We start from the raw sequence: 57,671 nt of genomic DNA on the forward strand, positions 1-57,671 counted from the left end.
CCGCGTTGTAAGCCTGTCCGTACGTGCTAAGGACGAAGCTGACGAGAAAGACGCCATCGCAACTGTTAACAACAAACAGGAAGAAGGCAACTTCTCTAACGCAATGGCTGAAGCTTTCAAAGCGGCTAAAGGCGAGTAATGACGGGGGGCGGTCTCTGGCCGCCCCGATACGGTAGTTTAGCTGCAAAGCTTGGAGGTACTATGACCAAGTCTGAACTTATTGAAAGACTTGCTGGCCAGCAATCTCATATTCCGGCGAAGGCCGTTGAGGATGCAGTGAAAGAGATGCTTGAGCACATGGCCGCTACGCTGGCCGAGGGCGAACGCATTGAGATCCGCGGATTCGGCAGTTTTTCTCTTCACTACCGTGCCCCGCGTGTAGGTCGTAACCCGAAAACCGGTGACAAAGTCGAGCTGGACGGCAAGTACGTCCCTCACTTCAAACCTGGCAAAGAGTTGCGTGACCGCGCCAATATCTATGGTTAGTCGCTGACTGCTCATAGCGTTGTTGCTTGTAAAGAATATAAAACGGTGCCTTTAAGGCGCCGTTTTTTTTCGCCTGTGGTTCTCAGCGCTCCGCTCGTGAATTGCGTACCGCGCCGCATGTGCAGTGTGGTTGCTGCATAAACTTCTCTTATCCTGCCAGGTTCACCGCATCTTCGCTAAAGCCCGCTGGCGGCGGCATATCGCCTGAATAATCCTGTTTGCCTGCCGCGACGCGCTTTTGCTGATGGCGGGTAGGATGGGAGAAGAGCGATCAAACTTTCGCTGGATCTGGCGATTTTCGCCGTTATCGGCGGCATTCTGCCGCTGCTGGTTTTACCGCGGTTGCCTGAGCCATGGCTGCTGTGGCCGATATTGCTTGCCGCCGGTTTACTGCTGCGCATGCGCTGGTCGTTCTGTCGCTATTTGGCCTGTCTGGGGTTGGGATTCACATGGGCGGTTTTTAACGCCGGAACCCTGATCGGGCAAATGGAACGCTTAAGCCACGGGCCGGAGGTGACGGCGGTGGCGCAGGTAAGCAGCATCGCGCTGGAGTCCGCCGACAGCAAGCAGACATTGATGCGTATCGAGCGGATCGATGGCCATTGGCTGGTGCCTGCGCTGGCGTTTACCACCGCATGGGTTCCGCAACAGCGGCGGTTGTGCGCCGGGCAGCGTTGGCAATTGAAACTGCGTTTACGCCCGGTGCATGGCAAGCTCAATGAAGGGGGTTTCGACAGCCAGCGTTGGGCTATCGCACAGCGCCAGCCGCTGACCGGCCAGGTCAGGCAGGCTTATTTATTGGAAGGCGGTTGCAGCCTGCGCCAGCACATCATCAGCCATGCGGAAACCAATATCGGTGAGCTGCGTTACAAGGCCGTGTTGTTGGCGCTGGCGTTTGGGGAACGAACCGCGTTGGAACAGGCTTTACGCACGCTGATGCTGAAAACCGGCATTGCACATTTAATGGCCATTTCAGGGCTGCATGTAGCGATGGTCGCCATCTTGCTCTGGGCCGTGCTGCGCGGGCTGCAGTTTTTTCTTCCTGCCCACCTGATTGGCTATCGTTTTCCGCTGATCGCGGGCTGGGTGGCGACGCTGATCTATGTCTGGTTGGTGGGCGCCCAGCCGCCGGCGGTGCGCTCCCTCCTGGCAATGACATTGTGGATGTCGCTGCGCCTGCGTGGGGTGCTTTGCTCTTCCTGGCAAGTGTGGCTGTGGTGTGTCGGGCTGATTTTGCTGTGCGATCCGCTGGCGGTATTGTCAGACAGCTTCTGGCTGTCGGTGTTGGCGGTAGGTTGCCTGATTTTTTGGTTTGAATGGGCGCCGCTCGGTGAACGATTTCGCTCAGCCTGGTACTGGGCGCCGGTGCGCTGGTTACATATTCAACTTGGCATGACGCTGCTGCTGGTGCCGATGCAGGCCGCGTTGTTTCTGGGCCTGACGCTGACCTCATTGCCGGCTAATTTGTGGGCGGTGCCCATCGTTTCATTGATGACGGTGCCGTTGATCTTGCTGGCGGTGATCTTTGGCTTCGCTCCTTCATTAAGCTACGGGTTATGGTGGCTGGCGGACGTCACGTTGCACTGGGTGTTTGTGCCGCTGAATCATCTGCAGCATGGCTGGGTGGATTTGGGGGCCGCTTCGCTGGTGGCCAGCGCAGCGGGATGGCTTATCGTTATCTGTTGGCGATTTCATTGGTGGTGGCGCTATGCGCCGGGGCTGGCGGCGGTGGCGATATGCTGCGTGTTGTGGCGTGGCAAAGCGCCGGACTATCGTTGGCGTGTCGATATGCTTGATGTCGGGCACGGGTTGGCGGTGGTTATCGAGCAAAACGGCAAGGGGATACTGTACGATACCGGCGATCGTTGGCCCGCGGGCAGCGCTGCCGAGCGACATATCTTACCGATGCTGAACTGGCGGGATATTGAGCTGGAGCAGATCATTATCAGCCATATTCACCTCGATCATATCGGCGGGTTGCCGGCGGTGCGGCGGGCGTTTCCGCAGGCTACGGTGCGCAGCCCGATACGCGGGGAAGGGCACTTGCCCTGCGTCGCCGGTGAGCGTTGGCGCTGGCAATCGCTGCAATTCGAGGTGCTGTGGCCGCCGAAAACGCTCAAAAGGCCGGTCAATGACGACTCCTGCGTGATCCGTATCGACGATGGAAAATACAGCCTGCTGCTCACCGGCGATGCGGAAAAGAAGGCGGAGGCGCAGTTGTTACGGTTGCGGCGCGATCGTTTGGCCGCCACGGTGTTGCAGGTGGGACACCACGGCAGCAGGACGTCCTCGACGCCGCCGTTTCTGCGCGCGGTCAATCCCGAAGCGGCGCTGGCGTCCGCATCTCGTTACAACAAATGGCGATTACCGGCGCGGAAAGTGGTCGCCAGATACCGGGCAAATGGCATCCAATGGCGTGATACGACGCGCTCCGGTCAGTTATCGGTACTTTTTTTCGACAACGATTGGCAAATTAAAGGCTTTCGCGAACAATTAATGCCCCGTTGGTATCATCAGCGGTTTGGCGTAGAGGGTGATAATGAGTAAAATAGGCCGCTATTTCTTCCGATGCTGGTATTTGCATGATGAATGATAAAGATCTCTCGACCTGGCAGACGTTCCGTCGACTCTGGCCGATGATCACTCCTTTTAAGACCGGGCTGATTGTGGCCGCCATTGCGTTGATTATGAACGCAGCGGGGGACACGCTGATGCTGTCTCTGCTTAAACCGCTATTGGACGATGGGTTTGGAAAAACCGACAGCAGCGTGCTGGTATGGATGCCGTTGGCGGTCATTGCGCTGATGTTGATGCGCGGCGTGACCAGCTTTGTTTCAAGCTACTGCATTTCCTGGGTTTCCGGCATGGTGGTGATGCAGATGCGTCGCCGCCTGTTTGGCCACATGATGAGAATGCCGGTGGCCTTCTTCGATCAGCAGTCCACTGGGACTCTGCTGTCGCGCATCACCTATGATTCCGAGCAGGTGGCTTCCTCCTCCTCCAGCGCGCTGGTGACCGTGGTGCGAGAAGGGGCCTCGATCATTGGCCTGTTCATCATGATGTTCTACTACAGCTGGCAGCTGTCGGTGATCCTGATCGTGCTGGCGCCGATCGTTTCCATCGCCATTCGCCTGGTGTCCAAGCGTTTCCGCAACATCAGCAAGAACATGCAGAACACCATGGGGCAGGTCACCACCAGCGCCGAACAGATGCTGAAAGGCCATAAAGAAGTGCTGATCTTCGGTGGCCAGCAGGTGGAAACCGAGCGCTTTAACTCGGTGAGCAACCGCATGCGCCAACAGGGCATGAAACTGGTGTCCGCGTCTTCGATCTCCGATCCGATCATTCAGTTGATCGCTTCGCTGGCGCTGGCGTTCGTGCTGTTTGCCGCCAGCTTCCCAAGCGTGATGGAAACCCTGACCGCCGGTACCATTACCGTGGTGTTCTCGTCGATGATCGCGCTGATGCGTCCTCTGAAATCGCTGACCAACGTCAATGCCCAGTTCCAGCGTGGGATGGCGGCCTGCCAGACGCTGTTCTCCATTTTGGATATGGAACAGGAAAAAGACACCGGCACCCGTGAAGTGAAGCGTGCGAAAGGCGATATCGAATTCCGCAATGTCACCTTCTACTACCCGGCCAAAGAAACGCCAGCGCTGCGTGACATCAACCTGAAAATCGCTGAAGGCAAGACCGTGGCGCTGGTAGGGCGTTCGGGGTCAGGTAAATCCACCATCGCCAACCTGCTGACGCGTTTCTACGATATCCAGGAAGGCGAAATCCTGATGGATGGCCACGATCTGCGGGAATACACGCTGGCTTCGCTGCGCAATCAGGTGGCGCTGGTCTCGCAAAACGTGCACCTGTTCAACGACACCATCGCCAACAACATCGCCTATGCGCGCGAAAGCGAATACAGCCGCGAGCAGATTGAGAAAGCGGCCGAAATGGCGTACGCGATGGACTTCATCAACAAGATGGAAAACGGCCTGGACACGGTGATCGGTGAAAATGGCGTGATGCTGTCCGGCGGCCAACGTCAGCGTATCGCCATCGCGCGTGCGCTGCTGCGCGACTGCCCGATCCTGATCCTGGATGAGGCCACTTCTGCGCTGGATACGGAATCCGAACGCGCCATTCAGGCTGCGCTGGACGAACTGCAGAAAGACCGCACTTCGCTGGTGATCGCGCACCGTTTGTCGACCATTGAGAAGGCGGACGAGATCCTGGTGGTGGAAGATGGGCGCATCGTCGAACGCGGCGAGCACGCTGAGTTGCTTGAACAGCACGGCGCCTATTCGCAGCTGCACCGCATGCAGTTTGGCCAATAATGATCGAGCGCATTTGGTCCGGCGGATCGCTGCTTTATCTGGCGCTGCTGCCGCTCTCCTGGCTGTATGGCCTGTTCAGTTGGCTGATTCGCCTCAGCTATCGCTGCGGCCTGCGCAAAAGCTGGCGCGCGCCGGTGCCGGTGGTAGTGGTGGGCAACCTCACCGCCGGCGGCAACGGCAAAACCCCGATGGTGATCTGGCTGGTGGAACACCTGCAGCAGCGGGGCTACCGCGTTGGCGTGGTGTCGCGCGGCTACGGCGGCAAGTCGGCAGTCTATCCCCTGGTGCTCAGTCGGAATACTTCAACCCGTGAGGCGGGGGATGAGCCGGTGCTGATTTATCAGCGCACCGGGGCGCCTGTGGCGATCGCGCCCAAGCGGGCTGAGGCGGTGCAGGCATTGCTGCAGCAACAACCGTTGGATGTGATCATCACCGATGACGGCTTGCAGCACTATGCTTTGCAGCGCGATTTCGAGCTGGTGGTTATCGACGGCGTGCGCCGTTTCGGCAACGGTTGGTGGTTGCCGGCCGGGCCAATGCGCGAGCGCGCCGCGCGGCTTGCCAGCGTCGATGCGCGCGTCGCCAACGGCGGCGTGGCGCAGGCTGGGGAAATCGCCATGCGCTTGCAGGCGCGTGACGCGGTTAATCTGCTGAGCGGAGAACGCCGCACGGCGGCCGAGCTGCCGCGCGTGGTGGCGATGGCAGGCATCGGCCATCCGCCGCGTTTCTTCGCGACGCTGGAAAAGTTGAACGTCGACGTTGTGCAGGAAGTGGCGTTCGCCGATCATCAGGAATATCAGCAGGCGCAGTTGGCGGCACTGGTCTGTGCAGACCAAACGCTGCTGATGACGGAGAAAGACGCGGTGAAGTGTCGCGCCTTTGCCCAGCCCAATTGGTGGTATTTACCGGTTGATGCGGTGCTGCCGTCCGCTCAGGCTGAGCAACTGCTGCAGGATATCGAATCCCTGCTGACTAAATAACCTCAGGATGCCAGAGTGGCAAGCCCCAGGGCTTGTGCGCAGGCCTCCAGCGAACGCTGCTGGGTCTGCTGATACAGCGCCAGTTCATCGATCACCTCACTGCCCAACGCTTGTTCAAATGCCGCCCGGCTGGAAACCGCGTTGTACTGCGCGTGGCGGCTGTCCCCCAGATTCGACTGGAAAATCCCCGCAGCGCTGACCGGTAGAAAATCTTCATACACCAGCGGTTGGAAGCGAACGTGTTCTTTCGCGATCAGCTGCTCCAGCGTGCTGTGTTTATCCAGCGATTCTTTGGCCGCCAGGCCGCATTCGGTCGGGAAGTAGCGGAACCAGGCCAGCTGCTGCTCGCGCAGCGTGGCGTAATCATCCGGAAACGCCCGGAAGTTTTCTTCCAGCAGTTGATAGTAGCGTTCCGCATTTTTCTCGCTCGGCGGCGCCTGCAGCGCATCGTTGGTCGCTTGCAGCAGGCGATCGTAGAGTTCACGGCCTTTAGGTGTCAGCGCCACGCCGCGCTGTTCGATTTCGCCGAAGCGTGCGGTATGGTGACCGGCGACGGCGTGGCCATCTCGCTCAACGAAATCGACGCTTTCCTCCAATGCTTTGAAGCTGGTTTGGCGCAGCAGGATTGCACGGCGGCGGCGCGGCGGGCCCTCGATAACCGCCTTGGGCGTAATGCCGCGGCCGGGCATCGCCTGCTGAACGCGATCGATATCCAGCGTGCGCGGCGTCAGGTGGTTGATATGCGGCCCTTTAAACGCCACCACGTCGGCGATCAGGCGATGTTGATCGTGCAACTGTCGGTATTCTTCGGCGCTGACCGTCGCCTGATTGTGCCAGCGGAAGGTTTCCAGCGCTTGCTCGACAAACTCTTGCGCCTGCGCTTCGTTCAATCCGCCTTGCGTTTCTTGCAGCGCGATCAGTTCCAGCGCGCGTTCGGTAAAGATGCGGCGGCGCGCCAGCAAGCGCTCGGCCAGCTCACGCAGCGCGAGATCTTCAATCAGTTCCAGGCGCAGCAGTGAGGTGAATACGCGGAATGGGCTGACCTGCAGCGCGTCTTCGTGTACGGCGCGAAAGGCGGTGGAGTGCACCGGAACGCCCGCCACCGACAGATCATAGTAGCCGACCGGCGCCATGCCCATCACCCGGAACAGGCGGCGCAGGGTGGCCAACTCGTCCGCGGTGCCGACGCGGATTGCGCCGTGGCGCTCCATCGCCAGGCGCTCGATCTCGCCGGTAATTTGCAGTTGATGGGCCAGTGCGGCATCTTCGCGCAGAACCTGTCGGTTGGTTTCCGCCACCAGTTCCAGCAGATCGCCGTACAGCGGTACCTCTTTTTGGTACATGTCCGACATGGCGTGAGAGAATCTGGCGCGGATTTCATTAGGTGAAACGAACTGCTGGGCGGTCATGCGCATAGCTCCTTGATTCAGCATAATCTGAAAAATCGTGTTTTTAGCGGCAAAAGTGCTGGCGAAAAAGCCGTCTGCCTTGTTTTCCCCTCAAGTTTAGCCATCTGATTTGGGATTTGTTATAGACGCGCCAAGCATATTAGAGTTTTATGCGTTAGCTCTCATTTGCAGCGTACGGACGGGCAAAGGATGCCCTGGCGAGGGGGCGGATGCGGCGGATGGGCTGCGGCGAACGATAAATTAATTCATGTATATTCAGCAGGATAAAAATAAATTCGGCGTAATGGCGAATTTAATGCAATAAACCTCTTGTGCATTCACCATTTTTATGAGTAAATGCAAGTCGGCCTGTAATCCAGACCTATTTATGTTCGAGTTTAGAGTTAAGCAGTTCCTCCAAAAACGTTATCATCCGATTCCGCTTCAAAGACGAACCTTCTAAGTACCTCCCATAAGTAATGTTTCTGAAATGGCCTCAATTGCCTCTTATGGCAGGTTTTGTAAATATATTTAAAGGTAAATGTAATGTCTAAGAAGACTGGTCAGGTTAAGTGGTTCAACGAAAGCAAAGGTTTTGGTTTCATTGAGCAGAACGACGGCGGCAAAGATGTATTCGTACACTTCTCCGCAATCATGACCGACGGTTTCAAGACCCTGGCTGAAGGCCAGCGTGTCGAGTACACCATCCAGGACAGCCCGCGCGGGCCGGCTGCCGCCAACGTTGTTGCTCTGTAAGAATACAGGGAACGCGTATAAGAGATCTTAATACAACCATGGTGACGCCTCAGCGCAGAGTCATGCGGAAGATATTAAGTTCAACAAGCCCGCCTTAGTGCGGGTTTTTTATTTTTTTGCTCACGAGAGGTTTGTTACGAAAAACTTTAGGATGGGCTGGTAGCGTCCAGACAATATAAAAAATGACGTTGTCAAGGATGCTCAAGTAAAAGGATATCAGTTATGTTTAAAAATACCGTGTTAAAAATGGGCCGTGTGAAATGGTTTAATCAGGCCGAAGGCTATGGTTTTATTTCACCGGTAGATGGCAGCGACGAAATCTATGTCAATCGCAACGCTATCGCCAACACCAAAAATAAGTCGTTGAACGAAGGTCAGAACGTTGAGTTCTCGATCTATCGCAGCTCGCATGGGCTGTCCGCGGCAGACGTTATCGCGTTCTGATCGCACCCTCCTTCCTCGCCAGTGCCGGTGTCGCCACCCGCATGCACTGGCGAAGATAAATCCCTCGATATCCACTATTATCAGGCCATTGCCTACTCGTCACGGATATCAGGATGACCACCCCGATGATTTCCCTTACCGCCGCTCGCGCGCTGCACCTTGCCGCCCAGGGGTTGCTTTCTCCGCTTAAACGCCAGGCTCGGCCCGATGACGTCGTGAGCGCGATCCGGCGCATGGGGCTGTTACAAATCGATACCATTAGCGTTGTCGCCCGCAGCCCGTATCTGGTGTTGTTCAGCCGCCTGGGGGCCTATCAGCCGGAATGGCTGGAGCAGGCGCTCGCCGGCCGCCAGCTGTTCGAATATTGGGCGCACGAGGCCTGCTTCCTGCCGATCGAGGATTTTGGTCTGTTGCGACATCGCATGTTGGCGCCCCATGACATGGGTTGGAAATACTCCGCCGACTGGGTGCGGCAGCATCAAGCGGCGATGGAAAGTCTGTTGCGGCACATCGAACGACAGGGGCCGGTGCGTTCCGCGGATTTCAGCGCCGAGAAGAAGGGCAACAGCGGGTGGTGGGACTGGAAGCCGGAGAAACGGCACCTGGAGATCCTGTTTACCGCCGGCAAACTGATGGTGGCCGAACGCCGCAACTTCCACCGGGTTTACGATCTGACCGAAAGGCTGCTTCCGGCCTGGGACGATGCGCGCCATACGCTGCCTGTAGAGCAGGCGCGCCGACAGATGCTGCGCCGTACCTGCCGCTATCTGGGCATTTTTCGCGCCGAATGGTTGGCGGATTATTATCGCTTGAAGCGCGTGGCGCCAAAAGCCTTGCTGGCCGAGTTGCAGGAGCAGGGAGAGATTACGCCGGTGCGGGTAGCGGAGCTGGAAGGGCAGTTCTATGTGCATGAATCACTGGCGGAACTGCTGCCGCTGGCGGAGCAGGGCAAGCTCAAATCGACGGTCACCAGCCTGCTGTCGCCTTTTGATCCGGTGGTTTGGGATCGCCGCCGTGCGCTGGAGCTGTTCGGCTTTGACTATCGTCTGGAGTGTTACACGCCGAAAGAAAAACGCCGCTACGGTTACTTCACGTTGCCGGTGCTGCATCACGGTGAGCTGGTGGGGCGAATTGACGCCAAGGCACACCGCCGCCAGGGCGTATTCGAGATCATCAGTTTCCATGCCGAGCCTCAGGTACGCTTCGGCAAACAGCGGGCGCAGGATATCCGGCAATCCATCGCACGCACGGCCAAATGGCACGGTGCTCAACGCGTAGCGCTGGGCGACATTCCGGCGGCGCTGGCCGCTGAATGGGGAGCTGGCTGGGAAGTGGGATAACGAGCGACGCCGTCGGTGGGGTAAAACGAAGTACCGCGTCGCTCGTTACAAAGGGGCTCAGTGGCTGTAGTTAGCGAACAGAGCGATGATCTTATGCAGACGTTTAATCACGTATCACTGCCTTTTTGTGATTTGTATCACAAAATTCTACGCCGGGATGCGCCGCAGTTCAAGCCGTTGCGCCGGCGTCGTGAGGAAATATCGGCGGGTGGACGCCGCCGGTGATTAACCTGAGGCCGGACGTTATGCTATCCTCATCCCCTTTCCCAGATGACCTATCCCCTTGCGGAGGATGCATGGACCACCGTTTACTCGAAATCGTTGCCTGCCCGGTATGCAACGGCAAACTCTATTTCAATAAAGAAAACCAGGAACTGGTGTGCAAAGCGGACGGGCTGGCTTACCCGCTGCGCGACGGCATTCCGGTGCTGTTGGAAAATGAAGCGCGTGCGCTGTCGCTGGACGAGAAGCACGCATGAGTTTTATCGCTATTATCCCTGCTCGCTACGCCTCGACCCGTTTGCCGGGCAAACCGCTGGCCGATATTCACGGCAAACCGATGGTGGTGCACGTGATGGAGCGCGCCCGTGAGTCCGGCGCCAGCCGCGTCATCGTGGCGACCGATCACCCTGAAGTCGCCAAAGCGGTGGAAGCCGCCGGCGGTGAAGTGTGCATGACCAGTCCGGATCATCATTCCGGCACCGAGCGTTTGGCGGAAGTGATCGCGCATTACGGCTTTGCCGACGACCAGATCATTGTCAACGTGCAGGGCGATGAGCCGCTGATCCCGCCGGTGATCGTGCGGCAGGTGGCGGAGAACCTGGCGGGCAGCCAGGCCGGCATGGCGACGCTGGCGGTGCCGATCGACAGCGCCGAAGAAGCTTTCAATCCTAATGCGGTGAAGGTCGTGATGGATGCGCAGGGTTATGCGCTCTACTTTTCGCGCGCCACCATTCCGTGGGATCGCGAGCGTTTCGCCGCGTCGAAAGAGAGCATCGGCGACAGCCTGTTGCGTCACATCGGTATCTACGCTTACCGCGCCGGCTTCGTGCGCCGCTATGTCAGCTGGGCGCCAAGTCAGCTGGAACAGATCGAGCTGTTGGAACAGCTGCGCGTACTGTGGTACGGTGAAAAAATCCACGTGGCGGTCGCGAAAGCGATCCCGAGCGTGGGGGTCGATACGCCGGAAGATCTCCAGCGCGTGCGCGACAGCATTCAACCCTGAGCCTGAGTTCGTCGGCGCGCTGCGCAACGCGCCGACGATGCAATACCCCCTATCTGATCCCCGTTTTGTTGATCTGCGTTGAAGTATTTTTCCGCTCACCGTTCGATGATGTTACGCATCCCCCTTATTAGCCTGAGGTGAATGCTTTATGGAGCAGTTACGCGCCGAACTGAGCATTGTGCTGGGTGAGTCCATCAGCCGGCTGGAACGGGTGAGCGAGCAGCCTTATGCACACATGTATTCCTTGTACGATCGGCAGGGCAACGCCATGCCGCTGATGGCGAAAAGCTTTATCTGTCAGGGCATCGCCCAGCAAGAGGCGTACAAGCTGTCGATGCTGGCGCGCGACGGGGATATTCGTCTGCCCACGGTGTACGGCGTGGTATGCACCCACCAGGCGCCGTATAAGGAAATTTTGCTGATCGAGCGCCTGCGCGGCGTTTCGGTCGAAGCGCCGACACGTTCGCCGGATCGCTGGAACATGCTGATGGAGCAGATCGTCGATGGGATGTTGGCTTGGCACCGCATCGACAGCCACGGCAGCGTAGGCAGCGTCGACAGTACGCAGGAGAACGACTGGTTTTGCTGGTATCAGCAGCGGGTCGAAGTGCTGTGGGCGACGGTGGTCAATCTCAATACGCCGCAGTTGACCATGGCGGATCGGCGTTTGCTGTATCGCACGCGCGAAGCGCTGACCCATTTCTTCGTCGGTTTCGACGATCCCTGCGTGCTGGTGCACGGCAACCTGTCGCTGCGCAGCATGCTGAAAGATCCCAAAACCGATCAGCTGCTGGCGATGCTGAATCCCGGCGTGGTGCTGTGGGCACCGCGCGAATACGATCTTTTCCGCCTTTGCGAGGCGGGCATGCCCAGCCAACTGCTGTTCAGCTATCTGCAGCGGGCGCCGGTCGCCGATTCATTCCTGGCGCGACGCTGGCTGTACGTGGTGTGGGAAGCGGTAGGGCGTTTGATCCATACCGGCCAGCTGGAGCGGCGGCCGTTCGACTCTGCGTCGCAACAGCTGCTGCCCTGGCTGGCCGGTTGAACGGAACTTACTCGGCGCCGGCGTGATCCGCGCCTTTCAGCCATTGCCACAGGCTGCCCAGCGTTTCATACCAGGCGCGCTCGGTATGGCCGAGGAACATCGACGACGGCGTGGCGCGATCCCAGATATTCAGCGGCGAGTCGATCGCCAACTGGTTGGCCGGCGCCGGGATCGGGTGCAGGCCTTTCGCCTCGAAGAAGCGCATGGCGCGCGGCAGATGGTTGGCGGAGGTCACCAGAATGAACGGTTGCTCGCCGACCAACTTGGCGACCTGAGCGGCTTCTTCCTCGGTATCGCGCGGTTCCCTCAGGATCACCATATCGCTGCGCGGCACGCCCAGGCTTTCGGCCACCAGCGCCGCCGTGGCGGCGTTGCTTTGCATGCTTCCGGCGGATGCGCCGGTAAACACCATTCTGGCGCCGGGATGCGCAAGGTAAAGCCGCACGCCTTCCGTCACGCGCGGCAGGCTGTTGCCGAGCAAATTCGAGCTGGGCGCCCAATCGGGATTGTAGGTATAGCCCCCGCCCAACACCACGATGTAACTGACCGGATCGTTGCCGCGATAAGTCTGGTATTGGGCTTCGATCGGCCGCAGCAGCCGATCGGCCACCGGCTGCAGGCTGAAAAGCAGTAAAAACAGCCAGCTCAGCGTAAAAATCGTCTTACCGCTTTTTTGCCAGCGGGTGAACCACAGCAGCAGCAGCGCCAGCCCCATCAGCAGCATCAACAGCGGCAGCGGCATCAGCATGGCGCCAAAGAACTTTTTCAGGTTGAACAGCATCGAAAATCAGATCCTTTTGGGTGAAAAAGCGGCATCCAGGCATAAACAGGCCGCAAGAAGATACATTCTAAGCCAGTCTGTGCCAAAATAGCAGGTTTGAATGGGCGTGCGCTTTGCCGCCGACAAGAATGAGATCAGCGGAGCCGTTGTCCATGCAGGATCGCAATTTTGACGATATTGCTGAAAAATTTGCGCGTAATATTTACGGCACCACCAAAGGAAAAATCCGCCAGGCGGTGGTTTGGCAGGATCTGACCGGGTTGCTGGCGCAGTTGCCGCAGCGGCCGCTGCGTATCCTCGACGCCGGGGGCGGTGAAGGCCATATGGCCTGCCAACTGGCAGAATTAGGACATCAGGTGTTGTTGTGCGATCTTTCTGGTGAGATGATCCAGCGCGCTGCGCAGCTGGCGGAGCAGAAAGGTGTGAGCCAGAACATGCAATTCGTACAAAGTTCTGCGCAGGATATTGCTCAACATTTGGAACAGCCGGTTGATCTGATATTGTTTCATGCAGTGCTTGAATGGATCGCCGAACCCGAAGCGGCGCTGGAGGCGTTGTATGACTGCCTGACGCCGGGGGGCGCGCTGTCGCTGATGTTCTTCAACGCCAACGGCCTCTTGATGCGCAACGTGGTGTTGGGTAACTTCCAACTGGTGGATCCCGAGGTCAGGCGGCGCCGCAAGCGTTCGCTGTCGCCGCAATATCCGCACGATCCGCTACTGGTCTACGGCTGGCTGGAACAGCTGGGCATGCGCATCAGCGGCAAAACCGGCGTGCGGGTGTTCCACGACTATCTGCAGAGCAGACAGCTGCAAACACAAAAATTTGAAGAGTTACTGGCGCTTGAACAGCACTATTGCCGGCAGGAGCCGTACGTGAGTTTGGGGCGCTATATTCACGTCATGGCGCATAAACCAAACCTGAAGGACGAACTATGAGTGAATTTTCCCAGACAGTACCCGAACTGGTCGCCTGGGCACGGAAAAATGATTTCTCTATTTCGCTCCCTACGGAGCGTCTCGCATTTCTGCTCGCCATCGCCACCCTGAATGGCGAACGGCTGGACGGCGAGATGAGCGAAGGTGAGCTGGTTGATGCATTTCGCCATGTCAGCAAAGGTTTTGAACAGACGCATGAAACGGTGGCGATGCGCGCCAACAATGCGATCAACGACATGGTGCGCCAGCGCCTGTTGAACCGCTTTACCAGCGAACTGGCAGACGGTAATGCGATTTACCGCCTGACGCCGTTGGGTATCGGCATTACCGATTACTATATTCGCCAACGCGAATTCTCCACGCTGCGCCTGTCGATGCAGCTGTCGATCGTGGCGCAGGAACTGAAGCGCGCCGCCGACGCCGCCGACGAAGGCGGCGACGATTTCCATTGGCACCGCAACGTGTTCGCGCCGTTGAAATATTCGGTGGCGGAAATCTTCGACAGCATCGACATGACGCAACGCGTGATGGATGAACAGCAGCAGAGTGTGAAAAACGACATCGCGGCGCTGCTGAGCAAAGACTGGCGGGCGGCGATCTCCAGCTGTGAAATGCTGTTGTCGGAAACCTCAGGCACCCTGCGCGAGCTGCAGGATACGCTGGATGCGGCGGGCGATAAGCTGCAGGCCAACCTGCTGCGCATCCAGGACGCAACCCTCGGCAACGTGGAGCTGGGCTTCGTCGACAAGCTGGTGTTCGATCTGCAGAGCAAGCTGGATCGCATCATCAGCTGGGGCCAGCAGGCGATCGACCTGTGGATCGGCTACGATCGTCACGTGCACAAATTTATCCGTACCGCTATCGATATGGATAAAAACCGCGTGTTCGCCCAACGCCTGCGCCAGTCGGTGCAAACCTATTTCGACCACCCGTGGGCGCTGACCCATGCCAATGCCGATCGTCTGCTGGACATGCGCGACGAAGAACTGGCGCTGCGCAGCGAGGAAGTGACCGGGGAACTGCCGCCGGATCTGGAGTTCGAAGAGTTCAGCGAAATTCGCGAACAGCTGGCGGCGATGATCGAAGAAGCGCTGAAGGTGTACCAGGAACAGCAGATGCCGCTCAACCTTGCAGCGGTGATGCGCGATTACCTGGCGCAATATCCGCGTGCGCGTCATTTCGACGTGGCACGTTTAGTGGTCGACCAGGCAGTGCGCCTCGGTGTGGCTGAAGCAGATTTCTCAGGGTTGCCGGCGGAATGGCAGGCAATCAATGATTACGGAGCCAAGGTCCAGGCCCATGTCATCGACAAATATTGAACAAGTAATGCCAGTCAAACTGGCCAAGGCGCTGTCCAACTCGCTGTTCCCGGCGCTGGACAGCCAACTGCGCGCGGGTCGTCACATCGGTATCGATGAGCTGGACAACCACGCCTTTTTAATGGATTTCCAGGATGAGCTGGAAGAGTTTTACAACCGTTACAGCGTCGAGCTGATTCGGGCGCCGGAAGGCTTCTTCTATTTGCGCCCGCGCTCCACCACGCTGATCCCGCGTTCGGTGCTGTCCGAGCTGGATATGATGGTCGGCAAGATCTTGTGCTACCTGTATCTCAGCCCCGAGCGCCTGGCGCATGAAGGTATCTTCAGCCATCAGGAGCTGTACGACGAGCTGCTGAGCCTGGCCGATGAGAACAAACTGTTGAAGTTCGTCAACCAGCGTTCCACCGGTTCGGATCTCGATCGGCAGAAGCTGCACGAAAAGGTGCGCACCTCGCTGAACCGCCTGCGCCGTCTCGGCATGGTCTATTTCATGGGCAATGACAGCAGCAAGTTCCGCATTACCGAGGCGGTGTTCCGCTTTGGCGCCGACGTGCGCAGCGGCGACGATCCGCGTGAAGCGCAGCTGCGCATGATTCGCGACGGCGAGGCGATGCCGGTTGAAACCAGCCTGTTGCTGAACGATGAGAATGATGCTGAGGATCAGCAGGTTGATAACGCTCCTGACGGTGCAGAGGATGAACAGGAATGATTGAACGCGGTAAATTTCGCTCGCTGACGCTGGTTAACTGGAACGGCTTCTTCGCCCGCACCTTTGATCTCGATGAGTTGGTGACCACGCTGTCCGGCGGTAACGGGGCGGGGAAATCCACCACCATGGCGGCTTTCGTCACCGCATTGATTCCCGATCTGACGTTGCTGCACTTCCGTAACACCACCGAAGCGGGCGCCACCAGCGGTTCGCGTGACAAAGGCCTGCACGGCAAGCTGCGCGCCGGCGTGTGTTACTCCACCCTCGATGTCGTCAACTCGCGCCACCAGCGCGTGGTGGTTGGCGTGCGTCTGCAGCAGGTGGCGGGGCGCGATCGCAAGGTCGATATCAAGCCTTTCACCATCCAGGGCCTGCCGACTGCAGTACAGCCGACCGAGCTGCTGACCCAGACGGTGGGTGAACGCCAGGCGCGCGTGCTGTCGCTGCAAGAATTGAAAGAGCGCGTGGAAGAGATGGAGGGCGTGCAGTTCAAGCAGTTCAACTCCATCACCGATTACCACTCGCTGATGTTCGATCTGGGCGTGATCCCGAAACGCCTGCGTTCGTCCGCCGATCGCAGCAAGTTCTACCGACTGATCGAAGCGTCGCTGTATGGCGGTATCTCCAGCGCCATCACCCGCTCGCTGCGCGATTACTTGCTGCCGGAAAACAGCGGCGTGCGCAAGGCGTTCCAGGACATGGAAGCGGCGTTGCGTGAGAACCGCATGACGCTGGAGGCGATCCGCGTCACCCAGTCGGATCGCGACCTGTTCAAACATTTGATCTCCGAGGCCACCTCTTATGTGGCGGCGGACTATATGCGCCACGCCAACGAACGCCGCATCCATCTGGACGGCGCACTGGCGCTGCGCAGCGATCTGTTGGGCAGCCGCAAGCAGCTGGCCGCCGAACAGTATCGCCATGTGGAAATGGCGCGCGAGCTGAGCGAGCAGAGCGGTGCCGAATCCGATTTGGAAACCGATTACCAGGCCGCCAGCGACCACCTGAATCTGGTGCAGACGGCGATGCGTCAGCAGGAGAAGATCGAACGCTATGAAGCCGATCTGGAAGAGCTGACCTACCGTCTGGAAGAGCAGAACGAAGTGGTGGCCGAGGCGAGCGAACAGCAGGCCGAAAACGAAGCGCGCGCCGAAGCGGCCGAGCTGGAAGTGGATGAGCTGAAGAGCCAGCTGGCCGACTACCAGCAGGCGCTCGACGTGCAGCAGACCCGCGCCATTCAGTATCAGCAGGCTCTGCAGGCGTTGGAGCGCGCGCGCGCGCTGTGCCAACTGCCGGATCTGAGCGCCGACAACGCCGAGCAGTGGCTGGACACTTTCCAGGCCCGCGAGCAGGAAGCGACCGAAGCGCTGCTGATGCTGGAACAGAAGTTGAGCGTGGCCGACGCCGCGCACGGTCAGTTCGAACAGGCCTATCAGCTGGTGGGTAAAATCGCCGGCCAGGTCAGCCGCAGTGAAGCCTGGCAGTGCGCGCGCGAATTGCTGCGCGACTGGCCTTCGCAGCAACACCTCGCCGAGCGCGTTCAGCCGCTGCGTCTGCGCCTGAGCGAACTGGAACAGCGCCTGCGCTCGCAGCTGGACGCCGAGCGCCTGCTGCAAGAGTTTTGCAAGCGCCATGGCCAAGAATACCAGCCTGACGATCTCGACATGCTGCAGCAGGAGCTGGAAGAGCGCCTGGAAGCGCTGTCGCAGAACGTCAGCGAAGCCGGCGAACGCCGCATGGAGATGCGCCAGGAGCTGGAGCAGATCCAGCAGCGCATCCGTGAGCTGACGGCGCGCGCCCCGGTGTGGCTGGCGGCGCAGGACGCCCTGGGCCAGCTCAGCGATCAGAGCGGAGAGCCGCTGGAAAACAGCCAGCAGGTGACCGAATACATGCAGCAGCTGCTGGAGCGCGAGCGCGAAACCACCGTCGAGCGCGACGAAGTGGCGGCCCGCAAGCGTGAAGTGGAAGCGCAGATCGAACGTCTCAGCCAGCCGGGCGGCGCGGAAGATCAGCGCCTGGTCACGTTGGCCGAGCGTTTCGGCGGCGTGCTGCTGTCGGAAATTTACGATGACGTTACCATCGACGACGCGCCTTACTTCTCGGCGCTGTACGGCCCTTCGCGCCACGCCATCGTGGTGCCGGATCTGTCGTTGGTGCGCGAGATGCTGGAAGGGCTGGAAGATTGCCCGGAAGATCTCTACCTGATCGAAGGGGATCCGCAGTCGTTCGATGACAGCGTGTTCGCCGTCGAAGAGCAGGACAAAGCGGTGGTGGTGAAAATCGCCGATCGCCAGTGGCGTTATTCCCGCTATCCGGAAGTGCCGCTGTTCGGCCGTGCGGCGCGCGAAAACCGCCTGGAAGTGCTGCATGCCGAGCGTGAAACGCTGGCGGAACGCTACGCCACGCTGTCGTTCGACGTGCAGAAAACCCAGCGTTCGCACCAGGCTTTCAGCCGCTTTATCGGTACCCATCTGGCGGTGGCGTTCGACGCCGACCCGGAAGCGGAGATCCGCGGCCTGAACGGCCGTCGCGGTGAGATCGAGCGCGCGCTGAACAACCACGAAGCGCAGAACCAGCAGCAGCGTCAGCAGTACGATCAGGCCAAAGAGGGCATTTCCGCGCTCAACCGCCTGATGCCGCTGGTATCGTTGCTGAACGACGAAACGCTGCAGGATCGCGTCGACGAAATCCGCGAAGAGCTGGAAGAAGCACAGGACGCCGCGCGTCATATTCAACAGCATGGCGTATCGCTGACCAAGCTGGAGCCGCTACTGTCGGTGCTGCAAAGCGATCCGCAGCAGCATGAACAGCTGCAACAGGACTACGCGCAGGCGCAAAGCGTGCAGCGTCAGGCTAAACAGCAGGCGTTCGCGTTGACTGAAGTGGTGCAGCGTCGTGCGCACTTCAGCTATACCGACTCCGCCGGTATGCAGAATGCCAACAACGATCTCAACGACAAGCTGCGTCAGCGTCTGGAGCAGGCGGAAGCCGAACGCGCCCGCGCCCGCGAGCAGCTGCGTCAGTATCAAACCCAGTTCACTCAGTACAGCCAGGTGCTGGCCTCGCTGAAAAGCTCGTATGAAGCCAAGCGCGACATGCTGAAAGAGCTGAGCCAGGAACTGGTGGACATCGGCGTGCAGGCCGACGCCAACGCCGAAGCGCGCGCGCGCCAGCGTCGCGACGAACTGCATGCGGCGCTGAGCAACAACCGCGCTCGTCGCAATCAGCTGGAGAAACAGCTAACCTTCTGCGAAGCCGAAATGGATGGCCTGCAGAAAAAACTGCGCAAGCTGGAACGCGACTATCATCAGCTGCGCGAGCAGGTGGTGACCGCCAAGGCGGGATGGTGCGCGGTGATGCGCCTGGTGAAAGACAACGGCGTGGAGCGCCGCCTGCATCGCCGCGAGTTGGCGTATATGGATGGCGACGAACTGCGTTCGATGTCGGATAAGGCGCTCGGTGCGCTGCGTCTGGCGGTAGCGGACAACGAACACCTGCGCGACGTGCTGCGCCTGTCGGAAGATCCGAAGCGCCCGGAGCGTAAAATTCAGTTCTATATCGCGGTCTACCAGCACCTGCGCGAGCGTATCCGTCAGGATATCATCCGTACCGACGATCCGGTCGAGGCCATCGAGCAGATGGAGATCGAGCTGGGCCGTCTGACCGAAGAGCTGACCGCGCGCGAGCAGAAGCTGGCGATCAGTTCGAAAAGCGTGGCCAACATCATCCGCAAAACCATTCAGCGCGAACAGAACCGCATTCGCATGCTGAACCAGGGGCTGCAGGCCGTTGCCTTCGGCCAGGTGAAGAGCGTGCGCCTGAACGTCAACGTGCGAGAAGCACACGCCACCCTGTTGGACGTGCTCTCCGAACAGCAGGAACAGCATCAGGATCTGTTCAACAGCAACCGCCTGACCTTCTCCGAAGCGTTGGCCAAGCTGTACCAGCGCCTGAATCCGCAGATCGACATGGGGCAGCGCACGCCGCAGACCATCGGCGAGGAGTTGCTCGATTACCGCAACTACCTGGAGATGGAGGTGGAGGTATATCGCGGTTCCGACGGCTGGCTGCGTGCGGAAAGTGGCGCGCTGTCTACCGGTGAAGCCATCGGTACCGGGATGTCAATCCTGGTGATGGTGGTGCAGAGCTGGGAAGAAGAATCCCGTCGTCTGCGCGGTAAAGACATCTCGCCGTGCCGCCTGCTGTTCCTCGATGAAGCGGCGCGTCTGGATGCCAAATCGATCGCCACGCTGTTCGAACTGTGCGACCGTCTGGAGATGCAGCTTATCATCGCGGCGCCGGAAAACATCAGTCCGGAGAAGGGCACCACCTATAAACTGGTGCGTAAGGTGTTCCAGAACCACGAGCATGTACACGTGGTGGGGCTGCGCGGTTTCGCCAGCGAGCCGCCGGCGTTGGGCACTGCGCCGGTCGAAACGCCGTAACGCAAAAAAACGCCCTAAAAATCTGAAAATAGCCGCCGCAGGGTGGCTATTTTTTTGTGCGCGTGGATGATAGTCCTGCTTTTTTATCCGTTGAAAAGCGGTTAGTTTAATCACATAAACAGTTATTCGACGCCCGCAGGGCGAAACGGCCTTTCTGTTTGTATACTGAAACTATATGCAGTTTTTGACGTTTTTTTTGTGAGCATACAGGGGGCAAGGGATGGTGCTTAAAAAGGGAAACTCTCTACGACGTTTGGCGCTGAGTGGCGCTATCGCCTGTAGTCTTGTGTCGTCGTTTTCCGCATCGGCCACCGTGACGGCGTTACCGGTGGCATCAGCAGGCATGTCCGTTGCGCAGAGCCGTTCTGAACTGTTGGCCGCGCTGCCGCGCGGCATGGAACTGCATTACCTTTCCACGCTGGCACCGCTGTATGCGGCGAATCATATGCAGCCGATGTGGCAGGATCGCGAGGCCGTTCAGCAGTTTCAACAGCAACTGGCAGAGCTGGCGATGTCCGGCGTGCAGCCGCAGTTCACCCAATGGGTGAAAATGTTGACCAATCCGGCGCTCAATGACGTAGGCCGCGATGTGGTGCTGTCCGATGCGATGCTGGGCTACCTGCAGTTCGTGTCCGCTATCGGCGCCAACGGCAACAACTGGCTGTACAGCAATATTCCCTACAAGCTTGGTTTGCCGCCTAATGCGGTGATCAACCAATGGCAGCTGGCGGTGCGCCAGGCGCGCACCCTGAGCTACGTGAACTCGCTCGCGCCGCAGCATCCGCAATACGCCAAAATGCATCAGGCGCTGCGCGACATGCTGGCGGATAATCGTCCCTGGCCGCAGGTGGGCAGCGGCCCGAGCCTGCGCCCTGGGCAAATGAGCAATGATATTCCGGCGCTGCGGGAAATCCTGACCCGCACCGGCATGCTGGCCGCCTCGGCGCCTGAAGCGGAGCCGGAGCCGGCGGTGGTTTCGGCGAAGAGCAATGAGCCGGACGACGGCGGGCTGACGGTAGACGAAGAAAAAAGCCGCGTGACGGTCAGCCCATCGGCGGCGCCGGTGACGGAACTGACGGCGGAGCAGACACCGCCGCAGGTCGGCAGCGTGGTGAGCGACAACCTCTACACCAACGAGCTGGTGGAGGGCGTCAAGCGCTTCCAAAAATGGCAGGGGCTGACGGCGGACGGCGTGATTGGCGTGCGCACCCGCGAGTGGCTCAACGTGTCGCCAAAGACTCGCGCCGCGCTGCTGGCGCTGAATATCCAGCGCCTGCGAATTTTACCGGGGCATGTCAGCACCGGCATTATGGTGAATATTCCCAACTATTCGCTGACCTACTACCAGAACGGCAACGAGGTGCTCTCTTCCCGCGTTATCGTCGGGCGCCCAAGCCGCAAGACGCCGCTGATGAGCAGCGCCTTGAACAACGTGGTGGTCAACCCGCCGTGGAACGTGCCGACCACTCTGGTGCGCGAGGATATTGTGCCGAAGGCGATGCGCGACGGTAATTATTTCCAGAAACACGGCTATACCGTGCTGTCGGGCTGGAGCAACGACGCGGAAGTGATCAATCCGGCGATGATCGACTGGAGCATGGTCTCTGCACGCAATTTCCCCTATCGCGTGCGCCAGGCACCGGGCGCCACCAACTCACTGGGGCGCTTCAAGTTCAACATGCCGAGTTCAGACGCTATCTACCTGCACGATACCCCGAACCACAGCCTGTTCCAGAAAGACATTCGCGCGCTCAGCTCCGGCTGCGTGCGGGTGAACAAAGCGTCCGATTTGGCGAATATGCTGCTGCAGGATGCCGGCTGGAACAACAGCCGCGTTTCTTCCACGCTGAAAGAGGGGAATACCACTTATGTGAATATTCGCCAGCGTATTCCCGTAAAACTGTATTATCTGACCGCCTGGGTTTCGGATGACGGCCAACCGCAATTCCGCACAGATATTTACAATTATGATAATACGGTGCGATCGGGCGCACAAATTTTGGCTCAGGCCAAAAAATTAATGCAGTAAATGCAGTAATTATAAATAAATAACGGTCAGAATGTTTGGCTATACCGCAGGCCCCCACAGGCGGGGGCCTGTAAACCTAGGCGTATCGCGGGTTGACTCAGCATACGCAGGCGGTTATGGTTCGGACAGTGCGCTGCTTTGTGCATTTATTTTGACATTCTTGCCGGGTTTAACAGAGTCATGGACAAAATTGATCATCACCGCCGTAAATGGCTGGCGCTAGGTGGCGCTGCTATGGGCATAGCGCTGCTCCCAGGGCAGGCGTTTGCCAGTCTTTCCACCGCTCGACCGCGTATTTTAGTGCTGAATAACCTGAATACCGGTGAATCTATTAAAGCCGAGTTCTTTGACGGCAAAGGTTACAATAAAGAAGAGTTGGTTCGGCTAAATCATCTGTTCCGCGATTATCGCGCCAACAAGGTCAAATCGATCGATCCCAGCTTGTTTGATCACCTCTACCGCCTGCAGGGGCTGCTGGGTACCAGCAAGCCGGTGCAGCTGATCTCCGGTTACCGTTCCGTAGATACCAACAATGAACTGCGCGCTCACAGCCGCGGCGTGGCCAAGCACAGCTACCACACCAAGGGCCAGGCGATGGATTTCCATATCGAAGGTATCCAATTGAGTAATATCCGTAAAGCGGCGTTAAAAATGCGCGCCGGTGGTGTAGGATATTACCCACGTAGCAACTTCGTGCACATCGATACCGGCCCGGTTCGGAACTGGTAACCGCTGTGCCCTCAGTGAATAACGCCGCTCCTTGCGGAGGCGGCGTTATTGTCGTTGGAGCCTTATGAAATACCATCTTATTCCCGTTACCGCCTTCAGCCAGAACTGCAGTCTGATCTGGTGTGAAAACACGCAACAGGCGGCGTTGGTCGATCCCGGCGGCGAAGCGGAAAAAATTAAAGCGGAAGTGGCGCAGCAGGGCGTGACAATTACGCAGATTTTGCTGACGCACGGCCATTTGGATCACGTCGGCGCGGCGGCGGAGCTGGCGGATCATTATCAGGTGCCGATTTACGGCCCGGATAAAGAGGACGCTTTTTGGCTGGACGGTTTGCCGGCGCAGAGCCGGATGTTCGGGCTGGAAGAGTGTGCGCCGCTGACGCCGACTCGCTGGCTGTCGGAAGGCGATGAGATGCGGGTGGGCGAGATGACGCTCAAGGTGCTGCATTGCCCAGGGCATACGCCGGGCCACATCGTCTTTATTAATGAACAGGCGCGTTTGGCGCTGGTGGGGGACGTGCTGTTTAACGGCGGCGTGGGGCGCAGCGACTTCCCGCGCGGTGACCATCAGGCGCTGATCGCCTCTATTCGCACCAAGCTGCTGCCGCTGGGTGACGACATGCGCTTTATTCCCGGCCACGGCCCGATGTCGACCTTCGGCCACGAACGCCAGACCAACCCGTTCCTGCGTGAAGAGCCGGCGGTGTGGTAACGATTATTTCCCGGCAGAAATAATCAAGGGGCGCTTAGAGCGCCCCTTTTTTATGTCCTGATGGCCTGCGCCGACGCGCTTAGAGCACGGCGACGATGGCTTCGCACAGCGACGCCATGTTGTCCGGCGTCATGCCGGCAACGTTAACCCGGCCCGAGTTCACGGCGTAGACGCCAAACTCTTCGCGCAGACGCAGCACCTGTTCTTTGGTCAGGCCGCTGAACGAGAACATGCCGTTCTGCTGGATGATGAAGCTGAAGTCCTGCTGTGCGCCTTTCTCCTGCAGAGTGTTCACGAACAGCTGACGCATGCGGTGAATGCGCTGACGCATATCGGTCAGCTCCTGCTCCCACATCGCACGCAGCGCGTCATTGCCCAGAATGGTGGCGACAACGGCCGCGCCGTGTGACGGCGGGTTGGAGTAGTTGGCGCGGATAGCCGCTTTCACCTGGCTAAAGGCGCGATCGGCGGTCTCGGCATCGGCGGCAACAATGGTGCAAGCGCCGACGCGCTCATTGTACAGACCGAAGTTTTTCGAGTAGGAGCTGGCGACGATCAACTCTTTATGTTTGGCGGCGAAAATACGCAGACCTTGCGCGTCTTCTTCCAGCCCGTTGGCGAAGCCCTGATAAGCGAAGTCGAACAGCGGCAGCCAGCCGTTGACGACGGAAAGCTCAGCCAACTGAGCCCACTGCTCCGCCGTCGGATCGATACCGGTCGGGTTATGGCAGCAGCCGTGGAACAGCACCACATCACCGGCCTGCGCCTGTTTCAGGCTGTTCAGCAGGCCGTCAAAGTCCAGCGCGTGGTTGGCGGCGTCGTAATAGGCGTATTCCAGCACTTCCAGGCCCACGGCGCTAAAGACGTTTTTGTGGTTCGGCCAGCTTGGGTTGCTGATCCAGATGCGTTTGGCGCTGGTCTGGTTAGCGATAAAGTCTGCCGCCACGCGCAGGCCGCCGGTGCCGCCTGGCGTCTGTGCGGTGCGCGCGCGACGATCGGCGACGATCGGGCTCTCTTTACCGAACAGCAGCTCTTGCGTGCAGCTGGCGAACGCCGGGATGCCCTCAATGCCGAGATAGTTTTTAGTGGTCTCATTTTCCAGCAGATACTGTTCAGCTTTTTTTACGCTGGTCAGCACCGGGGTTTTACCGGTTTCGTCTTTATAAACGCCAATCCCTAAATTGATTTTATTCGGGCGGGCGTCGGCGCGGAAAATGTCGGTCAGGCCCAGGATCGGGTCGGCGGGTGCGGCGGTGATTTTTTCAAACATGTCAGGTGCTTCCAAATCTCGGAGTTAAGCAGACAGAAGCATCAGGGTAACGCCAGTTACCGGCTTTGCCAACCGTTTGCGACAAAAACACCGCGATCTTGCGAAGGGGGAGTATTAGGCAGAAAAAATGATGGGGAAGGAGAAATTGGCAGGATAAAAAGTTACCGGCTGACACAAACAAAAACAGGGCCGAAGCCCTGTTTTTTAACTTAGCTGACGGTAAACCGCCGTTAAGCGAGACAACTTAGAACTGGTACACCAGACCAACAGCTACGATATCGTCAGTAGCGGTGCCGGTTGCTTTGGTGAACGCGTTGTCATCCAGCAGGTTGATTTTGTAATCAACGTAGGTGGACATGTTTTTGTTGAAGTAGTAAGTGGTACCAACAGAAACATATTTAACCAGATCCTGGTCAGAACCTGCGCCTGGGACGTTCAGGTTTTTACCTTTAGACTGCAGGTAAGACACTTCTGGACGCAGACCGAAGTCGAACTGGTACTGAGCAGTCACTTCGAAGTTCTGAGTTTTGCTGGCGAAACCGCCGCATTTTTCAGAAGCAGCACAGGTGTTAGTGAAGTCACCGCCGCCGAATGGAGTCATGTTACGAGTTTCTGCGTACATGGCCGCCAGGTAAACGTTGTTGGCGTCGTATTTCGCGCCCACGGTCCATGCGTCAGCCTTGTCGCCACGCTCGTTGGAACGCAGTTTCTGATCGTCGGTACGGTTGGAAGAAGCGTATGCAGCGCCGAAGCTTACGCCTTCGCCGATGTCATAAGTAGAGGAGATACCCCAGCCGTCGCCGTTCTGTTTCTTAACGTCACGACCGTCGTTCTGGTTCTTGCCCTGGTATTGCAGAGCGAAGTTCAGACCGTCAACCAGACCGAAGAAGTTGTTGTTACGATAGGTCGCAACGCCGTTGGTACGGCCGGTCATGAAGTTGTCGGTGTAGGTGTAGGTATCGCCACCGAACTCTGGCAGCATATCGGTCCAGCCTTCCACGTCGTACAGTACGCCGTAGTTACGGCCGTAGTCGAAGGAGCCGTAGTCAGCGAATTTCAGACCGGCGAAGCCCAGACGGGTTTTGGTGCCTTCGGTGCCCTGAGACTCGGAGTGGTTGGACTGAACGTTGTATTCCCACTGGCCGTAACCGGTCAGTTGGTCAGTAATTTGGGTTTCACCTTTGAAGCCAAAACGAACATAGGTCTGATCGCCGTCATTACCTTTGTCTTTGGAGAAGTAGTGCAGACCGTCAACTTTGCCGTACAGATCCAGCTTGTTGCCGTCTTTGTTGTAGATTTCAGCTGCGTTTGCTGCACCAGCAGCCAACAGAGCCGGGATAACCACTGCAAGAATGTTGCGCTTCATCATTATTACCCTCATTGGTGTTATTCGGACACCTTTGCCACTGCCGCCAATAATTCTTTGGGAACTATTGTTGATAGATTGGTGTCGTCCTGTGTCTGAACGCAGTGTTCCATTCACAGGCGGGTTAATCTAGGACGAAAATGATACCAATGTCCCAATCAGGTTGCAAAAAGAAAGTATGTGTAACTAAATGTAATTTTTAGGGAACTTTGTGACGTGCGTCAATATTAAAAAATGCGAAAGGCCAGCGATGCTGGCCTTTGTTTTGTAACGAAATCGTTTAAAAAACGTTTGATCGTATAAATTAGAAGCTTGCGTTACGTGGTGTGCGTGGGAATGGGATCACATCGCGCACGTTTTGCACGCCGGTGACATAGGCGATTAAACGTTCAAAGCCCAGGCCGAAACCAGAGTGCGGCACGGTGCCGTAGCGGCGCAGATCGCGGTACCACCAGTAGTCTTCTTTATTCAGACCCATCTCTTCCAGACGCTGATCGAGCACGTCGAGGCGTTCTTCACGCTGCGAGCCACCGATGATTTCACCGATGCCCGGTGCCAACACGTCCATGGCCGCGACGGTTTTGCCGTCTTCGTTCATACGCATATAGAAGGCTTTGATGTCTTTCGGGTAGTTTTTCACCACCACCGGCGCCTGGAAGTGTTTCTCTGCCAGGTAACGCTCATGTTCGGAAGAGAGATCGATGCCCCAGGAAACCGGGTTTTCGAAGGTTTGGCCCGAGGCCATCAGGATTTCGATGGCGTCGGTGTAGTCCACTTGGGCGAAATCGGAAGAAACGAAGCGCTCCAGACGGGCGATAGCGTCTTTATCTACGCGCTCGGCGAAGAATTTCAGGTCATCGGCGCGCTCATCCAGCACCGCCTGGAACACATACTTCAGCATGCTTTCGGCCAGGCCGGCAACGTCGTCCAGCGTAGCGAAGGCCACTTCCGGCTCGATCATCCAGAATTCCGCCAGGTGACGGCTGGTGTTGGAGTTTTCAGCGCGGAAGGTTGGGCCGAAGGTGTAAACCTTGGACAGCGCGCAGGCGTAGGTTTCGCCGTTCAGCTGGCCGGAAACGGTGAGGAAGGCTTCCTTACCGAAGAAGTCTTCGCTGAAGTCGACGGCGCCCTTGTCGGTGCGCGGCAGGTTTTCCAGATCCAGCGTGGATACGCGGAACATCTCGCCGGCGCCTTCGGTGTCGGAGGCGGTGATCAGCGGGGTGGACACCCAGAAATAGCCATTTTCATGGAAGAAGCGATGGATCGCCTGCGCCAGGGTATGACGCACGCGCGCCACGGCGCCGATCAGGTTGGTGCGCGGGCGCAGGTGGGCCACTTCGCGCAGGTATTCAATGCTGTGACGTTTGGCCGCCATCGGGTAGGTGTCCGGATCGTCGACCCAGCCGACCACTTTGATCGCGGTGGCTTGCAGTTCGAAGCTCTGGCCTTCGCCCGGTGAGGCGACAACCTTGCCGGTGACCTCAACCGAACAACCGGTCGTCAGATGCAGCACTTCATCCTGATAATTCGGCAGAGAATTATTAACGACGGCCTGTAACGGATCAAAGCAGGAACCGTCATAGACGGCCAGGAAGGAGATACCAGCTTTTGAATCTCTCCGGGTACGTACCCAGCCGCGTACGGTGACTTCACTGTCAACCGCAGCACGACCTTGCAGTACGTCGACTACAGGCACTACGCTCATAGATTTCTCTCTTTAATAATTTGGTTTAGAAATAGCTTACAACCCAAGAATATGGGGGTAATGGCTATGTTACTTGCCGCGGTGCAGAGCACAAGCAGAAATCATCGGATTGGCGCAACATTTATCGCGGCTGGCTGAAAAGAGGGCGTTCGGAAATAAAAACGAAAAAGCCGGCGCGGAAACCGGGCCGGCTTTCTTTATATAAAGAAGGATCAGCTGGCCTTCTTCACCAGCGGCAGATCGAAGGCTTTGCGCAGGGCTCTGACGAACGCCTGATCCTGGCAGATGGTCTTGCCGGGGCTGTCGGAGAGCTTAGCCACCGGCTTGCCTTTGCACTCGACCAGTTTGATCACGATATTCAACGGCTTGACGCCCGGAATATCGCAGGTCAGGCGCGTGCCGATACCGAAGCCGAGATTGATGCGTTGATAGAAGTGGCGATAGAGCGCCAGCGCTTTTTCCAGATCCAGGTTGTCCGAGAACACCAGCGTTTTGCTCATCGGATCGATGCCCAGCTTCTGGTAGTGGGCAATGGCTTTTTCACCCCACTCGACGGGATCGCCCGAATCGTGGCGCAGCCCCTGATAACGCTCGGCGAACTGCGGGCCGAAGTCGCGCAGGAAGGCGTCCATAGTGATGCAGTCGGTGAGCGCGATGCCCAGCTGGTCCGGGTATTCATCCAACCAGGCTTGCAATGCGGCGCGCTGGCTGTTGGCCAGCACCGGGCTTATCTGCTGATGTGCCTGGAACCACTCATGCGCCTGGGTACCGACCGGCGCCAGACCGAGTTGGTGCGCCAAATCGTAATTGCTGGTGCCCGACAGATAGGGGAACTCGGCCTGCAAGGTGCTGACGATGGCCTGCTGCACGCCCTGAGAGAAACGGCGACGGGTGCCGAAGTCCATCAGCTTGAAACGCGAGAGATCCAGGTCGCCCGCCAGCGTTTTGAACTGCGCCAGTTTGGTTTGCAGGTGCGCGACCGCCTGTTCCGGCGTCGCCAGCGGAGAGCGCCGACGGTGCACCACTTCGCTGATCACCGCCAGCAGCGGCACTTCCCACATGATCACTTCGCGCCATGGCCCGGCGATGCGGATTTGCAGCCTGCCGTCGCGGTTGTCGATAGACACCTGCTGCGGATCATAGCGGAAGGTGCGCAGCCAGTTCAGGTAATCCTGGCGGAAAAAGGGCAGGCCCGAGAGGTAAGCGAATTCGGCATCGGTCAGCGCCAGCTGACTCATCAGCGCCACCTGCGCGCGGATCTCGTCGGCATATTCGCCCAGCAGTTCGTCGCCGCGGCAGCGGAATTCCGCCGCCACGCTGATCGCGGGATAGCGATGGAACACTGCTTGCTGCATATGAAGCTTGTAAGCATCGGTATCAAGCAGTGATGTCAAAATCGGGGAAGCGTATTGAGTCATAGCGCGTTACAGCATCCTCGTCAGGCGCGTGTCCAAATCCGGATAATCATAAAAGTGGGGGTGGAGTATACCCGGATTATCCTGTTATTGAAGCTGCATCACACCATAAATCACCAAAGCGGGTCGAGGATTAAACGTGCCTTTATGGCGGTCTGGCGGCGGCGGGGCGACAAAAAAGTCAGATATGCCTGTAAGGTGAATGACTTAGCCTAATTAGTCATAAAAATTATAATGTTAATTATTTTAAACAACAAATCAGATAAACCCGGCCAGGGTATGCACGCTGACCCGATCCTTGCCGTTCTTTTTGCAAAAATAGAGCGCTTCGTCCGCCTGCTTGATCGCTGCCTGCAGCGCGCTGAACGCGCTGACCGGCGCAATGCCGCAACTGGTGGTGAAACGCACCTGCCGTCCGTCGGCCAGATTTAACGTCAGTCCATGGGTGCGCGCGCGCAACTGTTCCATGATGTCCCGCGCATTGTCCAACGAACAGCTGCCCAGCAGCACCGCAAACTCTTCGCCGCCGTAGCGGCAGAAAATGTCGCTGGCGCGGAACGCGCGCTGCAACAAGTGGCCGAACTCCACCAGCACCCGATCCCCGACGTCGTGGCCATAGCAGTCGTTGAGCTGTTTGAAATTGTCGATATCGATCAGGCAAAAGGCCTGCGGATAGCTGCCGGCGCCCAATAGCTGACATTCGAGGAAGAATTTACGGCGGTTATAAATGTTGGTGAGCGGATCGAGGAAGGAAGAGGCCTCGAGCTCTTTAATCAGCAGCTGTTTCTCGCTCTCCAGCGAGACCTTGTCCAGCTGATATTGTCTGAGTTGCTGAATGGCGTCGCTGATGGCGATCAGCTCCCGGCTGTAGAAAGCCTCATTGCGATCGATATTCATCTCGCCGCGCGACAATCGCACGATATTGTTGTGGGTCTTGGTCAACCAGCGGTTGATGCTGGTGCAAAATACCAGCGCCGGCAAGATAAACAGCAGCACCACCAGACCGGCCAGCGCGATCATGCCGTAAATGGTGGTCTGGCTGTCATAAATTTTGTGACGCGAAGCGACGGTTTCCAGCTCGAAACTGCGTTGATACAGCGCCTGCGAAAGCCCGCTCAGTTCGTCGACATAATGCGAAATAAGCGCCGCGGGATAGGGCTTTTGGGTATTGATGGCGGTATACAGTCCATCGGTAATCTGCTTGAGGCGCTCGGCGGACACCTCGGTGAGCAATTGGTTGACGATGTCGGTGGTTTGCACGTCGTCGTAGTTGATCTTCATGAAGATCAATCGGGTGCTCAGCGCGTTCAGTACGCCGGTCAGCTGGATGGACTTCAGGTAGGCGTCTTTGCGATCGAGCGGGCTGACATTGACGTCGATAATCTGATCGCTTAACTCCGTCAGTGACATATTCAGCCGATTGTTGAGGCGGATGGCCTCGAGAAACATAAAGGAATCGGTATCCACCATCCGGGTATCGTAGGTGTAGCGATAATAGCTCTTGCTGGTTTGCGAGATGTAATAGGCACTGTTGATGTTGAACAGATTGGCGTTGGCGTTGTTGACCTGCGAAAGCTGCAGATTGTCGTTATCCAGCAGCTGTTCCAGCAGGCCGATCATCGACAGCGCGGCGATTTTTTGCCGCACCCCGAGCTGTTTGGCGACCGCATCGTTCAGGTGCTCGCGGATCCGGGCGATTTTCTCGCGCGCCGCCCGATCGGCGGCCAGACATTGCGCGCGGGTGATTTGCGGATCGATCAGGCTCAATCGCTTGAGGCGGTGGGCCTGCAGAGATGCCTGAAAGGCCTCGGAGATTTCTTTGGCGCGATCGATCTTATACAGGTTGAGCTGGTTATCACGGTATTCGGTATGGGCTTCGAGCAGCTCCTCGACAATGAACAGCGAGAAGGAAGTCATCAGGCACAGGGTGAAAAAATAGATTGCGTATTTAATCTTCATAATGCGAGCCATCCCTGAACCTGATTCAGCAATTATACCATCATGCCGCCGGCACCGCCTTAACTATGCCGGGGCGCACCGATGGCCTCTTTTTAGCATTTAATGCTGAATTTTATTTAGCCACTGGTCACCCACTCCTGCGCCCGGCGGGCGATTTATGACTTGCTTCTGATTTCTCTATCGCGAACGCCCGGCGACTCTGGGCTTTTCAGCCAGCTGTGATACAGTTTATTCACAATCAGGTCCGCCGGGCGCCGCAGGTGAATATACCGGCTGCGGCGCGGTTGAGAAGAGCGGCTTGGCTCCTATAACTCACTGAGACGTTTAAGGGTTTTTATGACACAACAGCCACAGGCAAAATATCGCCACGATTATCGCGCACCCGATTACACCACGACCGATATCGACTTGGACTTCAGTCTGGACGCGGAAAACACGCGCGTGACCGCCGTCAGCAAAATCAAACGTCAGGGCGCGGCCGGCGCACCGTTGGTGCTGGATGGCGAGGATCTGACGCTGGTGAGCATTGAGGTCGACGGCCAACCGTGGGGCGCCTATCGTCAGCAGGATAACCAGCTGATCATCGAGGATTTGCCGGCACAATTCACTCTTACCATCGTCAACGATATTCATCCGGCGAAAAACACCGCGCTGGAAGGGCTGTACCTGTCCGGCGATGCGCTGTGCACGCAGTGCGAAGCCGAAGGCTTCCACCATATTACCTACTATCAGGATCGCCCGGACGTGCTGGCGCGTTTTACCACCCGCATCGTGGCCGACAAGGCGCGCTATCCGTTCCTGCTGTCCAACGGCAACCGCATCGGCCAGGGCGAATTGGCCGATGGCCGCCACTGGGTGCAATGGCAGGATCCGTTCCCGAAACCTTGTTACCTGTTTGCGCTGGTGGCGGGGGATTTCGACGTACTGCGCGACAGCTTCACCACCCGTTCCGGCCGTAAGGTAGCGCTGGAGCTGTTCGTCGATCGCGGCAACCTGGATCGCGCCGACTGGGCGATGACCTCGCTGAAGAACTCGATGAAGTGGGACGAGACCCGCTTCGGCCTGGAATACGATCTCGACATCTATATGATCGTGGCGGTCGACTTCTTCAATATGGGCGCGATGGAGAACAAAGGGTTAAATATCTTTAACTCCAAGTATGTGCTGGCCAAGGCGGAAACCGCCACCGACAAGGATTATCTGAACATCGAAGCGGTGATCGGCCATGAATACTTCCACAACTGGACTGGCAACCGCGTCACCTGCCGCGACTGGTTCCAGCTCAGCCTGAAAGAGGGGCTGACGGTGTTCCGCGATCAGGAGTTCAGTTCCGATCTGGGATCACGCTCGGTCAACCGCATCGACAACGTGCGCGTGATGCGCGGCGCACAGTTCGCCGAAGACGCGAGCCCGATGGCGCACGCCATTCGTCCGGACAAAGTGATCGAAATGAACAACTTCTACACCCTGACGGTGTATGAAAAGGGTTCCGAAGTGATCCGCATGATGCACACCCTGTTGGGAGAAGCGAATTTCCAGAAAGGGATGCAGCTCTATTTTGAGCGCCACGACGGCAGCGCCGCCACCTGCGACGACTTCGTGCAGGCGATGGAGGATGCATCCAACGTCGATCTGTCGCGCTTCCGCCGTTGGTATAGCCAGTCCGGTACGCCGCTGTTGACGGTGCGCGACGAGTACGACGCACAAACCCAACAATATCGCCTGCATGTCAGCCAGAAAACCGCGCCGACCGCCGATCAGCCGGAGAAGCTGCCGCTGCATATCCCGCTGGATATCGAATTGTACGACAGCGAAGGCAACGTCATTGCGCTGCAGAAGGGCGGTCTGCCGGTCAACAACGTGCTGAACGTCACCGAAGCGGAGCAGACTTTCGTGTTCGACGGCGTGGCGCACAAGCCGGTGCCGTCGCTGCTGCGCGAATTCTCCGCGCCGGTGAAGCTGGACTATCCGTACAGCGATCAGCAGCTGACCTTCCTGATGCAGCACGCGCGCAATGAATTTGCGCGTTGGGATGCGGCGCAGAGCCTGCTCGCGACCTATATCAAGCTGAACGTGGCGCGGCACCAGCAGAAACAGCCGTTGTCGCTGCCGCTACATGTGGCCGACGCGTTCCGCGCGGTGTTGCTGGACGAGAAGTTGGATCCGGCGCTGGCGGCGCAGATCCTGACGCTGCCGTCGGAGAACGAGATCGCCGAGCTGTTCGCCACCATCGATCCGGAAGCGATCGCTGCAGTGCACGAAGCGATCGTTCGCTGCCTGGCGCGGGAACTGGCCGATGAGTGGCTGGCGGTGTACCACGCCAACAAGACCGACGGCTACCGCGTGGAGCACGCCGAGATCGCCAAACGCGCCTTGCGCAATGTTTGCCTGGGCTATCTGGCGTTTGGCGAAGATGCGGCGCTGGCGGATCAGCTGGTGAGCGAACAGTATCGTCAGGCGGATAACATGACCGACTCGCTGGCGGCGCTGTCCGCCGCGGTCGCGGCCCAGTTGCCGTGCCGCGATGCGCTGTTGGCGGCGTTCGACGAACGCTGGCATCAGGATGGTCTGGTGATGGACAAATGGTTCGTGCTGCAGGGCGGCAGCCCGTCGGCGGACGTGCTGAGCAAGGTGCGTGCGCTGCTGCAACACCGCTCGTTCAGCCTGAGCAACCCGAACCGCACTCGTTCATTGATCGGCGGTTTCGCTTCCGGCAACCCGGCGGCGTTCCACGCTGCGGACGGCAGCGGCTATCAGTTCCTGGCGGAGATCCTGAGCGATCTCAACCAGCGCAACCCGCAGATCGCCGCGCGTCTGATCGAACCGCTGATTCGCTTGAAGCGTTACGATGCCGGCCGCCAGGCGCTGATGCGTAAGGCGCTGGAACAACTGAAAGGGTTGGAAAACCTGTCCGGCGATCTGTACGAGAAGATCAGCAAGGCGCTCGACGCCTGATTTTTTCGCGCTAGAGACATCAAGGGACGGCCTGGGCCGTCCCTTTTTCATTATCAATCCTAAACCACCTCCTATGGAGGTGGTGATCGTTCATGTGGGGCTATGCCCGAAGGATGCTCATGCTAAATACTGCCTCGGTTTGTTACCAGCAAATCAAGGAGTAAGTAGCATGAGCAGATATGAATCTGCTTCCCACGTATTCTATCGATGTCAGTATCATCTCGTATGGACACCGAAGTACAGATACAAAATCCTCAAGGGTAATCTCGGTAAAGAGCTTTACCGCAGCATTTACATCTACTGCAATATGAAAAAATGCAGAGTAGTCGAACTAAATGTTCAGATAGATCATATACATCTGGTAGTTAGAACTCCACCGAGTTTAAGTGTTTCCGAGCTAATGGGATTTGTGAAAGGGCGGACAGCCATCAGGCTGTTCGCTAAGTTTCCTTATCTAAGAAAGCACAAGCTTTGGGGTAATCACTTTTGGCAAAGGGGATATTTTGTGGACTCGGTAGGGGCAAACGAAGAGATAATTCGACGATATGTACGGTACCAGGACAAGGTAGCGAAAGAGGAAGAAGAAAGACAAATGCAGCTAGGGCTAGAAAAGTAGTGTTTAAGCCCCCTTTTAGGGGGCTGTGTCAAAGCCACCTGCTAAGCAGGTGGATTTTTTACTCATTCAATTCGCCGCCCGGCGCGCGGCGTCCGTCGCGGCAGGCGGCGATAGTACCCGTTCCAGCACTTCGGCCTCCAGTTCTGCCAGCCTGGCAGAGCCCTTGCGCCGCGGCCGCGGCAGATCGATGGCGAGATCCAGCCCGATATGCCCCTCTTCGATCAGGATGACCCGATCCGCCAGCGCGATGGCTTCGCTGACGTCGTGCGTGACCAGCAGTACGGTAAAACCGTGCTGTTGCCACAGCGTCTCTATCAGACCTTGCATCTCGATGCGCGTCAGGGCATCCAGCGCTCCGAGCGGTTCATCCAGCAGCAGCAGGCGGGGGCGGTGGATCAGCGCGCGCGCCAGGGCGACCCGCTGCTTTTGTCCGCCGGACAGCGCCGCCGGCCAGTCGCCGGCGCGATCCGCCAAACCGACCGCGGCCAGCGCCTCCAGCGCCGCGTCGCGCCAGTGGCCGCGCAGCCCCAGCCCCACGTTGTCGATCACCGTTTTCCATGGCAGCAGGCGTGCATCCTGAAACATCAGCCGGGTATCCTCTTTGGCGGCGGCGAGTGGCGCGTTGCCGCTGAGCAAAGCGCCGCTGCTGGCCTGTTCCAGGCCGGCCAACAGGCGTAGCAACGTGCTCTTGCCGCAGCCGCTGCGGCCGACCACCGCCACGAACTGCCCGGCGGAAATGCGCAGCTGAATATTGTCCAGCACCGTGCGGTTGCCGTAACGTTTGCCGATGGACTCCAGCGTCACCGGCGTGCCTTGCGCAAGGCGAGCGGGAAGGGTCATAGCGCTTCTCCCTGTTTCAGTTGATAGGCCGGATGCCAGCGTAGCCAAACGCGTTCCAGCAGTTGCGCACCCACGTCCGCCAGCTTGCCGAGCAGGGCGTACAGCACGATCGCCACCACCACCACGTCGGTTTGCAGGAATTCACGGGCGTTCATCGCCAGATAACCGATGCCTGAGTTGGCCGAGATGGTTTCAGCGACGATCAGCGTCAGCCACATGAAGCCGAGGGCGAAACGCACGCCGACCATGATCGACGGCAGTGCGCCCGGCAGCACCACCTGTGTGAACAAGCGGAAGCCGCTCAGGCCATAGCTGCGCGCCATCTCCAACAGGCCGCGATCGATGTTTTTGATGCCGTGATAGGTATTGAGATAGATAGGAAACAGCGTGCCGAGCGCCACCAGAAAGATCTTGGCGGATTCATCGATGCCGAACCACAGGATCACCAGCGGGATCAGCGCCAGATGCGGCACGTTGCGGATCATTTGCACCGAGCTGTCCAGCAGGCGTTCACCCCAGCGCGACAGGCCGGTAATAAAACCGAGGGTAAGCCCGATGCCGCCGCCGATGGCAAAGCCTAACAACGCGCGCTGGCTGCTGATGCTCAGATGCTGCCACAGTTCGCCGCTTTTGCTCAGGCTCCAGAAGGCGGCCAGTACTGCGCTCGGCGCCGGCAAAATGCGGTTGGACAGCCAGCCGGTTTCGACGGCGATTTGCCAGATGATCACCAGCGCCAGCGGCAGCGCCCAAGGGGCCAGCCGGTACAGGATGCGTTGTGCGTTATTTGCCATCGGGGCGCTCCTCAACTCTGCGACACTTTTTGCGGAACATAAATGTTGGCTACCACTTCTCCCTGTGGACGCACCGGCTGAAGACGCGCGGGCGTTTCCTCCTGCGCCAGATCGAGGTGTGGGAACAGCAGTTCGCCGACGCGGTAGGCCTCTTCCAGATGCGGATAGCCGGAGAGAATGAAGGTGTCGATGCCCAGATCGGCATATTCCTGCATGCGCGCCGCGACCGTCGGGCCGTCGCCCACCAGCGCGGTGCCGGCGCCGCCGCGCACCAGGCCGATGCCGGCCCACAGGTTCGGGCTGATCTCCAGGTTATCTTTCTTGCCGCCGTGCAGCGCCGCCATGCGCCGTTGGCCGACGGAGTCGAAGCGCGCAAAAGCCTGCTGTGCATTGGCGATGGTTTCTTCATCAAGGTGAGCGATTAGCCGATCGGCCGCGCGCCAGGCCTCTTCGGTGGTTTCCCGCACGATGACATGCAGGCGGATGCCAAAGCGTACCTGGCGGCCTTTCGCCGCCGCCTTGGCGCGAACTTCTTCGATCTTCTCTTTGACCTGCGCCGGCGGCTCTCCCCAGGTGAGGTACAGTTCCACCTGTTCGGCGGCCAGATCCTGCGCGGCGGCGGAAGATCCGCCAAAATAGAGCGGTGGGCGCGGTTGCTGCACCGGTGGGAACAGCAGTTTGGCGCCTTTCACCTGAATATGCTTGCCGTGGAAATCGACGGTTTCGCCTTCCAGCACCCGGCGCCAGATATGGGTGAACTCGGTCGAGGCTTCGTAGCGTTCTTCATGGCTGAGGTGCAATCCCTCTGCCGCCAGCTCTTCCGGATCGCCGCCGGTAACCAGATTGAACAGCGCGCGCCCGTTGGACAGGCGATCCAGCGTTGCCGCCTGGCGCGCCGCCAGCGTAGGGGAGATGATGCCCGGCCGCAGCGCGACCAAAAACTTCAGCCGCTGAGTGACCGGGATCAGCGAGGCGGCCACCAGCCAGGAGTCTTCGCACGAGCGGCCGGTAGGGATCAACACCCCACCGAATCCCAGCCGATCCGCCGCCTGGGCGATCTGCTGCAAATAGCCGTGATCGACGCTGCGTGCGCCCTGTGCGCTGCCGAGGTAGTGGCCGTCGCCGTGGGTGGGTAAAAACCAGAAAACGTTCAGGCTCATCGTCAATGTTCTCCCATTATTTATTGTGCGCTTGGGCGCCAGATGCGTTGCGAGATATCGACCTTCACCGGCACCAGTCGGTTGGCGTAAAACAGGTCGGCGGTTTGTTGCTGTGCGGCGATGGTATGCGCATCGAGCGGTGTGATGGCGGTCGGTGGGCGGTGATCCAGATAGCTGGCGATCACCGGCTCCGGCAGCCCCATGGCGTTGGCCAGCAGGGTCACGCTTTGCGCCCGGTCGCTGCGGGTCAGCGCATCGGCCTGGGTCAGCACCGTCAAGACCTGGCTGATAAAGCCGCCATTAGCTTCGACATACGGCCGCGCCGCCAAATAGAAGGAACCGGTCTGATTCAGATCGGTGCCGTCGCCGAGCACCCGGACGCCGCCCTGCAGCAGCGCGGCGGAATAATAAGGATCCCAAATGGCCCAGGCATCGACATTGCCCTGTTGGAAGGCGGCGCGCGCATCGGCGGGCGTCAGGTAAGCGGGCTGGATGTCGGTAAATTTCAGGCCGGCCTTTTGCAGCGATCGCAGCAGCAGGTTGTGCGAGCTGGATCCTTTCTGGAAGGCGACCTTATGGCCTTTCAGATCGGCGACGGTTTTGATCGGGCTGTTTTCCGGCACCAGGATCACTTCCGCTTTGGGTTTAGGTGGCTCAACGCCGACATACAGCAGATCAGCCCCCGCGGCCTGCGCGAAGATCGGCGGAATATCGCCGGTGCTGCCCAGATCGATGCTGCCGACGTTCAGGGCTTCCAGCATCTGTGGGCCGGCGGGAAACTCGATCCAGCTGATGCGGGTGGCGGGGAAACGCTCCTCCAGCAGCCGGTGGCTTTTCGCCAGCACCAGGCTGACCGATCCTTTCTGGTAACCGATGCGGAATTGCGCCGGATCCTGCGCGGCGGCGGCGTTGGCCCAGACCAGCGACAGCAGGCCGGTGAAGGCGGCGGCGTTCAGCCAACGGCGCAAAGCGATGCGTTGTTTCATTCAGGCTCTCCTTTTCCAGGCGTTTCAGGCCGTCTGACGCGTCGCCAGCGGTGAGGCGACGCGCAGCGCAGGCGGTTTGCGGCGGCCAAGCGCCAGGTAGAAGCTGGCCAGCGCCTCTTCCAGCCGGGCGGCGACGGCGTCGGTGAGCGTGGCGCTTTCACCGGTCAGTTGGATCTGGCTGTCGTCGGCGAACACGCCGTGCAACACCTCTTGCGCTTTCAGCGCCGCCAGCACCGGCTTCAGCGCATAGTCCACCGCCAGCATGTGGCCGATCGAACCGCCGGTCGCCAGCGGCAGCACCACCTTATGATCCAGTGCGCGCTCCGGCAGCAGATCCAGCAGGGTTTTCAGCGCGCCGGAGAACGACGCCTTATAAACCGGCGTGGAGATCAGCAGGCCGTCGGCCTGCGCCAGTTGGTCGGCAAAGGCCTTGATCGCCGGGCTGTTGAAGTTGGCGTACAGCAGATCTTCGGCATCGAAGTCGTGCAGGGTATAAGCCGTCACCTCCACGCCTTGCTGCCGCAGCCAGTTCTGACTCAGCGAGAGCAGTGCGGCGGAACGTGATGGGATGCGTGGGCTACCGGCCAGTGATATAACGCGCATTGCCACTCCTTATAACTAAAAGTTAGGTTTAATTAGAAAATCAATAGGAAGTGTTTTAAACCTACCAGCAACTGGGCGCGTTTTTTAAATCTCATTTTTTGATTTGGATATGCGCAAAAGCGGATTGGCGCCGATTTGGCGGCGAAGAGAGAAAACGATTGCGTAAAAACGGCTTTTTTTGCCTTTAATCAATTCCAATTGGGCGGGGGATACCGGATAATACGCCCCCGGTTTGCAACCGGGAAATCAGGAGAGTCCATGTACTACCCCCTCATCAGGAAAGCGTTGTTCCAGCTCGATCCGGAGCGCGCGCACGAAGTGACCTTTCGTCAGCTCAGCCGTATTACCGGCACCCCATTAGCGTTTCTTGTCCGTCAGTCCGTGCCGACCAAACCGGTCAGCTGCATGGGGCTGTCGTTTAAAAATCCGTTGGGATTGGCCGCCGGTCTGGATAAAAACGGCGAATGCATCGATGCGTTCGGTGCGATGGGCTTCGGCCATGTGGAAGTCGGCACCGTGACGCCGCGTCCGCAACCGGGCAACGACAAGCCGCGCTTGTTCCGCGTAGTTGAGGCGGAAGGCCTGATCAACCGCATGGGGTTCAATAACCATGGCGTGGACAATCTGGTTGAAAACGTTAAGAAATCCCATTTTGGCGGCATTCTTGGGATCAATATCGGCAAGAATAAAGACACCCCGGTCGAGCAGGGTAAAGACGATTATTTGATCTGCATGGATAAAGTTTATCCGTATGCCGGTTATATCGCGATCAACATCTCTTCACCGAATACGCCGGGGTTACGATCCTTACAGTATGGCGAAGCGCTGGACGATCTTTTGGCGGCGATTAAAAATAAGCAGCAGGAATTACATGCGCGCCATCACAAATATGTGCCGGTGGCGGTAAAGATCGCGCCGGATCTTTCAGAGGAAGAATTGATCCAAATTGCCGATAGCCTGGTGCGGCATAATATCGATGGCGTGATCGCCACCAATACCACCTTGGATCGAAAATTGATCCAGGGATTGAATTACTGCGAGCAAGCGGGCGGGTTAAGCGGGCGTCCGTTGCAATCACGCAGCACCGAGGTGATTCGTCGTCTCTCCACCGAACTGCAAGGACGCCTGCCGATTATCGGCGTGGGCGGCATCGATTCGCTGACGGCGGCGCGCGAAAAAATGGAGGCCGGCGCGAGCCTGCTGCAAATTTATTCCGGATTTATCTATCACGGCCCGCGTTTGATTAAAGATATCGTTACCCATATCTAATATTTTTCCTCTCATTTTATTCCGGGGGTTTATTTCTGCCCCCGGCTCGTCTATATTTTGTTCGTTAGCATAAATATCGTTCGCGGAATTATCCGATGTTTAAGCTATTTTATCGATGATAAAATCGCCTTTTAGGGTGAGTGCGGCGTTGGCGTAGGCAGCGAGAAGGATACGAAATGAAGATAAAACCTGACGATAATTGGCGTTGGTATTTTGATGCCGAACACGATCGGCTAATGTTGGATTTAGCTAATGGTATGATCTTTCGTTCACGTTTCCCGGCCAAAATGTTAACGCCGGACGCCTTCGATGAATGCGCTTTTTGCGTGGATGACGCCGCCCTTTATTTCACTTATGAAGAACAGTGCAAACAGGTCAAGCTCAGCCACGAGCAGCGCGCCGAGCTGGTGCTGAATGCGCTGGTCGCCTACCGTTTCCTGAAACCGCTGATGCCGAAAAGCTGGCATTTCTCGCAGCAGCACTATCCGTTGCAGCCGAAAAACGGCGAACTGGCGGCGGTGAAAGTGATGGAAAGCGGCGCGGAAGCGCGCCTGCTGGTGGTGGAGGCCGGGGATAACGCCAGCCTGTGCCTGCTGGCGCAAAATCAGCTGACGGTGGCCGGCCGCACCATGGTTTTGGGCGACGCCATCAAGGTGATGCACGATCGGCTGAAACCCTGCGCGCAGGATGAAAGCGCCGCCCCGGCTTACGACAGGGCGGTGTAAGGCGGATTACGCCAGGGTTAAATCGCTTTTCGGGATGCAGCTGCAGCACAGGATGGTGCCGTTGTCGCCCAACGCGCTTTTCTTCAGGGGCGCGACCTCACCGCTCACCAACGTAATGCGGCAGCTGCCGCAAATCCCGGCGCGGCAGGAGTAAGGCACGCGAATGCCTTGCTGCTCCAGCTGTTCGAGCAGGATCTGCTGATTGTTGCCGGTAAATACCTTTCCTTCATAGTCGATAGTGACGTTGTGCGCGCTGTCTTGCGGCGCCTGCACGCTCTCCACCACTTTGCCGGCGCCATACGGGCGCGGCGGTTTGGTCGACAATACTTCCACCGTATCGCCCACGCGAATGATGCCGCTGTTGCGTGCGATCATATTCTGGCCGAAATCGATATCGCCGTTGTCGGCGGTGCGGAATTTTTGCAGCGTGCTCAGCGGTTCGCCGCTCGGATGCTTGCGGCCGCGTTCGGTACTGACGGTAGTCAGCACGCAGCGGCTGCAGGGTTTCACCAGATCGAACATCACGTCGCCGACGCGGATCACCTGCCAGCCGTCTTCGGCCCAGGCGGTTGCGCCGCTCACCACCAGGTTGGGGCGAAACTGCTCCAGCTTGATGCTGCCGGGGCAGCGCTGCTGCAGATCGTTGAACGAGGACTGGTTAATCAGCAGATAAGGGTAGCCATCGGCAAACGTCAGCGGAATCTCAGGGTGCTTCTTCACCCGGCGGGTCAACTCCGGCCCCAGCCAGCGCAGCTGCACGTCGCGCTGGAAATAGCCGCTCAGCCAGCGGTTGATCTCATCCGGCGCGATCAGCGCGGTGAAATGGTTGCCCCACACCTCGGTCGGCTGCGGCGCGGCGGCGAAGTCGCTGAAGCGAATGGCGGCGCTTTCGCCGTCCGGCGCGGTCAGGAACAGTCCGTCCGGCAACAGCGCCGGCGTGAACAACACCATCTGCGGGTATTGGCGCGCGGTAATAAAGGTGCCGTCCGGCTCGGTGATCATAAAGTTACGGTCGAAAGCCAGGCCGCTGCTGCCGACCTGGGCGTAAGAAAGCTGCAGACCGCGCAATGATTTAACCGGATGGACGTAGAGTCTGGAAAGCGTAATCACCCTTATCTCCGTGCGATGATTAAATAGAAGGGAGCAACTTTATGACAAGCGGTGCGGATTAGCTATAATGCGCAACAATTTTCTTTTTGGTGATAAGCACGATATGAACTCTCTGTTTGCCAGCACGGCGCGTGGATTGGAAGAACTGTTAAAAAGCGAGCTGGAAGCGCTTGGCGCTCACGACTGCAAAGTGGTGCAGGGTGGGGTACATTTTCAGGGTGACGATCGTCTTCTGTACCAAAGCCTGCTCTGGAGCCGCCTGGCTTCGCGCATTCTGTTGCCGCTGAACGAATTCCGCGTGCACAGCGACCTGGATCTGTACCTCGGGGTGCAGGCGATCGACTGGCCGAGCATTTTTGGCGTGGATAAAACCTTTGCCGTGCATTTCAGCGGCGTGAACGAAGAGATCCGCAACAGCCAGTATGGCGCGCTGAAGGTGAAAGACGCCATCGTCGACAGCTTCACCCGTAAACTGGACCAACGCCCGACGGTCGCCAAGCAGCAGCCGGATATTCGGGTTAACGTCTTCCTGCAACGCGATATGGCCAGCGTGGCCCTCGATCTGAGCGGCGAAGGCCTGCACCAGCGCGGCTATCGCGATCTTACCGGCCAGGCGCCGCTGAAGGAAAACCTGGCGGCCGCCATCGTGCTGCGTTCCGGTTGGCAGCCGGGCACGCCGATGCTCGATCCGATGTGTGGCTCCGGCACGCTGTTGATCGAAGCGGCAATGATCGCCGCCGATCGTGCGCCGGGCCTGCACCGCCAACACTGGGGCTTCAGCGCCTGGAACGGTCACGACGCCGACCTGTGGCGTGAAGTCACCACCGAAGCGCAGGTGCGCGCGCGCCGTGGCCTGCAGGAAACCACTTCTCGCTTCTTCGGGTCCGATATCGATCGCCGGGTGATTGAAATGGCGCGCGGCAACGCCCGCCGCGCCGGCGTCGCCGAGCTGATCACCTTCAACGTCGGTGACGTGGCGCGCTTGACCAATCCACTGCCGGAAGGCCCGCACGGCACCGTGATCAGCAACCCGCCGTACGGCGAACGTCTGGAAAGCGAACCGGCATTGATCGCGCTGCACAACATGCTGGGTCGCGTGATGAAAAGCGCCTTTGGCGGCTGGCAGCTGTCATTGTTCAGCGCTTCGCCGGAGCTGTTGAGCTGCCTGCAGCTGCGCGCCGAGCGCCAGTTCAAGGCGAAGAACGGCCCGCTGGAGTGCGTGCAGAAAAACTATCAGCTGGCGGCAAACCCGGCCGGCGCCGCTACCGGCGGCGTGCAGGTGGCGGAAGATTTCGCCAACCGTCTGCGCAAGAACTTGAAGAAGCTCGACAAGTGGGCGAAGCAGCAAGGCATTGAATGCTACCGCTTGTACGACGCCGATCTGCCAGAATACAACGTTGCGGTGGATCGCTACGGCAGCAAGGTGGTCGTGCAGGAGTATGCGCCGCCGAAAACCGTCGATGCGCAAAAAGCGCGTCAGCGCCTGTTCGATGTGATCAACGCGACGCTGGCGGTGCTGGAATTGCCGTCGAATCAGCTGATCCTGAAAACCCGCGAGCGGCAGAAGGGCAAAAACCAGTACGAGAAACTGGCGCAAAAGGGCGAGTTCCTGTTGGTGGAAGAGTATAACGCCAAGCTGTGGGTCAACCTGACCGACTATCTCGATACCGGCCTGTTCCTCGATCACCGCATCGCGCGCCGCATGCTGGGCGAGATGAGCAACGGCAAAGACTTCCTCAACCTGTTTGCCTATACCGGCACCGCCAGCGTGCACGCCGGGCTGGGCGGCGCGCGCAGCACCACCACGGTGGACATGTCGCGCACCTATCTGGAATGGGCGGAGAAGAACCTGCGCGCCAACGGCCTGACCGGCCGCCAGCATCGGCTGATCCAGGCCGACTGCCTGTCTTGGCTGAGCAACGCCGACGAACAGTTCGACGTGATCTTCATCGATCCGCCGACGTTCTCTAACTCCAAGCGGATGGAGAACACCTTTGACGTGCAGCGCGATCATCTGGCGCTGATGAAAGATTTGAAACGGTTGCTGCGCCGCAACGGGACCATCATGTTCTCGAACAACAAGCGCGGTTTCCAAATGGATATGGCAGGGCTGAGCGCGTTGGGTCTGGAGGCGAAAGAGATCACCGCCAAGACGCTGTCGCAGGATTTTGCCCGTAACCGTCAGATCCACAACTGCTGGCTGGTGACTCACGCCGGCGAAGGAAAATAATTACTATGTCGTTAATCAGCATGTCCGGCGCCTGGCTCTCTTTCAGCGATGCGCCGCTTTTAGACAACACCGAAATTCATATCGAAGACAACGAGCGCGTGTGTCTGGTCGGGCGTAACGGCGCCGGTAAATCCACGCTGCTGAAGATCCTCGGCAAAGAGATCCCGCTGGACGACGGCCGGGTGATCTACGAACAGGATCTGATCGTGGCGCGCTTGCAACAGGATCCGCCGCGCAATATCGGCGGCAGCGTGTTCGATTTCGTGGCGGAAGGCGTCGCGGAGCAGGCGGAACACCTGAAGGCGTATCACGCGATCTCGCACCTGGTGGAAAGCGACCCGAGCGAGAAAAACCTGGCGCGCATGGCGCAAATCATGGAGATCCTCGATCACCAGGGGCTGTGGCAGCTCGACAGCCGCATCAGCGAAGTGCTGCTGCAGCTGGGGCTGAACGGCGACGCCGAACTGTCTTCGCTGTCCGGCGGCTGGCTGCGTAAAGCTGCGCTGGGCCGCGCGCTGGTGAGCTCACCGCGCGTGCTGCTGCTCGACGAACCGACCAACCACCTGGATATCGAAACCATCGACTGGCTGGAAGGCTTCCTGAAAGAGTTCGACGGCAGCATCGTCTTCATCTCGCACGACCGTTCGTTTATCCGCAACATGGCGACGCGCATCGTCGATCTGGATCGCGGCAAGCTGGTCTCCTGGCCGGGCAACTACGATCTGTATCTGCAGAGCAAAGAAGAAGCGCTGCGGGTGGAAGAGCTGCAAAACGCCGAGTTCGACCGCAAGCTGGCGCAGGAAGAGGTCTGGATCCGTCAGGGCATCAAGGCGCGCCGTACCCGCAACGAAGGCCGCGTGCGCGCGCTGAAGGCGCTGCGCGTCGAGCGTTCAGAGCGCCGTGAAGTGATGGGCACCGCCAAGATGCAGGTGGAAGAGGCGACCCGCTCCGGCAAAATCGTGTTCGAGCTGGAAGACGTCAATTATCAGGTCGGCGAGAAAGTGCTGGTGCGTGGTTTCTCCGCCCAGGTGCAACGCGGCGACAAGATTGCGCTGGTGGGGCCTAACGGCTGCGGTAAAACCACGCTGCTGAAACTGATGCTCGGTCAATTGAAAGCCGACAGCGGCCGTGTGCACTGCGGCACCAAGCTGGAAGTGGCTTATTTCGACCAGCACCGCGCCGATCTCGATCCGGAGCGCACGGTGATGGACAACCTGGCGGAAGGCAAGCAGGAAGTGATGGTCAACGGCCGCCCTCGTCACGTCTTGGGTTATCTGCAGGACTTCCTGTTCCACCCGAAACGCGCGATGACGCCGGTGAAGGCGTTGTCGGGCGGTGAGCGTAACCGTCTGCTGTTGGCTAAGCTGTTTCTGAAACCGAGCAATCTGCTGATCCTCGATGAACCAACCAACGATCTCGACGTCGAAACGCTGGAGCTGCTGGAAGAGCTGATCGACGGCTATCAGGGCACCGTGTTGCTGGTCAGTCACGATCGTCAGTTCGTCGACAACTCGGTGACCGAGTGCTGGATCTTCGAAGGTAATGGCGTGATCAACGCCTTCGTCGGCGGCTACTACGATGCGCATCACCAGCGCGCCACGGCGAAACCGATTCGCCAGGCGGCGCCGAGCGCGAGCAAACCGGCGGCGGAGAAGAAGGCCGAACAGCCGAAGAAGGCGGCGGCCAAGCTGAGCTACAACCTGCTGCGCGAACTGGAACAGCTGCCGCAGCGGCTCGAACAGCTGGAGGCGGAAATCGAAGCGCTGCAGGCGCAGATGAGCGACGCCGACTTCTTCACGCGGCCGCACAGCGAAACGCAGGAGGTGCTGACGGCGCTGGCTAACGCCGAGCAGGCGCTGGAGCAGGCCTTCGCCCGCTGGGAAGAGCTGGAAGCGATGAAAAACGGCTGACCGTTGCGATACCGCCCGCGCGCTGCTGCGGGCGGTATCGACGTGCCGGTGAGCAACGTTATTGAGGAGGAATATGGTGTGTTCCCACAACAATCATCAGCAGCATAGTCATTCCGCACCGGCGGCGCAGCAGCAGGATAACCTGATACTGTGCCCGCAATGCGACATGCTGGTGGCGCTGCCGCCGCTGGCCTATGGCAGCAAAGCGGTATGCCCGCGCTGCAAAACCACGCTCAGCGCCCGCTGGGACGAGCCGCGCAAGCGGCCGATCGGTTACGCGCTCAGCGCGTTGTTCATGTTGGTGTTGGCCAACATTTTCCCGTTTATCAACATGCGCGTCGCCGGCCTCGGCAACGAGATCCGACTGATTCAAATTCCGGAAGTCATGGTGGCGGAAGACTACGCCAGCATGGCCACGCTGTTTATGGTGTTCGTGCAGCTGATCCCGGCGTTCTGCATGGTGGCGATCATCCTGCTGTGCGCCAAAGTGCGACTGCCGCTGGGGCTTAAAGAGTGGATGGCCAGGGTGCTGTTCCAGTTCAAGACCTGGTGCATGGTGGAGATTTTCCTCGCCGGGGTGCTGGTCAGCTTCGTCAAGCTGATGGCCTACGGCGATATTGGCATTGGCAGCAGCTTCGTGCCGTATTGCCTGTTCTGTCTGCTGCAGGTACGCGCCTTCCAGTGCGTGGATCGGCGCTGGCTGTGGCAGGACATCGAGCCGGCGCCGCGTCTCGATCGCCCGCTGACGGTGGGGCGCACCGGCATGCGCCAGGGCGTGCGCTCCTGCGCCTGCTGCACGGCGATCCTGCCGGCCAGTCAGGTGCGCTGCCCGCGCTGCCACACCAAGGGCTATGTGCGCCGCCGCCACAGCCTGCAATGGACGCTGGCGCTGCTCGTAACCTCCATCATGCTGTATATTCCAGCCAACCTGATGCCGATCATGGTGACCGAGGCGCTGGGCAACAAGATGAACTCCACCATCATGGCGGGGGTGATCCTGCTGTGGGGAGACGGTTCTTACCCGGTGGCGATGGTGATTTTCATCGCCAGTATCATGGTGCCGTCGCTGAAAATGCTGGCGATCGGCTGGCTGTGCTGGGACGCCAACGGCAGGAAGAAGCCGCGTGCCGACAGTGAGCGCATGCATCTGATTTATGAAGTGGTCGAATTCGTTGGCCGCTGGTCAATGATCGACGTGTTTGTGATCGCCGTATTGTCGGCGCTGGTGCGAATGGGGCAGTTGATGAGCATTTATCCCGCGACGGGCGCCGTGCTGTTCGCGCTGGTGGTGATCCTCACCATGTTCGCCGCCATGACATTTGATCCCCGGCTGACCTGGGATCGCGCAAGTGAAACAATCAACAAGGAGCCGCAAGGTGACGGAAAATAATCATAGCGTCGCGGACGTTGAGAAGATCAAACGCTGGTCGCCGGTGTGGATCATTCCCATCGTGACCGCGCTGATCGGCGCCTGGATCCTGTTTTACCACTTCAGCCATCAGGGGCCGGTGGTGACGCTGGTCACTACGACGGCGGAAGGGCTGGAAGCGGGTAAAACCAAAATCAAAAGCCGCAGCGTTGACGTCGGCGTGGTGGAAACCGTCACGCTGAGCGATGACCTGAGCAAGGTGATGGTGCAGGCGCGCCTTAATTCTGGCATGGAGAAATTGCTGCGCCAGGACTCTGCCTTTTGGGTGGTGAAGCCGCAGATCGGCCGTGAAGGCGTCTCCGGCTTGGGTACGCTGCTCTCCGGCGCCTATATCGAACTGCAGCCGGGCAGCAAGGGTAAAGACGGCAAAGACAATTATCAGCTGTTCGATGCGCCGCCGCTGGCATCCCCGGACGCCAAAGGGCTGCGCATCGTGCTGGACAGCGAAAAATCGGGCCAGCTTAACGCCGGCGATCCGGTGCTGTTCCGCGGCTATCGCGTCGGGTCGGTGGAGACCAGTTACTTCGATCCTAAAGAGCGCGCCATGCGCTATCAGCTGTTCATCACCGCGCCTTATGACCAACTGGTTACCACCAACGTGCGCTTCTGGAAAGACAGCGGCGTGGCGTTCGACATGTCGGCGCAGGGCATGCGGGTGGAGATGGGGTCGTTGACCACGCTGTTCAGTGGCGGTGTCAGCTTCGATGTGCCGGACGGCTGGGATCGCGGTGAGCAGGCGAAAGAGAAGGCGGAATACCAGCTGTTCGACAACCAGCGCAGCACGCAGGATTCGCTGTATACCGTGCATAAAGACTACCTGCTGTTCTTCTCCGATTCGGTACGCGGCCTGCAGCCGGGTGCGCCGGTCGAGTTCCGTGGCATCCGTTTGGGCACGGTGGCGCAGGTGCCGTTCTATAAAGAGGGCATGGCGCAGCGTCTGGATAACGATTACCGCATTCCGGTGCTGATCCGTATCGAGCCGGATCGTTTCCAGAAACAGCTGGGCGGCAACTTCGATATCGAAGGCCACTTGAAAGACGCCGAGTCCCGCGGCATGCGCGCTTCGATGAAGTCCGCTAACCTGCTGACCGGTTCGCTGTATATCGATCTCGACTTCTATCCGCAGGAGAAGGCGTGGAAAGGGCCGCGTGAGGTCTTCGGTTATCCGCTGATGCCGACCACCAGCGGCGGTTTGGCGCAGATCCAGCAGAAGCTGATGCAGACACTGGACAAGATCAACGCGATGCCGATCAATCCGATGATCAACGAAGCGACCAAAACGCTGGCGGAAAGCCAGAAAACCATGAAGTCGACGCAGCAGACCATGAAGTCGCTGAACGACATCATCGCCAGCAAAGAGATGCAGGCGCTGCCGCAGGATATGCAGAAAACGCTGCTGGAGCTGAACCGCAGCATGAAAGGGTTCCAGCCTGGCTCACCGGCTTACAACAAGATGGTGGGCGACATGCAGCGCCTCGACCAGGTGTTGCGTGAGCTGCAGCCGGTGCTGCGCACCCTGAATGAGAAGAGCAACGCGCTGGTGTTTGAAGCCGCCGGCAGCAATGACCCTCAGCCGAAGAAGGCCACTAAATGATGAAATGGATCCCGGTAGCCCTGGCGCTGTTGCTCAGCGCCTGCAGCAGTTCACCACAGAAGACCTACTATCAGTTGCCGGCGCTGGGCGCGCCGGCGGCGGTCAGCAGCAGCGGCGCCTCCACGCGTCAGCTGTGGCTGGAGCACGTGAGCGTGGCGGATTATCTGGCGCAGAGCGGCGTGGTGTATCAGACCAACGACGTCCAGTATGTGATAGCCCAAAATAACCTGTGGGCCAGCCCGCTCGACCAGCAGCTGCAGCAAACGCTGGTCACCAACCTGAGCAGCGCGCTGCCGGGTTGGGTGGTCTCTTCGCAGCCGATGAGCAGCGATCAGGATGTGCTGAACGTGACCATCAGCGGTTTCCACGGCCGCTTTGACGGTAAAGCGATCATTCGCGGCGAGTGGGTGCTGAACCGCCAGGGGCGTTTGATCAAACGGCCGTTCAGCCTGGAGCTGAAACAGGGTGAGGACGGTTATGACGCCCTGGTGCGCACCCTGGCGCAGGGCTGGCAGCAGGAGGCTCAGGCTATCGCAACACAGATGGGCGGCATTTAGTCATAATTTGGTCTAAAATCATCTAATCCCTGTCGGCGTGAAAAGTCTTTTTTTCTCATCGGCAGGGATTTTTATTTCATTTCAAACAGTTAAATCCTTTCCCTGCAGATCAGCCACTTAGCCTTTTCCGCGTGTGTAGCTCACAAATATGACATTGGCGTGAATTTTGCGCATTGATCTTCTGCTCTTTTAGCGCTATTGATTACTCGTGGCTGCGCAAAAAGCAGCCATTGTTTTCTTTCCACCAGACCAAAATGAGGGAAACGAGGCATGAAGAGACAGAAACGCGATCGTCTGGAAAGGGCGCATTCGAGAGGGTATCAGGCAGGTATTTTAGGGCGTTCCAGGGAACATTGTCCCTACCAATCATCAGTGGACGCCCGGTCTCAATGGCTGGGAGGTTGGCGAGAAGCCATGGAAGACAGGGCTGTGACCGCTTAAGCGGCTCCCTGTCAAATAAAAGGAATAACCTCCGCCCTTTGGCGGAGGTTTTTGTTTCAGCGTTTATTCATCCCGCCAGCGTTTCAGCAAAATACTCGCATTCACGCCGCCAAATCCGAAGCCGTTTGATAAGGCGTAGGTCATGTTCATCGACTCCGCCTGTTTCGCGACCAGGTGCAGACCTGCGGCCGCCGGATCGGGGTTATCCAGATTCAGCGTCGCGGGGGCTATCTGATCGCGCAGGGCCAGGGCGGTAAAGATGGTTTCCAGCCCGCCAGCGGCGCCAAGCAGGTGCCCGGTCGCTGATTTTGTCGAGGTCACGGCGACAGTCCCGGCGCTGCCAAACAAATGCTTGATGGCGTTGATTTCGCCCAAATCGCCGACGGGGGTCGAGGTTGCGTGCGCGTTTAAGTGCTGAACCTCCTCGGGAGCGACGTTCGCTTGCTTCAACGCGATTTTCATCGCCCGATAGGCGCCGTTGCCGTCTTCAGCGCCGGAGGTCATGTGGTAGGCATCGGCGCTGGTGCCATAACCGACGATTTCCGCGAGCGGCGTGGCGCCGCGCGCCAGCGCATGTTCCAGCGTTTCAATTACCAGCATGCCGGCGCCTTCCCCCATGACAAACCCGTCCCGGGCGCTGTCGAAGGGCCGGGAGGCCTGGCGCGCCAATTCGGCCGGTGCAGTGGACATGGCGCGCGCGGCGGCGAAGCCGCCCAGGCTGACGGTATCTATCGCGGCCTCGGTACCGCCGCATAGTGCAATATCGGCCTCATCATTGCGGATCAGACGCACCGCATCGCCAATGGCCTGCACGCCGGCCGCGCAGGCGGTGACCGGGGCGCCAATCGGGCCTTTGAAGCGGTGCTTGATTGACACATGCCCGGCCGCCAGGTTGACGAGGAAAGAGGGGATGGTGAACGGCGACAGGCGCTTGGCGCCTCGGCTGTCCGTGGTGCGTACCGCCTGGGCAATCGCCGGGAAACCACCAATGCCCGAGGCAATGACGGTGGCGGTGCGCTCCTGTTTTTCCTCCGTATCGGCTATCCAGCCGGCCTGACGAATGGCTTCGTCGGCTGCCGCGATAGCAAACAGGATAAAGCGATCCATCTTCTTTTGGTCCTTGGGGGCGACGGAGGCGTCGGCGTTGAATCCCGCCTCGGCATCTTGCGCCAGCTCGGGAACCTGTCCTCCCACCTTGACCGGCAGCTCTGCCACGATCTCTTCAGGCAGAGGACGAATACCGGATTCTCCGTTTAACAAACGCTGCCAGATGGTCTCTACGCCGCACCCTAGCGGTGAAACGGCGCCCATGCCGGTAATGACGATACGACGATGGTTCATGATGTCTCCTTGGTCAATTCTGGGAAATTTTCGAGGCGCCGGCGCCGCATCAACTCGGCGCGCTGATGTATGCCGTCACTGGCCGCCGGCCCTGGCGCCAACGTAATAAACCGTTGCGGCACCGGTTGCTGAGTGTCGTGATTGATCAACTGTACCTCGATCGGTTGATCGGAACGGCTGTCGACCAATTGGGCGCTGATGTCACCGTCGGTCAGATGGCGATTACCCCATTGCGAGAGGGCAGCCAGCACGGGGAGAAAATCGTTGCCGCGCTCGGTGAGCAGATACTGATAGCGCGCCGGCCGCGTTTGATAGCGTTCCTTATGCAGAATGCCGTGGGCGACCAAATCCTTCAGCCGTCGGGCCAGCAGAGTTGGCGACATCCCCAGGCTCTGCTGGAATTCGTCGAATCGGGAGAGCCCCTGAAAGGCGTCGCGCAGAATCAGAATGCTCCACCATTCTCCGACGAGATCCAATGAGCGCGCAACCGGGCAAGGCGCATCGCTAAAACGGGTTTTTTGCATTTGATTCCTTTGTAAGTACATTTATTGTAGTTACTAGGTAGACATATTAGGCGATCTTGAAAGGCAAGCAAACAGCAGGAGGAAAAAAACCGTCAGGGCGGTAATAAGGGGCGCGTTTGAGCCGCTGTTGATTTGGCCGCATCAGATAGGAATAGGGCAGAGATAGCGGAGTCAGGGGGTAAAGCAGGCCGTGAGACTTGGGATACTCAGGCACTGAAGGCGAAAGTGATAATCCGCCGATTGGCTTGAAAAGAGAAGGCGGTGGCCGCCTTCTCTTCAGCGCGATTAGAACGCTGCGGTATCCTTGAACAGGCCCACTTTCAGATCGGTGGCGGTGTAGATCACTTCACCGTCAACCAGCACTTCGCCATCGGCGACGCCCATGATTAACTTGCGGGTGATGACGCGCTTGAAATTAATGCGATAGGTCACTTTCTTCGCGGTTGGCAGCACCTGGCCGGTGAACTTGACTTCACCGACGCCCAGCGCGCGGCCTTTGCCTTCGCCGCCCAGCCAGCCGAGGTAGAAGCCGACCAACTGCCACATCGCGTCCAGGCCCAGGCAGCCTGGCATGACCGGATCGCCGATAAAGTGGCAACCGAAGAACCATAGGTCCGGATTAATATCCAGTTCCGCTTCCACATAACCTTTGTTGTGAGTGCCGCCGTCTTCGGTCATCTTGACCACGCGGTCCATCATCAACATGTTACCTGCCGGCAACGGTGGGCCACCGGCGCCGAACAGCTCGCCACGGCCGGATGCTTCGAGGTCTTCTTTCGTATAGGAATCGCGTTTATCTACCATGTTCTCAGTAAGCCTTATTTTAATGAAGGACGCAGGTTAGCTAACACGTGTACGCTGAACAAGTCCGATCAGCCGTGGTTGAACCAGTTGAGCCAGCGCAGCGGCCACGGACGGCGGCGTTCCTGCAGGCTGACCTGCGCAATCCGTTCCTGAATGGCCGCCAACAGATTCGGCTGTTGTTCGTCAGAGTAGAGGCAACCCGTGAGCAAAGGCAAGGCTTCCGCCGCACTTTCGACTGCCCACAGATGGAACTGCCCCTCGCGCACCGCATCGACGATATCTTGACGCAGACACAGGTGGCGCACGTTGGTCACGGGCAATACGACGCCCTGTTTGCCCGTCAGACCGCGACGCAAACAAACCTCGAAGAAACCTTCGACCTTTTCGTTAACGCCGCCTATCGGCTGTACGTTGCCGAATTGGTCGACGGAGCCGGTGACGGCGATCTGTTGAGTGATCGGCTGCTGAGACAGGGCGCTGACCAATGCGCACAGCTCAGCCAGCGAGGCGCTGTCGCCGTCCACTTCACCGTAAGATTGTTCAAAGACGATCGAGGCGGAGAAGGGCAGTTGCTGATCCAGATCCAGCTCGGCGATCAGGAACGCCTGCATGATCATCATGCCTTTCGCGTGCAGGTTGCCGCCCAGTTCGGCTTTGCGCTCGACGTCAGTAAACTCGCCGTCGCCGAGGTGCACAACGCAGCTGATGCGCGATGGTTCGCCGAAGCTGCGCGGATGACCGGGATAATCCAGAACTGACAGCCCGTTGATCTGTCCGACGACTTCACCCTCGGTCTCAATCAGGATCTGGCCCAGTTCGATCTCATCCTGCATACGCTCGGCCAGATAGCTTTCACGCCATTCGCGGGCATTCAACGCCGCTTCAAACGCTTTGGCGGTAATGCGATCCTCTTCGGCATACAGAGCGGCTTCGGACAGCTGCTGACCAAGCCAAACCGGCGAGAGCGGCAGGATGCCCTGGTCGCCACTGTAACGCACCGCCTGGACTATCAGCGGCGACCAGGCGTCGGCCGCCAGCATCGGCAATTGCCGCTCGGCGATCACGCCGTTGACGTAGCCGCACCACTGCGCCATATCACCAACTTCGGTCAGCTGCAGGTCGTCTTCATATTCACCGTAGACCGCTTGTTCACTCAGCTCCGGCTCGATATCGTGGAAATCGGCCAGGCCGTGGCGGTCGCCGACGACGATCAGACGCAGATCCAGCGGCATTGGCGGAATGGCTACCGGCAGCGGGCGGGTTTCGTCGGGTGAAACCCAATGGAACTGGCGCTGGCCGATCATTTGCTTCAGCCGCAGCCATAGCAACGGCTGGGCCAGCAGGGCCCGGGCCGACAGGATCAGAATGCCGCCGTTGGCCTGGTGCACCAGGCCTGGCTGCAGGGTGATGTCACCATTGTGAATCCGCACGCAGCCAAACAGCTGCTCGGGTTCAATCCAATCCTGGAACACGCAAGCGCCGCCGGCGGCGAAAGGTTCATCGCCACGGCTGGCCGGTGCTACGCTGACCTGGCCATCCTGAATGACATAGTGGCTGCCGCGGAATGCGGTATTTTTCGTCAGCAGCGGCTTGACGGCGTTAGCGATCAGCTCCAGGTACTCGCGCGTTTCTTGCGCTTTCAACAGCATAAAGCGCGGCGGCGATTGGGGGTGGCAAAATAGCGTCAGGGCATTTTCCAGCCGAGGCTGAATGGCGGAAAAGGGCACGGGTGCCAACTGAGCGGCGGTATCAAATATCGCCTGATAAGGCGTTACGTCCGGCAATAAAGATTGCCATTCAAGTCGGTTATTGGTCAAAGTGTTAGATGCAATCGTTAAAAAGGGAAAGGGCGATTATACAAGAATAACGGCGGCTTGATACATGCGGAGTGCCAGTTGGCGTCAGGGAGTTTGACATCGCGCGATGACTGTGCAAAAAACAGTCTAAAAGACGGCTTAATTGCCGGGGAAATTCGGCGCAAAGCTGTTATGCTTAGTTGAAGTTACGCGGTCACTGAAGAGCTCAAGATGAAATATCAGCAACTGGAAAATCTGGAGAGCGGTTGGAAATGGAAGTACCTGGTGAAGAAGCACCGGGAAGGGGAACTCATTACCCGCTACATTGAAAACAGCGCTGCTCAGGAAGCGGTTAACGAGCTGCTGAAGCTGGAAAATGAGCCGGTAAAGGTACTTGCATGGATTGCCGCCCATATGAATCCGGAACTGGATAACCGGATGAAGCAAACGATCCGCGCCCGCCGCAAACGTCATTTTAACGCAGAACACCAGCATACGCGTAAAAAATCTATCGATTTGGAGTTTTTGGTTTGGCAACGCCTGGCTGCTTTAGCACGCCGCCGCGGCGTTACGCTGTCGGAAACCGTGGTGCAGCTTATCGAGGATGCTGAACGCAAAGAGAAGTATGCGAACCAGATGTCGTCGTTGAAAGAAGACCTGAAGGCGATTCTCGGTAAAGAGCCCAAGTAAACGGGGCTGAGGGAGGGCCTTCGGTTGCGTCTGGCTTTGAATGCTCGGATAAATTCAAGACGAAAAAAAACCCCGCAATGCGGGGTTTTTTACTAAGCGAGTAAACTTAGCCCTGAGGCTGAGTTACAACGTCTTTGATACCTTTAACTTCGATCTCTACGCGACGATCTGGTGCCAGGCAGTCGATCTGAGCTTTGGTAGCGCGGCCAGCTTTGTAGCCACAGGTGTTGCCTGTAACTGGATCAGCTTTGCCCATGCCACGTGCAGAGATTTTGTCTGACGGGATGCCTTTGGAGACCAGGTAGTCAACAACGCTTTGTGCGCGTTTTTCAGACAGTTTCTGGTTGTACTGAGCAGAACCAACGGCGTCGGTGTAACCCAGAACAACTACGGAACCGTCTTTAGGATCCATGGAGCTCAGCTGGGTGTACAGCTGATCCAGAGCCTGCTGACCTTGTGGCTTCAGAGTTGCTTTGTTGAAGTTGAACAGCACGTCAGACTTCAGAGTGAAACGCTTGGTTTCAACAACTGGAGCCGGAGCTGGAGCTGGAGCAACTGGAGCAACTACGTCATCCTGACCGAAGCGGTAAGAAACGCCCAGGCTCAGCATGGTGTTGTCTGGACGCGCGCCAACGGTACCTGCGTCACCGATGTTGCTTACGAACTGGTAGTCCAGGCGGGTAGCCCAGTTTTTGGTCAGTGCGTATTCAACACCAACAGCAGCCAGCGGAGAAACGCCGGTGTCGTGGTCGCTCAGGCGAGTGCCGTTGCCGTAGTTAGCTTTGGAGTCTGCGCGCCATACCATACCACCCAGACGAGTGTAGATGTCCAGATCGTCAGCAATTGGGTAGCTCAGTTTAGCGGCCAGTTGAACGCCCTGTGCTTTGAAAGCACCGTTGTTCACGCTGCCTTTGTAAGGCATGCGGCCGAGCCAGTCATAGCCCAGTTCGAAGCCCAGGTATTGGTTTGCCTGGTAGCCCAGGAACGCGCCTGCACCCAGCTGATCTTTGTGGGTTGGGCCGTTGCCGATACCGTTCTGGTAACCGTTACCGTAGAAACCAGTGTCGTGGTACTGGGACCAGCCCAGTTTAGCACCGGTGTACCAGGTGTTATCTTTTGGAGCGGCTTGCGCTACGGTAGCGAAACCTGCCAGTGCCACTGCTAATGCGATAGCTGTCTTTTTCATTTTGCGCCTCGTTATCATCCAAATAGGCAATGAGCTTTAAAGCTGTTTTAAGCCCTTGGTTAAATTCCTTCGCCAAGGTTTAAGCCCTCGTTTGTTACTCGCCAGTTTTTCTGGCGTTATAGAGCAACCTTGGCGATGTAAAGTCTACAACGTGGCGCGAAAGTTACAAGTGTGATGTGATAAGGCTCTAAAAAAAAACGCGGAATCGTACATATTTGCTAACATTCTTCGCCTAAAAAAACGGCGATTCACCGGGCGTTTTTTCGTGCCAAACCGCAGCCGGACTAGCTTTCTGCCTGACCCCGCAAAGGTTCCCTTCACGGGGTGCGAAAATGATGGGAAAAATCCTAAATTTACTTAATGATACAAAGAAGAGTGAATTTTTAGGGTGGAACAGTGTCCGTGAGTCGGGCCAATGTCACGTTGAGGACGCATGATAAACCCGTAGGCATTACCCAATTCTGCCGCACGTCTTAATTTTAGACGATCCTCCTCCGTTAGCTCGGGCAACCAGCCGAGAACCACGCTGTAATTTCCCGTTTGCAGCGCTTTTTCCATCGCCTCAACCGTATTTACCGGGCTGATTTGGCTTAGCTGCACCATTTTATCCACCGGCAGGCCGGATTGCTGCAGCCATTGCTTGCTTAATTTTTGCTGCGGCGTCAGCCATAAAAGCCAGCGAGACTGCTTGCCCAATTGCTGCAACAAGGGCAACAACAATTGAGCCACGGCGGGCTGGCGT

The 57,671-nt window shown here is 58.4% G+C and carries 48 protein-coding genes (2 of these 48 only partly in view); 29 read left to right on the top strand and 19 right to left on the bottom strand.

What is annotated here, in order from left to right:
* The 5 genes from rpsA to lpxK all read left to right on the top strand — a co-directional run.
* On the top strand, positions 1-139 hold the 3' end of the coding sequence (rpsA, locus tag AAIE04_RS04355) for a 30S ribosomal protein S1 (RefSeq protein WP_004928267.1). 1,535 nt of this gene lie to the left of the window's left edge; only the last 139 of its 1,674 coding nucleotides appear in the window; the start codon falls outside the window, past its left edge; its stop codon occupies positions 137-139.
* Positions 140-201: 62 nt separating this feature from the next.
* A complete protein-coding gene (ihfB, locus tag AAIE04_RS04360) occupies positions 202-486 on the top strand; it encodes an integration host factor subunit beta (RefSeq protein ID WP_004928264.1) in 285 nt (94 codons plus the stop codon).
* 270 nt (positions 487-756) lie between these two features.
* Positions 757-3,033: a ComEC family protein gene (locus tag AAIE04_RS04365; RefSeq protein ID WP_084799121.1), complete on the top strand. Its 2,277-nt coding sequence runs from the start codon at positions 757-759 to the stop codon at positions 3,031-3,033.
* Between the two features lie 35 nt (positions 3,034-3,068).
* The gene (msbA, locus tag AAIE04_RS04370; RefSeq protein WP_025159678.1) at positions 3,069-4,817 is read left to right on the top strand and encodes a lipid A ABC transporter ATP-binding protein/permease MsbA; all 1,749 of its coding nucleotides are present in this window, start codon (positions 3,069-3,071) and stop codon (positions 4,815-4,817) included.
* Positions 4,817-5,797: a tetraacyldisaccharide 4'-kinase gene (lpxK, locus tag AAIE04_RS04375; protein WP_498056357.1), complete on the top strand. Its 981-nt coding sequence runs from the start codon at positions 4,817-4,819 to the stop codon at positions 5,795-5,797. The genes msbA and lpxK overlap by 1 nt, the downstream gene beginning before the upstream one ends.
* Before the next feature lie 2 nt (positions 5,798-5,799).
* Here the strand turns inward: lpxK and hglS are convergent, their stop codons facing one another.
* Complete coding sequence (gene hglS, locus AAIE04_RS04380; RefSeq protein WP_019454538.1) at positions 5,800-7,206, bottom strand: 2-oxoadipate dioxygenase/decarboxylase HglS; 1,407 nt, start codon at positions 7,204-7,206, stop codon at positions 5,800-5,802.
* 525 nt (positions 7,207-7,731) lie between these two features.
* On the opposite strand from hglS, the gene cspE reads away from it, so the two are divergent.
* From cspE to AAIE04_RS04410, 6 genes are all read left to right on the top strand, one after another.
* Entirely contained in the window at positions 7,732-7,941 is a 210-nt protein-coding gene (cspE, locus tag AAIE04_RS04385) for a transcription antiterminator/RNA stability regulator CspE (RefSeq protein ID WP_019454537.1), read from the top strand.
* Positions 7,942-8,163: 222 nt separating this feature from the next.
* Positions 8,164-8,385, top strand: a complete 222-nt coding sequence (locus tag AAIE04_RS04390) for a cold-shock protein (RefSeq protein ID WP_004928241.1) — start codon at positions 8,164-8,166, stop codon at positions 8,383-8,385.
* A 113-nt stretch (positions 8,386-8,498) separates the two neighbouring features.
* Positions 8,499-9,725 carry a winged helix-turn-helix domain-containing protein gene (locus AAIE04_RS04395; protein ID WP_498576564.1) on the top strand — a complete coding sequence of 409 codons (1,227 nt, stop codon included), beginning with the start codon at positions 8,499-8,501 and terminating at the stop codon, positions 9,723-9,725.
* Between the two features lie 296 nt (positions 9,726-10,021).
* The gene (locus AAIE04_RS04400; RefSeq protein WP_004928237.1) at positions 10,022-10,204 is read left to right on the top strand and encodes a Trm112 family protein; all 183 of its coding nucleotides are present in this window, start codon (positions 10,022-10,024) and stop codon (positions 10,202-10,204) included.
* A complete protein-coding gene (gene kdsB, locus AAIE04_RS04405; protein ID WP_019454535.1) occupies positions 10,201-10,950 on the top strand; it encodes a 3-deoxy-manno-octulosonate cytidylyltransferase in 750 nt (249 codons plus the stop codon). Before AAIE04_RS04400 ends, kdsB begins: the two co-directional genes overlap by 4 nt.
* Before the next feature lie 148 nt (positions 10,951-11,098).
* Positions 11,099-11,995 carry a YcbJ family phosphotransferase gene (locus tag AAIE04_RS04410; RefSeq protein WP_019454534.1) on the top strand — a complete coding sequence of 299 codons (897 nt, stop codon included), beginning with the start codon at positions 11,099-11,101 and terminating at the stop codon, positions 11,993-11,995.
* Positions 11,996-12,002: 7 nt separating this feature from the next.
* Here the strand turns inward: AAIE04_RS04410 and elyC are convergent, their stop codons facing one another.
* On the bottom strand, positions 12,003-12,776 hold the full coding sequence (elyC, locus tag AAIE04_RS04415) for an envelope biogenesis factor ElyC (RefSeq protein ID WP_154746873.1): 774 nt from the start codon (positions 12,774-12,776) through the stop codon (positions 12,003-12,005).
* Positions 12,777-12,928: 152 nt separating this feature from the next.
* On the opposite strand from elyC, the gene cmoM reads away from it, so the two are divergent.
* The 7 genes from cmoM to AAIE04_RS04450 all read left to right on the top strand — a co-directional run bounded on the left by cmoM (position 12,929) and on the right by AAIE04_RS04450 (position 23,657).
* On the top strand, positions 12,929-13,714 hold the full coding sequence (gene cmoM / locus AAIE04_RS04420) for a tRNA uridine 5-oxyacetic acid(34) methyltransferase CmoM (RefSeq protein ID WP_019454532.1): 786 nt from the start codon (positions 12,929-12,931) through the stop codon (positions 13,712-13,714).
* Positions 13,711-15,033: a chromosome partition protein MukF gene (gene mukF, locus AAIE04_RS04425; RefSeq protein WP_004928228.1), complete on the top strand. Its 1,323-nt coding sequence runs from the start codon at positions 13,711-13,713 to the stop codon at positions 15,031-15,033. Before cmoM ends, mukF begins: the two co-directional genes overlap by 4 nt.
* On the top strand, positions 15,014-15,742 hold the full coding sequence (gene mukE, locus AAIE04_RS04430) for a chromosome partition protein MukE (protein ID WP_025159676.1): 729 nt from the start codon (positions 15,014-15,016) through the stop codon (positions 15,740-15,742). Before mukF ends, mukE begins: the two co-directional genes overlap by 20 nt.
* Positions 15,739-20,187, top strand: a complete 4,449-nt coding sequence (gene mukB / locus AAIE04_RS04435) for a chromosome partition protein MukB (RefSeq protein WP_498576565.1) — start codon at positions 15,739-15,741, stop codon at positions 20,185-20,187. Before mukE ends, mukB begins: the two co-directional genes overlap by 4 nt.
* Positions 20,188-20,407: 220 nt before the next feature.
* On the top strand, positions 20,408-22,216 hold the full coding sequence (gene ldtD, locus AAIE04_RS04440) for a L,D-transpeptidase (protein ID WP_025159675.1): 1,809 nt from the start codon (positions 20,408-20,410) through the stop codon (positions 22,214-22,216).
* Positions 22,217-22,396: 180 nt separating this feature from the next.
* Positions 22,397-22,945, top strand: a complete 549-nt coding sequence (gene mepK, locus AAIE04_RS04445) for a peptidoglycan L,D-endopeptidase MepK (protein ID WP_025159674.1) — start codon at positions 22,397-22,399, stop codon at positions 22,943-22,945.
* 64 nt (positions 22,946-23,009) lie between these two features.
* On the top strand, positions 23,010-23,657 hold the full coding sequence (locus tag AAIE04_RS04450; protein ID WP_019454527.1) for an MBL fold metallo-hydrolase: 648 nt from the start codon (positions 23,010-23,012) through the stop codon (positions 23,655-23,657).
* Between the two features lie 79 nt (positions 23,658-23,736).
* Here the strand turns inward: AAIE04_RS04450 and AAIE04_RS04455 are convergent, their stop codons facing one another.
* The 5 genes from AAIE04_RS04455 to AAIE04_RS04475 all read right to left on the bottom strand — a co-directional run bounded on the left by AAIE04_RS04455 (position 23,737) and on the right by AAIE04_RS04475 (position 31,372).
* Positions 23,737-24,927: an amino acid aminotransferase gene (locus AAIE04_RS04455; protein ID WP_498576566.1), complete on the bottom strand. Its 1,191-nt coding sequence runs from the start codon at positions 24,925-24,927 to the stop codon at positions 23,737-23,739.
* Between the two features lie 244 nt (positions 24,928-25,171).
* Complete coding sequence (gene ompC, locus AAIE04_RS04460) at positions 25,172-26,296, bottom strand: porin OmpC (RefSeq protein ID WP_060421783.1); 1,125 nt, start codon at positions 26,294-26,296, stop codon at positions 25,172-25,174.
* A gap of 301 nt (positions 26,297-26,597) precedes the next feature.
* A complete protein-coding gene (gene asnS, locus AAIE04_RS04465) occupies positions 26,598-27,998 on the bottom strand; it encodes an asparagine--tRNA ligase (RefSeq protein WP_498576567.1) in 1,401 nt (466 codons plus the stop codon).
* A gap of 212 nt (positions 27,999-28,210) precedes the next feature.
* A complete protein-coding gene (gene pncB / locus AAIE04_RS04470) occupies positions 28,211-29,416 on the bottom strand; it encodes a nicotinate phosphoribosyltransferase (RefSeq protein WP_025159673.1) in 1,206 nt (401 codons plus the stop codon).
* A 255-nt stretch (positions 29,417-29,671) separates the two neighbouring features.
* Complete coding sequence (locus tag AAIE04_RS04475; RefSeq protein ID WP_498576568.1) at positions 29,672-31,372, bottom strand: GGDEF domain-containing protein; 1,701 nt, start codon at positions 31,370-31,372, stop codon at positions 29,672-29,674.
* 336 nt (positions 31,373-31,708) lie between these two features.
* Here AAIE04_RS04475 and pepN point away from each other — a divergent pair, with 336 nt between their 5' ends.
* Complete coding sequence (gene pepN / locus AAIE04_RS04480; protein WP_019454522.1) at positions 31,709-34,327, top strand: aminopeptidase N; 2,619 nt, start codon at positions 31,709-31,711, stop codon at positions 34,325-34,327.
* Between the two features lie 169 nt (positions 34,328-34,496).
* The gene (gene tnpA / locus AAIE04_RS04485) at positions 34,497-34,943 is read left to right on the top strand and encodes an IS200/IS605 family transposase (protein ID WP_498576569.1); all 447 of its coding nucleotides are present in this window, start codon (positions 34,497-34,499) and stop codon (positions 34,941-34,943) included.
* A gap of 66 nt (positions 34,944-35,009) precedes the next feature.
* Here tnpA and ssuB read toward each other — a convergent pair whose 3' ends face one another.
* The 5 genes from ssuB to ssuE are packed head-to-tail and all read right to left on the bottom strand — an operon-like array spanning position 35,010 to position 39,323.
* The gene (gene ssuB / locus AAIE04_RS04490; protein WP_019454521.1) at positions 35,010-35,783 is read right to left on the bottom strand and encodes an aliphatic sulfonates ABC transporter ATP-binding protein; all 774 of its coding nucleotides are present in this window, start codon (positions 35,781-35,783) and stop codon (positions 35,010-35,012) included.
* Entirely contained in the window at positions 35,780-36,574 is a 795-nt protein-coding gene (gene ssuC / locus AAIE04_RS04495) for an aliphatic sulfonate ABC transporter permease SsuC (RefSeq protein WP_435981343.1), read from the bottom strand. Before ssuC ends, ssuB begins: the two co-directional genes overlap by 4 nt.
* A gap of 11 nt (positions 36,575-36,585) precedes the next feature.
* Complete coding sequence (ssuD, locus tag AAIE04_RS04500; RefSeq protein ID WP_063919138.1) at positions 36,586-37,734, bottom strand: FMNH2-dependent alkanesulfonate monooxygenase; 1,149 nt, start codon at positions 37,732-37,734, stop codon at positions 36,586-36,588.
* A 20-nt stretch (positions 37,735-37,754) separates the two neighbouring features.
* On the bottom strand, positions 37,755-38,720 hold the full coding sequence (locus AAIE04_RS04505) for a sulfonate ABC transporter substrate-binding protein (protein WP_498576570.1): 966 nt from the start codon (positions 38,718-38,720) through the stop codon (positions 37,755-37,757).
* 24 nt (positions 38,721-38,744) lie between these two features.
* On the bottom strand, positions 38,745-39,323 hold the full coding sequence (ssuE, locus tag AAIE04_RS04510) for an NADPH-dependent FMN reductase (protein WP_019454517.1): 579 nt from the start codon (positions 39,321-39,323) through the stop codon (positions 38,745-38,747).
* Between the two features lie 258 nt (positions 39,324-39,581).
* Between ssuE and pyrD the strand changes: the two genes are divergently transcribed.
* The gene (gene pyrD, locus AAIE04_RS04515; RefSeq protein WP_019454516.1) at positions 39,582-40,592 is read left to right on the top strand and encodes a quinone-dependent dihydroorotate dehydrogenase; all 1,011 of its coding nucleotides are present in this window, start codon (positions 39,582-39,584) and stop codon (positions 40,590-40,592) included.
* 176 nt (positions 40,593-40,768) lie between these two features.
* The gene (locus tag AAIE04_RS04520) at positions 40,769-41,317 is read left to right on the top strand and encodes a cell division protein ZapC (protein ID WP_004928171.1); all 549 of its coding nucleotides are present in this window, start codon (positions 40,769-40,771) and stop codon (positions 41,315-41,317) included.
* A gap of 6 nt (positions 41,318-41,323) precedes the next feature.
* Here AAIE04_RS04520 and AAIE04_RS04525 read toward each other — a convergent pair whose 3' ends face one another.
* Entirely contained in the window at positions 41,324-42,427 is a 1,104-nt protein-coding gene (locus tag AAIE04_RS04525) for a YcbX family protein (RefSeq protein WP_498576571.1), read from the bottom strand.
* 103 nt (positions 42,428-42,530) lie between these two features.
* Here AAIE04_RS04525 and rlmKL point away from each other — a divergent pair, with 103 nt between their 5' ends.
* The 6 genes from rlmKL (at position 42,531) to rmf (ending at position 50,588) form a co-directional block, all read left to right on the top strand.
* Complete coding sequence (gene rlmKL / locus AAIE04_RS04530; protein ID WP_197667436.1) at positions 42,531-44,657, top strand: bifunctional 23S rRNA (guanine(2069)-N(7))-methyltransferase RlmK/23S rRNA (guanine(2445)-N(2))-methyltransferase RlmL; 2,127 nt, start codon at positions 42,531-42,533, stop codon at positions 44,655-44,657.
* 5 nt (positions 44,658-44,662) lie between these two features.
* Positions 44,663-46,567, top strand: coding sequence for an ABC transporter ATP-binding protein (locus AAIE04_RS04535; protein WP_046686785.1), 1,905 nt, complete (start codon positions 44,663-44,665; stop codon positions 46,565-46,567).
* A gap of 73 nt (positions 46,568-46,640) precedes the next feature.
* Positions 46,641-47,957 carry a membrane integrity-associated transporter subunit PqiA gene (gene pqiA, locus AAIE04_RS04540; RefSeq protein ID WP_019454512.1) on the top strand — a complete coding sequence of 439 codons (1,317 nt, stop codon included), beginning with the start codon at positions 46,641-46,643 and terminating at the stop codon, positions 47,955-47,957.
* Positions 47,944-49,590 (top strand): intermembrane transport protein PqiB, encoded by a 1,647-nt coding sequence (pqiB, locus tag AAIE04_RS04545; RefSeq protein WP_498576572.1) that lies wholly within the window; start codon positions 47,944-47,946, stop codon positions 49,588-49,590. Before pqiA ends, pqiB begins: the two co-directional genes overlap by 14 nt.
* Complete coding sequence (gene pqiC, locus AAIE04_RS04550) at positions 49,587-50,147, top strand: membrane integrity-associated transporter subunit PqiC (protein ID WP_019454510.1); 561 nt, start codon at positions 49,587-49,589, stop codon at positions 50,145-50,147. The genes pqiB and pqiC overlap by 4 nt, the downstream gene beginning before the upstream one ends.
* Positions 50,148-50,417: 270 nt before the next feature.
* Complete coding sequence (gene rmf / locus AAIE04_RS04555; RefSeq protein ID WP_004928150.1) at positions 50,418-50,588, top strand: ribosome modulation factor; 171 nt, start codon at positions 50,418-50,420, stop codon at positions 50,586-50,588.
* 63 nt (positions 50,589-50,651) lie between these two features.
* On the opposite strand, the gene fabF is transcribed toward rmf, so the two are convergent.
* The 4 genes from fabF to AAIE04_RS04575 all read right to left on the bottom strand — a co-directional run bounded on the left by fabF (position 50,652) and on the right by AAIE04_RS04575 (position 55,074).
* Positions 50,652-51,929: a beta-ketoacyl-ACP synthase II gene (fabF, locus tag AAIE04_RS04560; protein WP_198635453.1), complete on the bottom strand. Its 1,278-nt coding sequence runs from the start codon at positions 51,927-51,929 to the stop codon at positions 50,652-50,654.
* Positions 51,926-52,453 carry a winged helix-turn-helix transcriptional regulator gene (locus tag AAIE04_RS04565; RefSeq protein WP_198635452.1) on the bottom strand — a complete coding sequence of 176 codons (528 nt, stop codon included), beginning with the start codon at positions 52,451-52,453 and terminating at the stop codon, positions 51,926-51,928. Before AAIE04_RS04565 ends, fabF begins: the two co-directional genes overlap by 4 nt.
* A gap of 285 nt (positions 52,454-52,738) precedes the next feature.
* On the bottom strand, positions 52,739-53,257 hold the full coding sequence (gene fabA, locus AAIE04_RS04570; protein ID WP_019454507.1) for a bifunctional 3-hydroxydecanoyl-ACP dehydratase/trans-2-decenoyl-ACP isomerase: 519 nt from the start codon (positions 53,255-53,257) through the stop codon (positions 52,739-52,741).
* 68 nt (positions 53,258-53,325) lie between these two features.
* The gene (locus AAIE04_RS04575) at positions 53,326-55,074 is read right to left on the bottom strand and encodes an AAA family ATPase (protein ID WP_498576573.1); all 1,749 of its coding nucleotides are present in this window, start codon (positions 55,072-55,074) and stop codon (positions 53,326-53,328) included.
* A gap of 210 nt (positions 55,075-55,284) precedes the next feature.
* Here AAIE04_RS04575 and matP point away from each other — a divergent pair, with 210 nt between their 5' ends.
* Positions 55,285-55,743 (top strand): macrodomain Ter protein MatP, encoded by a 459-nt coding sequence (gene matP, locus AAIE04_RS04580; protein WP_019454505.1) that lies wholly within the window; start codon positions 55,285-55,287, stop codon positions 55,741-55,743.
* A 106-nt stretch (positions 55,744-55,849) separates the two neighbouring features.
* On the opposite strand, the gene ompA is transcribed toward matP, so the two are convergent.
* Both ompA and sulA read right to left on the bottom strand, forming a co-directional pair.
* Positions 55,850-56,929: a porin OmpA gene (gene ompA / locus AAIE04_RS04585; RefSeq protein WP_025159667.1), complete on the bottom strand. Its 1,080-nt coding sequence runs from the start codon at positions 56,927-56,929 to the stop codon at positions 55,850-55,852.
* Positions 56,930-57,286: 357 nt separating this feature from the next.
* A protein-coding gene (gene sulA, locus AAIE04_RS04590) for an SOS-induced cell division inhibitor SulA (RefSeq protein WP_074054581.1) crosses the window boundary here: on the bottom strand, positions 57,287-57,671 show its 3' portion. Its footprint extends 122 nt past the window's final position; only the last 385 of its 507 coding nucleotides appear in the window; the start codon falls outside the window, past its right edge; its stop codon occupies positions 57,287-57,289.

It is taken from the genome of Serratia sp. Ae19-1 (genome assembly GCF_059801225.1).

Bases quoted from the DNA above. Each gene is read 5' to 3' on its own strand.
- ihfB (WP_004928264.1), top strand. From the start codon at position 202: ATGACCAAGTCTGAACTTATTGAAAGACTTGCTGGCCAGCAATCTCAT.
- msbA (WP_025159678.1), top strand. From the start codon at position 3,069: ATGATGAATGATAAAGATCTCTCGACCTGGCAGACGTTCCGTCGACTC.
- lpxK (WP_498056357.1), top strand. From the start codon at position 4,817: ATGATCGAGCGCATTTGGTCCGGCGGATCGCTGCTTTATCTGGCGCTG.
- hglS (WP_019454538.1), bottom strand. From the start codon at position 7,206: ATGACCGCCCAGCAGTTCGTTTCACCTAATGAAATCCGCGCCAGATTC.
- cspE (WP_019454537.1), top strand. From the start codon at position 7,732: ATGTCTAAGAAGACTGGTCAGGTTAAGTGGTTCAACGAAAGCAAAGGT.
- AAIE04_RS04390 (WP_004928241.1), top strand. From the start codon at position 8,164: ATGTTTAAAAATACCGTGTTAAAAATGGGCCGTGTGAAATGGTTTAAT.
- AAIE04_RS04395 (WP_498576564.1), top strand. From the start codon at position 8,499: ATGACCACCCCGATGATTTCCCTTACCGCCGCTCGCGCGCTGCACCTT.
- AAIE04_RS04400 (WP_004928237.1), top strand. From the start codon at position 10,022: ATGGACCACCGTTTACTCGAAATCGTTGCCTGCCCGGTATGCAACGGC.
- kdsB (WP_019454535.1), top strand. From the start codon at position 10,201: ATGAGTTTTATCGCTATTATCCCTGCTCGCTACGCCTCGACCCGTTTG.
- AAIE04_RS04410 (WP_019454534.1), top strand. From the start codon at position 11,099: ATGGAGCAGTTACGCGCCGAACTGAGCATTGTGCTGGGTGAGTCCATC.
- elyC (WP_154746873.1), bottom strand. From the start codon at position 12,776: ATGCTGTTCAACCTGAAAAAGTTCTTTGGCGCCATGCTGATGCCGCTG.
- cmoM (WP_019454532.1), top strand. From the start codon at position 12,929: ATGCAGGATCGCAATTTTGACGATATTGCTGAAAAATTTGCGCGTAAT.
- mukF (WP_004928228.1), top strand. From the start codon at position 13,711: ATGAGTGAATTTTCCCAGACAGTACCCGAACTGGTCGCCTGGGCACGG.
- mukE (WP_025159676.1), top strand. From the start codon at position 15,014: ATGTCATCGACAAATATTGAACAAGTAATGCCAGTCAAACTGGCCAAG.
- mukB (WP_498576565.1), top strand. From the start codon at position 15,739: ATGATTGAACGCGGTAAATTTCGCTCGCTGACGCTGGTTAACTGGAAC.
- ldtD (WP_025159675.1), top strand. From the start codon at position 20,408: ATGGTGCTTAAAAAGGGAAACTCTCTACGACGTTTGGCGCTGAGTGGC.
- mepK (WP_025159674.1), top strand. From the start codon at position 22,397: ATGGACAAAATTGATCATCACCGCCGTAAATGGCTGGCGCTAGGTGGC.
- AAIE04_RS04450 (WP_019454527.1), top strand. From the start codon at position 23,010: ATGAAATACCATCTTATTCCCGTTACCGCCTTCAGCCAGAACTGCAGT.
- AAIE04_RS04455 (WP_498576566.1), bottom strand. From the start codon at position 24,927: ATGTTTGAAAAAATCACCGCCGCACCCGCCGACCCGATCCTGGGCCTG.
- ompC (WP_060421783.1), bottom strand. From the start codon at position 26,296: ATGATGAAGCGCAACATTCTTGCAGTGGTTATCCCGGCTCTGTTGGCT.
- asnS (WP_498576567.1), bottom strand. From the start codon at position 27,998: ATGAGCGTAGTGCCTGTAGTCGACGTACTGCAAGGTCGTGCTGCGGTT.
- pncB (WP_025159673.1), bottom strand. From the start codon at position 29,416: ATGACTCAATACGCTTCCCCGATTTTGACATCACTGCTTGATACCGAT.
- AAIE04_RS04475 (WP_498576568.1), bottom strand. From the start codon at position 31,372: ATGAAGATTAAATACGCAATCTATTTTTTCACCCTGTGCCTGATGACT.
- pepN (WP_019454522.1), top strand. From the start codon at position 31,709: ATGACACAACAGCCACAGGCAAAATATCGCCACGATTATCGCGCACCC.
- tnpA (WP_498576569.1), top strand. From the start codon at position 34,497: ATGAGCAGATATGAATCTGCTTCCCACGTATTCTATCGATGTCAGTAT.
- ssuB (WP_019454521.1), bottom strand. From the start codon at position 35,783: ATGACCCTTCCCGCTCGCCTTGCGCAAGGCACGCCGGTGACGCTGGAG.
- ssuC (WP_435981343.1), bottom strand. From the start codon at position 36,574: ATGGCAAATAACGCACAACGCATCCTGTACCGGCTGGCCCCTTGGGCG.
- ssuD (WP_063919138.1), bottom strand. From the start codon at position 37,734: ATGAGCCTGAACGTTTTCTGGTTTTTACCCACCCACGGCGACGGCCAC.
- AAIE04_RS04505 (WP_498576570.1), bottom strand. From the start codon at position 38,720: ATGAAACAACGCATCGCTTTGCGCCGTTGGCTGAACGCCGCCGCCTTC.
- ssuE (WP_019454517.1), bottom strand. From the start codon at position 39,323: ATGCGCGTTATATCACTGGCCGGTAGCCCACGCATCCCATCACGTTCC.
- pyrD (WP_019454516.1), top strand. From the start codon at position 39,582: ATGTACTACCCCCTCATCAGGAAAGCGTTGTTCCAGCTCGATCCGGAG.
- AAIE04_RS04520 (WP_004928171.1), top strand. From the start codon at position 40,769: ATGAAGATAAAACCTGACGATAATTGGCGTTGGTATTTTGATGCCGAA.
- rlmKL (WP_197667436.1), top strand. From the start codon at position 42,531: ATGAACTCTCTGTTTGCCAGCACGGCGCGTGGATTGGAAGAACTGTTA.
- AAIE04_RS04535 (WP_046686785.1), top strand. From the start codon at position 44,663: ATGTCGTTAATCAGCATGTCCGGCGCCTGGCTCTCTTTCAGCGATGCG.
- pqiA (WP_019454512.1), top strand. From the start codon at position 46,641: ATGGTGTGTTCCCACAACAATCATCAGCAGCATAGTCATTCCGCACCG.
- pqiC (WP_019454510.1), top strand. From the start codon at position 49,587: ATGATGAAATGGATCCCGGTAGCCCTGGCGCTGTTGCTCAGCGCCTGC.
- rmf (WP_004928150.1), top strand. From the start codon at position 50,418: ATGAAGAGACAGAAACGCGATCGTCTGGAAAGGGCGCATTCGAGAGGG.
- fabF (WP_198635453.1), bottom strand. From the start codon at position 51,929: ATGAACCATCGTCGTATCGTCATTACCGGCATGGGCGCCGTTTCACCG.
- AAIE04_RS04565 (WP_198635452.1), bottom strand. From the start codon at position 52,453: ATGCAAAAAACCCGTTTTAGCGATGCGCCTTGCCCGGTTGCGCGCTCA.
- fabA (WP_019454507.1), bottom strand. From the start codon at position 53,257: ATGGTAGATAAACGCGATTCCTATACGAAAGAAGACCTCGAAGCATCC.
- matP (WP_019454505.1), top strand. From the start codon at position 55,285: ATGAAATATCAGCAACTGGAAAATCTGGAGAGCGGTTGGAAATGGAAG.
- ompA (WP_025159667.1), bottom strand. From the start codon at position 56,929: ATGAAAAAGACAGCTATCGCATTAGCAGTGGCACTGGCAGGTTTCGCT.